This is a genomic window from Fodinibacter luteus (assembly GCF_039541575.1).
Lineage (GTDB): Bacteria > Actinomycetota > Actinomycetes > Actinomycetales > Dermatophilaceae > Fodinibacter > Fodinibacter luteus.
In genome coordinates this window covers 1-56,606 of the sequence record NZ_BAABGM010000033.1, presented here as the reverse complement: position 1 = coordinate 56,606, position 56,606 = coordinate 1, and the positions used below count along the sequence as shown (strand labels likewise).

Annotated in this window: 55 protein-coding genes (1 of these 55 running past the window's edge); 40 read left to right on the top strand and 15 right to left on the bottom strand. The window is 73.2% G+C overall.

Annotation, left to right across the window (positions count from 1 at the left end; genetic code table 11):
- Together ABD899_RS18800 and ABD899_RS18795 are read left to right on the top strand one after the other, a co-directional pair.
- Positions 1–2,284, top strand: partial view of a Pls/PosA family non-ribosomal peptide synthetase gene (locus ABD899_RS18800; RefSeq protein ID WP_425474997.1) — the 3' portion only. It extends 1,598 nt beyond the left edge of the window; the window shows 2,284 of its 3,882 coding nt (coding positions 1,599–3,882); its start codon lies off the left edge, out of view; its stop codon occupies positions 2,282–2,284.
- Complete coding sequence (locus tag ABD899_RS18795; RefSeq protein WP_345208897.1) at positions 2,281–3,666, top strand: M1 family metallopeptidase; 1,386 nt, start codon at positions 2,281–2,283, stop codon at positions 3,664–3,666. Before ABD899_RS18800 ends, ABD899_RS18795 begins: the two co-directional genes overlap by 4 nt.
- Here the strand turns inward: ABD899_RS18795 and ABD899_RS18790 are convergent.
- Positions 3,623–4,333, bottom strand: a complete 711-nt coding sequence (locus ABD899_RS18790; RefSeq protein WP_345208896.1) for a 4'-phosphopantetheinyl transferase family protein — start codon at positions 4,331–4,333, stop codon at positions 3,623–3,625. The two genes, ABD899_RS18795 and ABD899_RS18790, sit on opposite strands and share 44 nt — an antisense overlap.
- A gap of 175 nt (positions 4,334–4,508) precedes the next feature.
- Between ABD899_RS18790 and ABD899_RS18785 the strand changes: the two genes are divergently transcribed.
- Complete coding sequence (locus ABD899_RS18785) at positions 4,509–5,633, top strand: N(5)-(carboxyethyl)ornithine synthase (protein ID WP_345208905.1); 1,125 nt, start codon at positions 4,509–4,511, stop codon at positions 5,631–5,633.
- Between the two features lie 260 nt (positions 5,634–5,893).
- On the top strand, positions 5,894–6,490 hold the full coding sequence (mobA, locus tag ABD899_RS18780) for a molybdenum cofactor guanylyltransferase (protein WP_345208895.1): 597 nt from the start codon (positions 5,894–5,896) through the stop codon (positions 6,488–6,490).
- 52 nt (positions 6,491–6,542) lie between these two features.
- On the opposite strand, the gene ABD899_RS18775 is transcribed toward mobA, so the two are convergent.
- Together ABD899_RS18775 and ABD899_RS18770 are read right to left on the bottom strand one after the other, a co-directional pair.
- Positions 6,543–7,940, bottom strand: a complete 1,398-nt coding sequence (locus ABD899_RS18775) for an MFS transporter (protein WP_345208894.1) — start codon at positions 7,938–7,940, stop codon at positions 6,543–6,545.
- A gap of 43 nt (positions 7,941–7,983) precedes the next feature.
- Positions 7,984–9,345 carry an MFS transporter gene (locus ABD899_RS18770; protein ID WP_345208893.1) on the bottom strand — a complete coding sequence of 454 codons (1,362 nt, stop codon included), beginning with the start codon at positions 9,343–9,345 and terminating at the stop codon, positions 7,984–7,986.
- 252 nt (positions 9,346–9,597) lie between these two features.
- Here ABD899_RS18770 and ABD899_RS18765 point away from each other — a divergent pair, with 252 nt between their 5' ends.
- From ABD899_RS18765 to ABD899_RS18725, 9 genes are all read left to right on the top strand, one after another.
- Positions 9,598–10,362 (top strand): helix-turn-helix transcriptional regulator, encoded by a 765-nt coding sequence (locus ABD899_RS18765; protein ID WP_345208892.1) that lies wholly within the window; start codon positions 9,598–9,600, stop codon positions 10,360–10,362.
- Complete coding sequence (locus tag ABD899_RS18760; protein WP_345208891.1) at positions 10,359–14,057, top strand: nitrate reductase subunit alpha; 3,699 nt, start codon at positions 10,359–10,361, stop codon at positions 14,055–14,057. The genes ABD899_RS18765 and ABD899_RS18760 overlap by 4 nt, the downstream gene beginning before the upstream one ends.
- A gap of 29 nt (positions 14,058–14,086) precedes the next feature.
- On the top strand, positions 14,087–15,748 hold the full coding sequence (gene narH, locus ABD899_RS18755; protein ID WP_345208890.1) for a nitrate reductase subunit beta: 1,662 nt from the start codon (positions 14,087–14,089) through the stop codon (positions 15,746–15,748).
- Positions 15,745–16,464: a nitrate reductase molybdenum cofactor assembly chaperone gene (gene narJ, locus ABD899_RS18750; RefSeq protein WP_345208889.1), complete on the top strand. Its 720-nt coding sequence runs from the start codon at positions 15,745–15,747 to the stop codon at positions 16,462–16,464. Before narH ends, narJ begins: the two co-directional genes overlap by 4 nt.
- On the top strand, positions 16,461–17,210 hold the full coding sequence (narI, locus tag ABD899_RS18745; protein ID WP_345208888.1) for a respiratory nitrate reductase subunit gamma: 750 nt from the start codon (positions 16,461–16,463) through the stop codon (positions 17,208–17,210). The genes narJ and narI overlap by 4 nt, the downstream gene beginning before the upstream one ends.
- A gap of 27 nt (positions 17,211–17,237) precedes the next feature.
- A complete protein-coding gene (locus tag ABD899_RS18740) occupies positions 17,238–17,510 on the top strand; it encodes a DUF6457 domain-containing protein (protein ID WP_345208887.1) in 273 nt (90 codons plus the stop codon).
- A 19-nt stretch (positions 17,511–17,529) separates the two neighbouring features.
- Positions 17,530–17,859: a cupin domain-containing protein gene (locus ABD899_RS18735; RefSeq protein WP_345208886.1), complete on the top strand. Its 330-nt coding sequence runs from the start codon at positions 17,530–17,532 to the stop codon at positions 17,857–17,859.
- 164 nt (positions 17,860–18,023) lie between these two features.
- Positions 18,024–18,371, top strand: a complete 348-nt coding sequence (locus tag ABD899_RS18730; RefSeq protein WP_345208885.1) for an ArsR/SmtB family transcription factor — start codon at positions 18,024–18,026, stop codon at positions 18,369–18,371.
- The gene (locus ABD899_RS18725) at positions 18,368–18,856 is read left to right on the top strand and encodes an SRPBCC family protein (protein WP_345208884.1); all 489 of its coding nucleotides are present in this window, start codon (positions 18,368–18,370) and stop codon (positions 18,854–18,856) included. Before ABD899_RS18730 ends, ABD899_RS18725 begins: the two co-directional genes overlap by 4 nt.
- A 74-nt stretch (positions 18,857–18,930) precedes the next feature.
- Here the strand turns inward: ABD899_RS18725 and ABD899_RS18720 are convergent, their stop codons facing one another.
- Entirely contained in the window at positions 18,931–19,134 is a 204-nt protein-coding gene (locus tag ABD899_RS18720) for a hypothetical protein (RefSeq protein WP_345208883.1), read from the bottom strand.
- Positions 19,135–19,186: 52 nt separating this feature from the next.
- On the opposite strand from ABD899_RS18720, the gene ABD899_RS18715 reads away from it, so the two are divergent.
- Positions 19,187–19,876: a hypothetical protein gene (locus tag ABD899_RS18715; protein ID WP_345208882.1), complete on the top strand. Its 690-nt coding sequence runs from the start codon at positions 19,187–19,189 to the stop codon at positions 19,874–19,876.
- Here ABD899_RS18715 and ABD899_RS18710 read toward each other — a convergent pair.
- The 4 genes from ABD899_RS18710 to ABD899_RS18695 form a co-directional block, all read right to left on the bottom strand.
- Complete coding sequence (locus tag ABD899_RS18710; RefSeq protein WP_345208881.1) at positions 19,801–20,205, bottom strand: hypothetical protein; 405 nt, start codon at positions 20,203–20,205, stop codon at positions 19,801–19,803. The two genes, ABD899_RS18715 and ABD899_RS18710, sit on opposite strands and share 76 nt — an antisense overlap.
- Before the next feature lie 121 nt (positions 20,206–20,326).
- Complete coding sequence (locus ABD899_RS18705; RefSeq protein WP_345208880.1) at positions 20,327–20,689, bottom strand: fluoride efflux transporter FluC; 363 nt, start codon at positions 20,687–20,689, stop codon at positions 20,327–20,329.
- Complete coding sequence (locus ABD899_RS18700) at positions 20,686–21,165, bottom strand: fluoride efflux transporter FluC (protein ID WP_345208878.1); 480 nt, start codon at positions 21,163–21,165, stop codon at positions 20,686–20,688. Before ABD899_RS18700 ends, ABD899_RS18705 begins: the two co-directional genes overlap by 4 nt.
- Positions 21,166–21,173: 8 nt before the next feature.
- Entirely contained in the window at positions 21,174–22,391 is a 1,218-nt protein-coding gene (locus tag ABD899_RS18695; RefSeq protein ID WP_345208876.1) for a pyridoxal phosphate-dependent aminotransferase, read from the bottom strand.
- A 156-nt stretch (positions 22,392–22,547) separates the two neighbouring features.
- Here ABD899_RS18695 and ABD899_RS18690 point away from each other — a divergent pair, with 156 nt between their 5' ends.
- Positions 22,548–23,246 (top strand): response regulator transcription factor, encoded by a 699-nt coding sequence (locus ABD899_RS18690; RefSeq protein WP_345208874.1) that lies wholly within the window; start codon positions 22,548–22,550, stop codon positions 23,244–23,246.
- A 6-nt stretch (positions 23,247–23,252) separates the two neighbouring features.
- Here the strand turns inward: ABD899_RS18690 and ABD899_RS18685 are convergent, their stop codons facing one another.
- Positions 23,253–23,576 (bottom strand): hypothetical protein, encoded by a 324-nt coding sequence (locus ABD899_RS18685; RefSeq protein ID WP_345208872.1) that lies wholly within the window; start codon positions 23,574–23,576, stop codon positions 23,253–23,255.
- A gap of 108 nt (positions 23,577–23,684) precedes the next feature.
- Between ABD899_RS18685 and ABD899_RS18680 the strand changes: the two genes are divergently transcribed.
- The 6 genes from ABD899_RS18680 to ABD899_RS18655 all read left to right on the top strand — a co-directional run bounded on the left by ABD899_RS18680 (position 23,685) and on the right by ABD899_RS18655 (position 29,146).
- Positions 23,685–24,698, top strand: a complete 1,014-nt coding sequence (locus ABD899_RS18680) for a sensor histidine kinase (protein ID WP_345208871.1) — start codon at positions 23,685–23,687, stop codon at positions 24,696–24,698.
- 144 nt (positions 24,699–24,842) lie between these two features.
- Positions 24,843–25,343: a thioredoxin family protein gene (locus tag ABD899_RS18675; protein ID WP_345208869.1), complete on the top strand. Its 501-nt coding sequence runs from the start codon at positions 24,843–24,845 to the stop codon at positions 25,341–25,343.
- 1 nt (position 25,344) lies between these two features.
- Positions 25,345–26,076 (top strand): cytochrome c biogenesis CcdA family protein, encoded by a 732-nt coding sequence (locus ABD899_RS18670; protein ID WP_345208867.1) that lies wholly within the window; start codon positions 25,345–25,347, stop codon positions 26,074–26,076.
- A gap of 136 nt (positions 26,077–26,212) precedes the next feature.
- A complete protein-coding gene (locus tag ABD899_RS18665; protein ID WP_345208865.1) occupies positions 26,213–26,551 on the top strand; it encodes an MGMT family protein in 339 nt (112 codons plus the stop codon).
- 9 nt (positions 26,552–26,560) lie between these two features.
- Positions 26,561–27,805 (top strand): PQQ-dependent sugar dehydrogenase, encoded by a 1,245-nt coding sequence (locus tag ABD899_RS18660; RefSeq protein ID WP_345208863.1) that lies wholly within the window; start codon positions 26,561–26,563, stop codon positions 27,803–27,805.
- Positions 27,806–27,919: 114 nt separating this feature from the next.
- Positions 27,920–29,146 (top strand): hypothetical protein, encoded by a 1,227-nt coding sequence (locus ABD899_RS18655; RefSeq protein WP_345208861.1) that lies wholly within the window; start codon positions 27,920–27,922, stop codon positions 29,144–29,146.
- 60 nt (positions 29,147–29,206) lie between these two features.
- Here ABD899_RS18655 and ABD899_RS18650 read toward each other — a convergent pair whose 3' ends face one another.
- Both ABD899_RS18650 and ABD899_RS18645 read right to left on the bottom strand, forming a co-directional pair.
- Entirely contained in the window at positions 29,207–29,821 is a 615-nt protein-coding gene (locus tag ABD899_RS18650) for a hypothetical protein (RefSeq protein ID WP_345208859.1), read from the bottom strand.
- An 89-nt stretch (positions 29,822–29,910) separates the two neighbouring features.
- Positions 29,911–30,873, bottom strand: coding sequence for a peptidoglycan-binding protein (locus ABD899_RS18645; protein ID WP_345208857.1), 963 nt, complete (start codon positions 30,871–30,873; stop codon positions 29,911–29,913).
- A 238-nt stretch (positions 30,874–31,111) separates the two neighbouring features.
- On the opposite strand from ABD899_RS18645, the gene ABD899_RS18640 reads away from it, so the two are divergent.
- The 6 genes from ABD899_RS18640 (at position 31,112) to ABD899_RS18615 (ending at position 39,352) form a co-directional block, all read left to right on the top strand.
- Positions 31,112–32,752: an AMP-binding protein gene (locus tag ABD899_RS18640; protein WP_345208855.1), complete on the top strand. Its 1,641-nt coding sequence runs from the start codon at positions 31,112–31,114 to the stop codon at positions 32,750–32,752.
- A 69-nt stretch (positions 32,753–32,821) separates the two neighbouring features.
- Positions 32,822–34,234, top strand: coding sequence for a sunset domain-containing protein (locus tag ABD899_RS18635; RefSeq protein ID WP_345208853.1), 1,413 nt, complete (start codon positions 32,822–32,824; stop codon positions 34,232–34,234).
- Between the two features lie 168 nt (positions 34,235–34,402).
- Positions 34,403–35,953: a Re/Si-specific NAD(P)(+) transhydrogenase subunit alpha gene (locus ABD899_RS18630; RefSeq protein WP_345208851.1), complete on the top strand. Its 1,551-nt coding sequence runs from the start codon at positions 34,403–34,405 to the stop codon at positions 35,951–35,953.
- Complete coding sequence (gene pntB / locus ABD899_RS18625; RefSeq protein ID WP_345208848.1) at positions 35,950–37,392, top strand: Re/Si-specific NAD(P)(+) transhydrogenase subunit beta; 1,443 nt, start codon at positions 35,950–35,952, stop codon at positions 37,390–37,392. The genes ABD899_RS18630 and pntB overlap by 4 nt, the downstream gene beginning before the upstream one ends.
- 110 nt (positions 37,393–37,502) lie before the next feature.
- Positions 37,503–38,633, top strand: coding sequence for a phosphoribosylformylglycinamidine cyclo-ligase (gene purM, locus ABD899_RS18620; protein WP_345208846.1), 1,131 nt, complete (start codon positions 37,503–37,505; stop codon positions 38,631–38,633).
- Positions 38,634–38,953: 320 nt separating this feature from the next.
- Positions 38,954–39,352, top strand: coding sequence for a hypothetical protein (locus tag ABD899_RS18615; protein WP_345208844.1), 399 nt, complete (start codon positions 38,954–38,956; stop codon positions 39,350–39,352).
- Positions 39,353–39,435: 83 nt separating this feature from the next.
- On the opposite strand, the gene ABD899_RS18610 is transcribed toward ABD899_RS18615, so the two are convergent.
- The 4 genes from ABD899_RS18610 to ABD899_RS18595 form a co-directional block, all read right to left on the bottom strand.
- Entirely contained in the window at positions 39,436–39,978 is a 543-nt protein-coding gene (locus ABD899_RS18610; protein ID WP_345208842.1) for a cysteine hydrolase family protein, read from the bottom strand.
- On the bottom strand, positions 39,975–41,534 hold the full coding sequence (locus tag ABD899_RS18605) for a purine-cytosine permease family protein (protein ID WP_345208840.1): 1,560 nt from the start codon (positions 41,532–41,534) through the stop codon (positions 39,975–39,977). Before ABD899_RS18605 ends, ABD899_RS18610 begins: the two co-directional genes overlap by 4 nt.
- A 119-nt stretch (positions 41,535–41,653) precedes the next feature.
- A complete protein-coding gene (locus ABD899_RS18600) occupies positions 41,654–41,848 on the bottom strand; it encodes a DUF3073 domain-containing protein (protein WP_345208838.1) in 195 nt (64 codons plus the stop codon).
- A 192-nt stretch (positions 41,849–42,040) separates the two neighbouring features.
- Entirely contained in the window at positions 42,041–43,141 is a 1,101-nt protein-coding gene (locus tag ABD899_RS18595) for a Glu/Leu/Phe/Val family dehydrogenase (protein WP_345208836.1), read from the bottom strand.
- 90 nt (positions 43,142–43,231) lie between these two features.
- On the opposite strand from ABD899_RS18595, the gene fgd reads away from it, so the two are divergent.
- The 13 genes from fgd to ABD899_RS18535 all read left to right on the top strand — a co-directional run bounded on the left by fgd (position 43,232) and on the right by ABD899_RS18535 (position 56,303).
- On the top strand, positions 43,232–44,254 hold the full coding sequence (gene fgd / locus ABD899_RS18590; RefSeq protein WP_345208834.1) for a glucose-6-phosphate dehydrogenase (coenzyme-F420): 1,023 nt from the start codon (positions 43,232–43,234) through the stop codon (positions 44,252–44,254).
- Positions 44,251–45,183 (top strand): dihydropteroate synthase, encoded by a 933-nt coding sequence (gene folP / locus ABD899_RS18585; protein WP_345208832.1) that lies wholly within the window; start codon positions 44,251–44,253, stop codon positions 45,181–45,183. Before fgd ends, folP begins: the two co-directional genes overlap by 4 nt.
- Positions 45,180–46,319 carry a CaiB/BaiF CoA transferase family protein gene (locus ABD899_RS18580; protein ID WP_345208830.1) on the top strand — a complete coding sequence of 380 codons (1,140 nt, stop codon included), beginning with the start codon at positions 45,180–45,182 and terminating at the stop codon, positions 46,317–46,319. Before folP ends, ABD899_RS18580 begins: the two co-directional genes overlap by 4 nt.
- Positions 46,320–46,341: 22 nt before the next feature.
- Positions 46,342–47,133 (top strand): enoyl-CoA hydratase-related protein, encoded by a 792-nt coding sequence (locus tag ABD899_RS18575; RefSeq protein ID WP_345208828.1) that lies wholly within the window; start codon positions 46,342–46,344, stop codon positions 47,131–47,133.
- A gap of 108 nt (positions 47,134–47,241) precedes the next feature.
- Positions 47,242–47,328, top strand: a complete 87-nt coding sequence (gene kdpF, locus ABD899_RS19010; RefSeq protein ID WP_425474996.1) for a K(+)-transporting ATPase subunit F — start codon at positions 47,242–47,244, stop codon at positions 47,326–47,328.
- Between the two features lie 9 nt (positions 47,329–47,337).
- The gene (gene kdpA, locus ABD899_RS18570) at positions 47,338–48,984 is read left to right on the top strand and encodes a potassium-transporting ATPase subunit KdpA (protein ID WP_345208826.1); all 1,647 of its coding nucleotides are present in this window, start codon (positions 47,338–47,340) and stop codon (positions 48,982–48,984) included.
- Positions 48,981–51,020 (top strand): potassium-transporting ATPase subunit KdpB, encoded by a 2,040-nt coding sequence (kdpB, locus tag ABD899_RS18565; protein ID WP_345208824.1) that lies wholly within the window; start codon positions 48,981–48,983, stop codon positions 51,018–51,020. Before kdpA ends, kdpB begins: the two co-directional genes overlap by 4 nt.
- 5 nt (positions 51,021–51,025) lie before the next feature.
- Positions 51,026–51,610 carry a potassium-transporting ATPase subunit KdpC gene (gene kdpC / locus ABD899_RS18560; RefSeq protein WP_345208822.1) on the top strand — a complete coding sequence of 195 codons (585 nt, stop codon included), beginning with the start codon at positions 51,026–51,028 and terminating at the stop codon, positions 51,608–51,610.
- A 10-nt stretch (positions 51,611–51,620) separates the two neighbouring features.
- Positions 51,621–53,273, top strand: a complete 1,653-nt coding sequence (locus ABD899_RS18555) for a DUF4118 domain-containing protein (RefSeq protein ID WP_345208820.1) — start codon at positions 51,621–51,623, stop codon at positions 53,271–53,273.
- Positions 53,270–54,247, top strand: a complete 978-nt coding sequence (locus ABD899_RS18550) for a sensor histidine kinase (protein WP_345208818.1) — start codon at positions 53,270–53,272, stop codon at positions 54,245–54,247. The genes ABD899_RS18555 and ABD899_RS18550 overlap by 4 nt, the downstream gene beginning before the upstream one ends.
- Positions 54,240–54,929 carry a response regulator transcription factor gene (locus tag ABD899_RS18545; RefSeq protein WP_345208817.1) on the top strand — a complete coding sequence of 230 codons (690 nt, stop codon included), beginning with the start codon at positions 54,240–54,242 and terminating at the stop codon, positions 54,927–54,929. The genes ABD899_RS18550 and ABD899_RS18545 overlap by 8 nt, the downstream gene beginning before the upstream one ends.
- A 200-nt stretch (positions 54,930–55,129) precedes the next feature.
- Positions 55,130–55,528, top strand: coding sequence for a hypothetical protein (locus tag ABD899_RS18540; RefSeq protein WP_345208815.1), 399 nt, complete (start codon positions 55,130–55,132; stop codon positions 55,526–55,528).
- Between the two features lie 85 nt (positions 55,529–55,613).
- Positions 55,614–56,303 (top strand): DUF6766 family protein, encoded by a 690-nt coding sequence (locus tag ABD899_RS18535; protein WP_345208813.1) that lies wholly within the window; start codon positions 55,614–55,616, stop codon positions 56,301–56,303.
- Positions 56,304–56,606 lie beyond the last annotated feature (303 nt).

Here is a 56,606-nt window from a genome sequence, read left to right as displayed (position 1 = left end):
CTTCTTCGACCTCGGGGGCGGCAGCCTCACAGCGGCCCAGCTCGTCTCCCGGCTGCGCGAACGGCATCCGGAGGTGACGGTCGCCGACGTCTACGAGCACCCGGTGCTCGCCGACCTCGCGGCCACGCTCGACGCCATGGACGCGCCGTCGAGCCGCACGAACGCGTCCGTCGCCCCGGTGCCGGTCGGCCCGCAGGCCGTCCAGGCGCTCGCGACGGCCGCGGTGCGATCCGTCGGCGCCCTGCGGTGGCTCACCTGGGTCGGCGGGGGGGTCCTCCTCGCCCGGGAGGTCCTCGGGGTCGCGTGGCTGCCCGAGCTCTCGTGGGGGTGGGTGCTCGTCGGGTGGCTGCTGCTGCTCAACCCGGTCGGGCGGGTCGTCCTCGGGGCCGGGGCGGCGCGGGCGGTGCTGCGCGGCATGCGGCCGGGGGAGTACCCGCGCGGCGGCTGGGTGCACCTGCGGCTCTGGCTCGCCGAGCGGCTCGTCGACGAGCTCGGTGCGACGAACCTGTCGGCCGCCCCGCTCGTCAAGGTGTACGCGAGGCTGCTCGGATGCCGGGTCGGCCGGTACGTCGACCTGCACAGCGTCCCGCCCGTGACCGGGCTGCTCCACCTCGGCGCGGGCTGCTCGGTCGAACCCGAGGTCGACCTCGCGGGGCACTGGGTCGACGGCGGCCACCTCCACGTGGGGACGGTGCGCATCGGTGCGGGCGCCCGGGTCGGTGCGCGCAGCACCCTGCTGCCCGGCGCGGACGTCGGCGACCGGGCCGAGGTGGCGCCCGGCTCGGCCGTCTTCGGTCCGGTGCCCGACGCCGAGGCCTGGTCGGGCGCGCCGGCGGTGTTCTCGGGAGCGGCCCGCGGGCCGTGGACCCCCGAGCGTCCCCCGAACAAGCGGATGTGGATGGCCGCGTACGCCGGGTCGGCCGTCGCGCTCGCGCTCCTGCCCGTCGCCGCCACGCTCGCCGGCCTCGCGGTGGCGCTCCCGTGGCTGGCCGACGCCCCCGATGCCCGGGCCGCCCTCGTGACGGCGCTCGCGTGGCTGCCGCTCTCGACCGTCGTCGGCGTGGTCGTGCTCGCCGTGCTCGTCCTCGCCACGGTGCGGGTGCTGTCCGTCGGGCTCGAGCCCGGCCACCACCCCGTCCACGGGCTGCGCGCCTGGCAGGCCTGGTCGGCGCTGCGGGTGCTCGACGAGGCCCGGACGTGGCTCTTCCCGCTCTACTCGTCGAGCCTGACGCCCGCCTGGCTGCGCGCCCTCGGGGCCGAGATCGGCCCCGACGTCGAGGCCTCGACGGTGCTCATGCTGCCGCGCTTCGTCAGCGTCGGTTCGGGGGCCTTCCTCGCCGACGACACCCTCGTCGGGGGCTACGAGCTCGGCGGGGGGTGGCTGCGGGTCGAGCGGGTGCGGGTCGGCAAGGGCGCGTTCGTCGGCAACTCGGGCATGGCCGCCCCGGGGCGCAAGGTCCCCAAGCAGGCCCTCGTCGCCGTGCTGTCGGCCGCCCCGCGGCGCGGCACGGCGAAGGCGGGCAGCTCGTGGCTCGGCAGCCCGCCCCGACCGCTGCGGCGCGAGGCCGAGGCGGCCGACGCGGCGCGCACCCACGCACCCCCGACCCGGCTGCGGGTCGCCCGGGCGGCCGTCGAGGTCGCCCGGGTCGTCGCCCTGTGGGTGCACGTCGCGCTCGTCGTGCTCAGCGCGGCCGCGTTCGCCTGGCTGCTCGAGCGCGGCTGGGCGTGGGCGCTGCTGCTCGGCGGGCCCGTCCTGCTCGTGGCCGGGGCGGTGGCGGTCGGCGTGACGACCGTGGCGAAGTGGCTGCTCGTCGGCCGGCTCCGCCCGTCGGAGCACCCGCTGTGGAGCTCGTTCGTGTGGCGCAACGAGCTCGCCGACACCTTCGTCGAGGTGGTCGCCGCGCCGTGGTTCGCCCGGGCGGCGGTCGGCACCGCCGTGCTCAACCTGTGGCTGCGCACGATGGGGGCCCGGGTCGGCCGCGGGGTGTGGTGCGAGACCTACTGGCTCCCCGAGGCCGACCTCATCGACCTGCGCGACGGTGCGACGGTCGGCCGTGGATGCGTCGTCCAGACCCACCTGTTCCATGACAGGATCCTCGCGATGGACCGGGTCACGATCGCTGACGGGGGCACGCTGGGCCCCAACTCGGTCATCCTCCCGGCCGCCCGGATCGGCCGGCACGCGACCGTCGGCCCGGTCTCCCTCGTCATGCGGGGGGAGTCGGTGCCCGACAAGACCCGGTGGATCGGCAACCCCGTCGGCCCGTGGCTGGAGGACGAGTGACCGGTTCGGACCCCTACCTGCCGGGGCACGGTGACGACCGCTACGAGGTCGAGCACTACGCCCTCGACCTGCGCTACAAGCCGCTCGGCAACCACCTCGAGGGCCGGGCCGAGCTCTCGGTGCGGGCCGTCGTCGACCTCCCCGACCTCGTCGTCGACCTCCACCGCCTCGAGGTGCGCAGCCTCAAGGTCGAGGGGGCGCGCGTCGCGCGGTGGTCACACCGGGGGTCGCGGCTGCGGATCCGGCTCGCCACTCCGGTTCGAGCCGGCGAGCCGCTCCTGCTCACGATCGCCTACCGCGGCAACCCGCGCCCGATGCCCGGCCCCGACGGGCCCGCCGGCTGGGAGGAGCTCACCGACGGCGTCCTCGTCGCGGCGCAACCGCACGGCGCCCCGACGTGGTTCCCGTGCAACGACCGGATGGCCGACAAGGCGCGCTACCGCATCCGCGTCGAGACCGACCCGGCGTACCGGCTCGTCGCCAACGGCGACCCGGTGACCGAGCGCACCGTCGGGCGCCGCACCGAGTGGGTCTTCGAGCAGCGCCAGCCGATGTCCCCGTACCTCGCGACCCTCCAGCTCGGCCGCTACGCCGCCGAGCGTCAGCCGGCATCCCCCGTCGCGACGTGGCTCGTCGCCCCACCCGCCCGGATGCCGGCCGCCCGCCAGGCGTTCGCGGACCAGCCGCGGATGGTCGAGCTGTTCTCGGGCCTGTTCGGTCCCTACCCCTTCGACCGCTACACCGCGGTCGTCACCGACGACCCCCTCGAGATCCCGCTCGAGTCGCAGTCGCTGTCGACCTTCGGCACGAACCACCTCAGCCGCGACTGGGAGGTGCAGCGCCTCGTCGCCCACGAGCTGTCGCACCAGTGGTTCGGCAACGCCGTGACCGCGGCCTCGCTGAGCGACATCTGGCTGCACGAGGGCTTCGCCTGCTACAGCGAGTGGCTGTGGTCGCAGGCCTCGGGCCGCACGACGGCCGACGAGGAGGCGGCCCACCACCACGCGCTCCTCGCCCGCAGCGCCCAGGACCTCGTGCTGACCGACCCCGGCCCCCACCGGGTCTTCGACGACCGGGTCTACAAGCGGGGTGCGCTCACGCTGCACGCCCTGCGTCGCCGGGTCGGGGACGAGGCGTTCTTCGCGGTGCTGCGCACCTGGGTCGACACCCACCGGTACGAGGTCGTGACGACCGCCGACTTCGAGGCCACCGTCGCCGCCGTCACCGGCTCGGAGCACACCGACCTGTTCGACGCGTGGCTGCGTGCGGCGCGGCTGCCTACCCTGCCCCCCCTCCCCACGCGGTCCGCGCGTGCGGTCACCGGGGTCGGCCAGGTGCTCAGCCGGGCCCGGACCACGGCGCCGAGACGACCCCGAGCGTGACCACCGCCGTCGGGCCGAGCCGCCACCGACCACGCACGAGGCGGCGCGCCGCACCGGACCCGACGCCCGTCGACGAGACCTGCGCCCGGAACCGCCCGCCCGTCGACAGCTCGACCTCCACCTGCCCGTGGTGCAGCACGACGCCGGTCAAGGGGTACCACGCCTTGTAGGCGGCCTCCTTCGCGGCGAAGAGCACGGCGCCCCAGGGCACCGAGCCGTCGACGCCGCCGAGGCGGTCGAGGGCCGCGCGCTCGCGGTCGGTCGCCACGACCTCGAGGACACCGGGCGGCAGCGCAGCGGCGGGCTCGGCGTCCAGCCCGAGCGACGCGATGCCGCCGCGCCCCCCGCGACGGGCCGCCACGGCACCCGTCCACCCGCTCGTGTGGGTGATGCTCCCGACGACACCGGGCGGCCAGCTCGGGGCCCCGCGGGGGTCGGCCAGCACGGGGTGCGCGGCGTCGTCGACGCCGAGCTGCCGCAGGGCGGTGCGGGCACAGTGCCGCCCGGTCGCGAACTCGACGACCCGGTCCGGGCGCGCCCCCGCGACGAGCAGGGCCTCCTCGGGGTGCAGGGAGGACGGGTCGGCCGGATCCGACGTGGCGCACGACGCGAGCCGCCACGAGGCGGGACCGCGAGGGCGCGCACCCGGCCCGGCGACGGCATCCACCCGCTCAGGATCGGGCAGGGACCGGGCGGGCGCAACGTCCCGGCCCGGCACCCGCCCCCGGCGTAGGGTGGCAGCACCGGACCGTAACCGCGCACGGGGCCCCGTCCCCCGTCCGCCTCCCCGATCGGACGCGACCGTGACGAGCCAGCCAGCACCCACCCTGTCCCTCGGTGTCATGGGGCGATCGCTCAAGGAGAACGAGCGGCGCCTCGCCCTCCACCCGCGCCACCTCGACCGCGTGCCCGCGGACCTGCGCGCCGGCATCCACCTCGAGACCGGCTACGGCGAGCGCTTCGGCGTGTCGGACGACGAGCTGCGCACCCTCGTCGCCGGGGTGCTGACCCGCGAGCAGCTCGTCGCCGAGTGCGACGTCATCCTGCAGCCCAAGCCGGTGCTCAGCGACATCGCCGCGCTGCGCGACGGGCAGGTGCTGTGGGGGTGGCCGCACTGCGTCCAGGACTCGGTGCTGACCCAGCACGCCGTCGACCAGCGCCTCACCCTCATCGCGTTCGAGGCGATGAACCACTGGGCCCGCGACGGCGCGTTCAACCTCCACGTCTTCCACATGAACAACGAGCTCGCCGGCTACTGCTCGGTGCTCCACGCGCTCCAGCTGTCCGGGGCGAGCGGGCACTTCGGGCCCCGGCTCCGCGCCGTCGTCATCGGGTTCGGTGCCACCGCCCGGGGCGCGGTCACCGCCCTCACCGGGCTCGGGGTCACCGAGGTCGACGTGCTGACCCACCGCCAGGTCGCGGCCGTGGCGGCCCCGATCCACTCGGCCCGGATCCTGCACTTCGAGGACGACGACGGGGTGGCCCCGGCGAGCCACGTCGCCCTGCCAGGGGGGCGGGTGCCGCTCGCCGGGTTCCTCGCCGAGCACGACGTCATCGTCAACTGCGTCCTGCAGGACACCGACGCCCCGCTCATGTTCCTCACCGACGACGACCTGCCGCTGCTCTCCCACGGCACGCTCGTCGTCGACGTCTCGTGCGACGAGGGGATGGGCTTCGCGTGGGCCCGGCCGACGACGTTCGAGGACCCGACCTTCGTCGTCGGCGACGGGGTGCTCCACTACGCCGTCGACCACAGCCCCTCGCACCTGTGGGCGTCGGCGACGTGGGAGATCAGCGAGGCGCTGCTGCCGTTCATCCGCTCGGTCATGGCCGGCCCGGCTGGCTGGGACGCCGACCCGACGATCCGGCGCGCCATCGAGATCCGCGAGGGGGTCATCCAGAACCCCGCGATCCTGTCGTTCCAGGGCCGCTCGCCGCACCACCCGCACCCGCCCGTCGCGACCTGACCTCCGCCTCGGGTGCCGACGTGGTCGTTCCCACAACCACGTCCGCACCCACGGCGAGGTCGGGGGCGGTGCGTATCGGGAGCGTGGCGCTCAGGGTCACACCCGGTGGCCGAGCTGCTCGGGGGATCGTGGCCCTCGCCGCTCGGCCGGGCGCTCGCCCTCGTCGCCGTGCCGGCGGTCTGGGCGGCCGACACCGCCCACAAGCTCGTCCGGGCCCGCCGCCGCGGGGGTGCCGTGGGACGGGGTCCACACTGGTGCCCATGGCCGGTGACGACGCACCCGAGACCGGTGACGACGCACCCGAGACCGGTGACGTCACCGTCGTCGTCCTCGCCGGCGGGCGGTCGGTGCGCTTCGGCTCCGACAAGCTCGCGGCGCCGCTCGCCGGGACGACGGTGCTCGACCACCTCCTCGCCGCGCTGCCCGGGTCGTGGCGCGTCGTCGCCGTGGGCGAGCCACGGGCCACGGGGCGCGAGGTCGCCTGGACGAGGGAGGACCCCCCGGGCGGGGGCCCGCTCGCCGGGGTCGCGGCCGGGGTCGCGGTCGTGCGCACGGGACTCGTCGCCGTCGTCGCGGGGGACATGCCGTATGCCGCCCCGGCCCTCGTCGCCCTGGCCGCCACCCTCGACGCGGCGCCACCCGGCATCCACGCCGCGGTCGGGACGGACGACGAGGGCGTCGCGAACCCGCTGCTCGCCGTGTACCGGGCCGCTGCCGTGCGCGACGCGCTGCCCCACCCGGCCCACGGACGTCCGGCGAAGACGCTGCTCGCGCTCGCCCACGTCGCGGTGCCGGTCCCGGGGGCGGCGTCGCGCGACGTCGACACCCCGCGCGACCTCGAGGACCTCACACCGTGAGTGCGGAGACGGCCGCCAGGGCAGCCGCGTCCGCACTCACGGCCGGGGAGGATCAGCCGGGCTTCGGGGCGCCCGGACGGGCGTAGCGCCACCACGTGATGCCCACGCACATGACCGCCCACGCGACGCCGATGGAGTAGAACGCGACCGGACCGAGGGTCGTGACCCCCATGCCGAAGAAGAACGGGCCGAAGGCCGCGATGGCGGCGGTCCAGCCGATGACGCCGCCGGCCTGGCGGCGCTCGAAGATCATCGGCATCTGCTTGAAGGTGGACGCGTTCCCGATGCCGGCGAAGAGGAAGATCGCGAGCATCCCGTAGAGGAACTGGTCGAAACCCGCCTCGAGCGCGGCCGCCGAGCTCGTGTCGGGCGTGAGCGCGGGGATCGTGTACGTGATCGAGGCGACGAGGCCGATGCCGGAGATGAGGGTCCAGATCGCACCGCCCATCCGGTCGGTGAGCGGGGAGAACCCGACGCGGGCCGCGGCACCGATGAGTGGGCCGAGGAAGACGTACTTCACGACGTCGGGGACGGCGTAGCCGGCGACGAGCACCGTCGCGGTCGCGCCCGTGCCCTCGACGATCTCGCTGTTGCCGTTGCCGTAGAGGTTGGCCATGAGGAGGCCGAACTGGGCGGCCAGGCCCGAGAACGTGCCGAAGGTCATGATGTAGAGGATCGTCATCCACCAGGTGTCCTGGTTGCCGAAGATGTCGAACTGCTGGCGGATGTTCGCCTTGATCGGCACCGACTTCAGCATGGTCCAGGCGAGGATCGCGCCGACCACCATGAGCGGGATCCACACGAAGGCCGCGTTCTGGTACCAGACCTCGACCGGGGGCTTGCCGGGGACGGTCATCTGCTGGCTGCCGCCGAAGATCGCGAGCGCCGAGATGGCGATGAGGTACGGGGTGAGCAGCTGCACGAGGGAGACGCCGAAGTTGCCGAGCCCCGCCTGGAGGCCGAGCGCGGTGCCCTGCATGCGCCGGGGGAAGAAGTACGAGGTGCTCGGCATGAAGCCGGAGAACGCGCCGCCGCCGATGCCGGCGAGGAACGCGAGCACCATGAGCTCCCAGTACGGGGCCGTCGGCGACTGGACGCGCACGCCCCACCCGAGGGTGGAGGCGATGAGCAGCAGGCTGGTCAGGGACACCATCTTGCGGGTGCCGAGGATCGGGGGCAGCACCATCCACACGAGCCGCAGGAGGCCGGCGGCCAGGCCGGGCATGGCCGCCATCCAGTAGAGCTGGCTCTTGGAGAAGTCGTACCCGAGGGCGTTGAGCTTGGGGATGATCGCGCTCGGGAGGAACCACGCGACGAAGGCGAGGGTGAGGCAGAACGTCGTGACCCACAGGGTGCGCCAGGCGAGGGACTTGTCCCACGTCTGTTCGTTCTCGGGGTCCCAGGACTCCAGCCACTCGCCCTTGCGGGCCGGTGCGGGGGCGGTGCTCATGGCGGTCTCTCTCCTTCAGGGCCGGGTGGCCGGTGGCATGGGGTCAGCGGGACACCGGGGCGGTGTCCGGGGACTCGAGGTGTCGGGCGAGGTCGGGCGACTCGTGGTGGAGCATGTGGACGACGGTCCAGTGCATCCACAGGAAGCAGGCCGCGGTGAGCAGGAACAGGACGAAGAACGTCGAGCTCGGGAAGCCCGACCACTCCTTGGTGTAGGCGAACAGCGGCGGGAGGAAGAAGCCGCCGAGGCCGCCGAACATCCCGACCAGGCCCCCCACCGAGCCGACGTTGTCGGGGAAGTACTCGGGGATGTGCTTGTAGACGGCGGCCTTGCCGACGCCCATCGCGCAGCCGAGGACGAAGACGAGGAACGCGAACGGCGCGATGCCGATGGCGTAGGCGAGGTGCTCGCTCTCGGTGCCGTCGGCCTGGGCGATGACGAGGTGGCCGTTGGGCATCATGAGGATGCCGGTGGTCAGGGTCATGACGCCGAACGTCCAGTACATGACCCGGCGGGCGCCGTAGCGGTCGGAGAACCAGCCGCCGACGGGTCGCAGCAGGGACGCGGGGAAGATGAAGGTGGCGGTGAGCAGGGCGGCGGTCTGCAGCTGGACGTCGTAGTTGTCGACGTAGTACTTGGGCAGCCACGCGGCGAGCGCGACGTAGGCCCCGAAGACGGCGGCGTAGTAGAGGCTGAACCGCCAGACCCGCACGTGCTTGAGCGGGGCGAGCATCTCGCGCATCGGCTTGCCCTCGCCGCCCTTCCTGTCGTGTCGCGGGACGATGACGAAGGTGAGGATCGCGACGACGACGAGGGCCACGGTGTAGAACGCGGGGAAGATTCGCCAGCCACCGGGGAAGATGCCCAGGTACATGGCGCCGGTCGTACTGACGATGATGGTCGGCAGGAGGACGACGAGCAGCTTGGTGACCGAGGCGCCGACGTTTCCGGCGCCGAAGACACCGAGCGCGAACCCTTGCCGCTCCTTGGGGAACCACGCGGCGTTCCACGCGATCCCGACGCTGAACAGGTTGCCGGCGAAGCCGACGAGGAACGCCAGCACGAGCAGGGGGAGGTACTCGGTGACCTGGGTGATGAAGAAGCAGGGGATCGCGGTGAGCAGGAGCATCGAGATCGTGACGATGCGCCCGCCGATGCGGTCGGTGAGCATGCCGGCGGGCAGGCGCCACAGCGAGCCGTTGAGCACGGCGACCGCGGAGATCCAGGCCAGCTCGGGGTCACTGAGGCCGAGCTCCTTCTGGATCGGCACGCCGAGGATGCCGAACATGAGCCACACGGCGAACATGAGCGTGAACGCGAGGGTCGACATCGTGAGGACGCGCTTGGCGCCGCTCGACACGGTCACGTGGGCGGGCGCCTCGACGGGCTCGGTCAGCTGGGTCATGCCCATGCCTCCATTTGGATGAATCTGCTCATCTAAATATGTCGAACAGGACGGTAGTGATCCCGCAAAGGGCCCGCCAGTGAGGTCAGCCTAACGACTACGACGCTCCGTCGTACACCCGAATCGAGCGCGATGTCAACGACATATGCCGCAACTCACCGAGCAGGACGGATCGTGCCCCCCGGCTCCCGCTCGCGGTCTGGATGTGGTTCGATGGGGAGGAACCCTTTCCTTCATATCCGGGGAGGCACGTTGACCGCCGTCGCGGACCACGGCACGGCCGCGCTGCTCGCGTCCCCCGTGCGCCGGCGGCTCCTCGACGTCCTGGCGAACGAGGCGCTGCGGGGTGCCGAGCCGGCCGGCCTCAGCGCCGCCGAGCTGGCCCTGAGCGTCGGGCTGCACGTCACGACGGTCCGCTTCCACCTCGACCAGCTCGTCGCCGCGGGGCTCGTCGAGGCGGCCTTCCAGCGGCTGGGCGGTGCGGGCCGGCCGCGCAAGGTCTACACGGTGGCCCCCGGCTCGCTCGCCGACGTCGACGCCGCCGGCGAGCTCGACTCCCTCCGCCTGCTCAGCGGGCTGCTGGCCGACGCCCTGTCCCCCGGGGGCACGGGGCGCACCCCGACCCCCGTCGAGGTGGGGCGACGCTGGGCCCGGCAGCACGTTCCGGGCGATGCCGACGAGGCGCCCGCCGACACCCCGGGCCGGTGGCTGAGCAAGGTCGGCCGGATGATCGACGTCCTCCAGCAGTGGGGGTACACCCCCGAGCTCACGACGACCGACGGCGGGCGCACGGCGAACGTGCGGCTGGCGCACTGCCCCTTCCTCGACCTCGCCCGGTCGAACACCGCCGTCGTCTGCGGCATCCACCGCGGCCTCATCGCGGGCTCGCTCGAGCAGTTCGGCGAGACCGACGCCGAGGTCGGGCTCGAGCCGTTCGTCGACCCCACGACCTGCGTCGCCCACGTGACGACGAGGACCCCGTTCCGCAGCACCACGACCCCGAAGGAGCCCGCATGAGCGCCACCCCCGGACTCGACGGCCCCCTGACCGACGCGCTCGTCGGCACCCGGCGCTTCTTCACCCGCTCGGAGGTGTCGCAGGACAAGCGGTCCATCCACGCCCAGGGCGGCCGGGCCGGGGACGCCTTCTACCGCGACCGGTGGTCGCACGACAAGGTCGTGCGCAGCACCCACGGCGTGAACTGCACGGGCTCGTGCTCGTGGAAGGTCTACGTCAAGGACGGCATCATCACCTGGGAGGCGCAGCAGACCGACTACCCCTCCACGGGTGCCGACCGGCCCGAGTACGAGCCCCGCGGCTGCCCGCGTGGTGCGGCCTTCAGCTGGTACACCTACTCCCCGACGCGGGTCCGCTACCCCTACGTGCGTGGGGTGCTGCTCGAGATGTTCCGCGAGGCGAAGCGGGCGGTCGGGGGCGACCCCGTCGTCGCGTGGGCGTCGGTCGTCCAGGACCCCGAGAAGGCGCGTCGCTACAAGTCGGCCCGCGGCAAGGGTGGGCTCGTGCGCTCGACGTGGGACGAGGTCGTCGAGATCATCGCCGCCGCCCACGTCTACACCGTCAAGCGCTGGGGCCCGGACCGGATCGCCGGCTTCTCGCCCATCCCGGCGATGTCCCCGGTGTCGTACGCGTCGGGCGCCCGCTTCCTCGAGCTCGTCGGCGCGCCGATGCTCTCGTTCTACGACTGGTACGCCGACCTCCCGAACGCCTCGCCGCAGATGTTCGGCGACCAGACCGACGTTCCCGAGTCGGGTGACTGGTGGGATGCCGGCTACCTCATCATGTGGGGCTCGAACGTGCCGATGACCCGCACCCCCGACGCGCACTGGATGACCGAGGCGCGCTACCGCGGCCAGAAGGTCGTCGCCGTCTCCCCGGACTACGCCGAGAACGTCAAGTTCGCCGACGAGTGGGTCGCGGCCGCCCCCGGCACCGACGGGGCGCTCGCGATGGCGATGGGCCACGTCATCCTCAAGGAGTTCTTCGTCGACCAGCAGGTCGAGTTCTTCACCCGGTACAACCAGCAGTTCACCGACCTGCCGTTCCTCGTCGCGCTCGAGGGCGAGGGCGAGGGCGAGGGCGACGACCTGCGCCCGGGCAAGTACCTCGTCGCCGGCGACCTCGACGTCCCGGAGAGCAGCTCCGAGAACGCGATGTGGAAGCCGGCCGTGCTCGACGCCCGCACCGGCGAGGTCGCCATCCCCAACGGGTCGATCGGCTTCCGCTACGGCGAGGAGGGCTGGGGCAGGTGGAACCTCGACCTCGGCGACATCGACCCGCTGCTCACCCTGCACGGCACGGCCACCGAGACCGCACAGGTCGCCCTGCCGCGCTTCGACGCCCTCGACGGCAAGGTCGCCCACGTCACCCGCGGGGTGCCGGTGCGGCGGGTCGGGGGCCGCCTCGTGACGACCGTGCTCGACCTCATGCTCGCCCACTACGGCGTGCACCGCGCCGGGATGCCGGGCACGTGGCCGGCCGGCTACGACGACCCGAGCACCCCGGCGACGCCCGCCTGGCAGGAGGAGATCACCTCCGTGCCGGCCGAGCAGGTCGTGCGGCTGGCCCGCGAGTGGGCGCAGAACGCCATCGACACCGGTGGCCGCGGGATGATCCTCATGGGCGCGGGGACGAACCACTGGTTCCACTCCGACCAGATCTACCGCGCGATGCTCGTGCTCACCTCCATCACGGGCTGCCAGGGCCGCAACGGCGGCGGGTGGGCGCACTACGTCGGCCAGGAGAAGATCCGGCCGATCATGGGCTTCCAGCACATGGCGTTCGCGCTCGACTGGCAGCGCCCGCCGCGGCACATGAACCAGACCGCGTACTGGTACGTCAACACGAGCCAGTACCGCTACGACACCTTCACGGCCGACGACGTCGACGCCGGCACCGGCGTCTTCGCGGGCAAGGGCGTCATGGACCTGCTCGCCCAGTCGGTGCGCCTGGGCTGGACGCCGAGCTACCCGACGTTCAACCGCAGCAGCCTCGCGCTCGCGGACGAGGCGGATGCCGCGGGGCTGGACCCCGTGGCCCACGTCGTCGACCAGCTCAGGTCCGGCGCCCTCAAGTTCGCCGTCGAGGACCCCGAGGCCGAGGAGAACCACCCCCGCATCCTCAGCCTCTGGCGGGCCAACCTGCTCGGGTCGAGCGCCAAGGGCAACGAGTACTTCCTCAAGCACCTGCTCGGCACCGACAACGCGGTCACCGCGGAGCAGGCCCCGCCCGAGAAGCGGCCGGCCGGCATCGAGTGGCCCGAGGAGGTGCCCGAGGGCAAGCTCGACCTGCTCATGACGATCGACTTCCGGATGACGAGCTCGACGCTCTTCTCGGACGTCGTGCTGCCGGCGGCCACGTGGTACGAGAAGCACGACATCAACACGACCGACATGCACCCGTTCGTGCACTCGTTCAACCCGGCCATCGCGCCGCCGTGGCAGTCCAAGACGGACTGGGAGGCGTGGAAGGCGGTCGCGAAGAGGTTCTCCGAGCTCGCCGTCGACCACCTCGGCACCCGGCGCGACGTCATCGCGAAGCCGCTCTGGCACGACACCCCCGAGGCGATGGCCACCGTGCACGGCGTCGTCAAGGACTGGCGCACCGGCGAGGTGGAGCCGGTGCCGGGCAAGACCCTGCCGGTGCTCGTCGTCGCCGAGCGGGACTACACCGCCGTCTACGACAAGATGACCTCGATCGGCCCGCTCATGGAGAAGGTCGGCATGCTCACCAAGGGCGTGCCCTACGACGTCACCCGTGAGGTCGACATCCTGCGGCACCGCAACGGGGTCGCCCACGGTGGAGCCGGCGACGGCCAGCCCCGGCTCGACACCGACATCCACGTCGCCGACGCGATCCTGCACCTGTCCGGCACGACGAACGGCCACCTCGCGACCCACGGGTTCAAGAACGTCGAGAAGCGCACCGGCACACCGCTGCACGACCTCGCGGCCGAGCACGAGGGCAAGCAGATCACCTTCGCCGACACCCAGGTGGCACCCGTGCCGGTCATCACCTCGCCCGAGTGGTCGGGCTCGGAGAGCGGCGGCCGACGCTACGCACCGTTCACGATCAACATCGAGCGGCTCAAGCCCTTCCACACGCTCACCGGGCGCCAGCAGTTCTACCTCGACCACGACTGGATCCTCGGGATGGGAGAGGCCCTGCCGGTGTACCGACCCCCGCTCAACATGACCGAGCTGTTCGGCGAGACCGCGATCGGCGAGCAGAACGCCCTCGGGGTGTCGGTCCGCTACCTCACGCCGCACAACAAGTGGTCGATCCACAGCGAGTACCAGGACAACCTCTTCATGCTCAGCCTCTCCCGCGGGGGCCAGACGATCTGGCTGTCCGACGTCGACGCCGAGAAGATCGGGGTCCGCGACAACGACTGGATCGAGGCGGTCAACCGCAACGGTGTCGTCGCGGCCCGGGCCATCGTCTCGCACCGGATGCCCGAGGGCACCGTCTACATGCACCACGCCCAGGACCGGCTCATCGACGTGCCGCTCACCGAGACGCACGGGCGGCGCGGCGGCATCCACAACTCCCTCACCCGGATCATGCTCAAGCCGAGCCACATCATCGGCGGCTACGCGCAGCTCGCCTACTTCTTCAACTACATCGGGCCGACGGGCAACAACCGCGACGAGGTCACGATGATCCGCAAGCGGACCGCCCCGGTCGAGTACTGACCCCCGACGACGAGAGAAGGCGACACGACATGCGCGTCATGGCTCAGATGGCGATGGTCATGAACCTCGACAAGTGCATCGGGTGCCACACCTGCTCGGTCACGTGCAAGCAGGCGTGGACCAACCGCGCGGGCACCGAGTACGTCTGGTTCAACAACGTCGAGACCCGTCCCGGGCTGGGGTACCCACGCGGCTACGAGGACCAGGACGAGTGGAAGGGCGGCTGGGTCATGCGCAACGGCCGGCTGCGCCTGCGCGCCGGCGGCCGGCTGCGCAAGCTGCTCACGATCTTCAGCAACCCGAAGATGCCGTCGATCCAGGACTACTACGAGCCCTGGACCTACGACTACGAGACGCTGCTCAACGCCCCGGCGCAGAAGAACTTCCCCGTCGCCCGGCCGCACTCGCTCATCTCGGGCAAGCCGATCAACGTCTCGTGGAGCGCCAACTGGGACGACGACCTCGGCGGCTCGCGCGAGCACGCGGCGAAGGACGTCATGCTCAAGGGCATCGAGGACAAGGTGCGCTTCGAGTTCGAGCGCACCTTCATGTTCTACCTGCCGAGGATCTGCGAGCACTGCCTCAACCCGTCGTGCGCGGCGTCGTGCCCGAGCGGGGCGATCTACAAGCGCGAGGAGGACGGCATCGTCCTCGTCGACCAGGACCGCTGCCGCGGCTGGCGGATGTGCATCACCGGCTGCCCGTACAAGAAGGTCTACTTCAACCACAAGACCGGCAAGGCCGAGAAGTGCACGTTCTGCTACCCGAGGGTCGAGGTCGGCATCCCGACGGTGTGCTCCGAGACGTGCGTCGGCCGGCTGCGCTACATCGGCCTCGTCCTCTACGACGCCGACAAGGTGCTCGAGGCGGCGACCGCGACGAACGACACCGACCTCTACGAGTCCCAGCTCGGCGTCTTCCTCGACCCCGAGGACCCGCAGGTGCGGCGCGAGGCGGAGGCCGCCGGCATCCCGGGTGACTGGGTCGAGGCCGCCCGGCGCAGCCCCGTCAAGCGGCTCATCATGGACTACAAGGTCGCTCTGCCGCTGCACCCGGAGTACCGCACGATGCCGATGGTCTGGTACATCCCGCCGCTGTCGCCGGTCGTCGACGTCATCAAGGACACCGGGTACGACGCCGAGGACGTCGACAACCTCTTCGGGGCCATCGACACGCTGCGGATCCCCGTCGAGTACCTCGCCAACCTGTTCACGGCCGGTGACGTCGAGCCGGTCAACGGGGTGCTCAAGAAGCTCGCGGCGATGCGCTCGTACATGCGCGACATCAACCTCGGGCGCGACCCCCGCGACGAGATCCCGGCGGCGGTCGGGATGGAGGGCGAGGACATGTACGAGATGTTCCGCCTCCTCGCCCTGGCCAAGTACGACGAGCGCTACGTCATCCCCACGGCGCACGCCGAGCAGGCCCACGCCCTCGAGGAGCTCGCCACCGAGTGCGCCGTCTCGGAGTACGGCGGCGGGCAGGAGATCTTCGGCGAGGGCTCGGGCGGCGCGCCCACCCCGGTCGCGATCGAGAGCTTCCGGGTGCTCCAGCAGGCCCAGTCGGCCGACACGATGGACGGCCTCCCGGCCGACAACCCGATGCGCGGGCGGGTCAACCTCCTCAACTGGGACGGGCGGGGGATGCCGCCGGGCATGTTCCCGGGGTCGGACGAGAAGGCGGACCGATGAGGTGGCGGCGGCACCGCGACGAGGAGCCCGCCACCGACCCGCAGGCGCTCGCCGCGACGTGGCAGGTCGTCTCGCTCCTGCTCGACTACCCCGACGACGTCCTCCTCGAGCGGGTGCCCATGCTCCGCGAGGTCGTCGACGGCCTGCCCGACCCCCAGCGCCTGCCGCTCACCGAGTTCCTCGACACGCTCGAGCACGGTGACCTCGGCGCGCTCCAGCGCGACTACGTCGACACCTTCGACGTGACCCGCAAGTGCTCGCTGCACCTCACGTACTTCGCGCAGGGCGACACCCGCCGCCGCGGGGTGGCCCTCGTCGAGTTCAAGCAGGCCTACCGCCGGGCCGGTGTCGAGTTCGACACCGACGTCGAGCTGCCCGACCACCTCAGCGTCGTCCTCGAGTTCGGGGCGCTCCACGACCAGCACACCGCCTGGCACCTGCTCACCCGCCACCGCGTGGGCATCGAGGTGCTGCGGGCCGGGCTCGCGCAGCGTGGCTCGCCGTGGCTGCCGGTCGTCGAGGCGCTGCGCTCGACGCTCCCGGTGCTCGACGGCGACGACGAGGAGGCCCTGCTGCGGCTCGTCGCCGAGGGCCCGCCCCAGGAGGAGGTCGGCCTCGAGCCCTACGCCGTCGACCCCCGGCTCAACCCCCGACCCGAACCCGCCGACACGACCGCGCTGCTCGGCCCGACCATCCCCGTAGGAGCCCCCCGATGACCACGTTCCTGTGGGTGATCGTCCCGTACGTCTGCCTCGCCGTGTTCGTCGTGGGGCACGTCTGGCGCTACCGCTACGACAAGTTCGGCTGGACGACCCGGTCCAGCCAGCTCTACGAGGACCGCCTGCTGCGCATCGGCAGCCCGCTCTTCCACTTCGGCATGCTCGGGGTCGTCATGGGGCACGTCATCGGCCTCATCGTCCCCCAGGTGTGGACGAACGCCCTCGGCGTGAGCGCGCACACGTACCACATCATCGCGCTGGCGGGCGGCATCCCGGCGGGCATCGCCGCGGTCGCCGGGCTCGTCATCCTCGTCTACCGTCGGCGCACGACCGGCCCGGTGTTCAAGGCGACGACCGTCAACGACAAGGCCATGTACGCCGTGCTCGGTACCGTCATCCTCCTCGGCATGTGGAACACCGTCGCAGGGAGCCTTTTGCAGTTCGGCGGCGAGTACAACTACCGCGAGGGCGTCAGCGTCTGGTTCCGCAGCATCTTCGCGCTCCAGCCGCAGCCCGAGCTCATGGCCGAGGCACCGATCGGCTTCCAGCTGCACGCACTCCTCGCGTTCATCCTCTTCGCGATGTGGCCGTTCACCCGGCTCGTCCACGTGTTCTCCGCGCCCCTCGGCTACGTCACCCGCCCCTACCTCGTCTACCGCTCGAAGGACGAGCGTCCCGGGCGGGGGTCGGGCAACCGTGCGCCGCAGCGCGGCTGGGAGAAGCCCGAGCTGACGAAGAAGTGACCCGGTGACTGACCCACGGAGGACCGGATGACCGACCTCGCCGCCGCCGAGCAGCAGTGGCACGCCTGGATCGTCGACGCCTGCACCGCGCTCGACGTCGACCCGGACGCCGTCGACGTGACCGGCATCCATGCGCTGACCAAGGACATCGCGCACGGGTTCGCGCGCCCGATGGCCCCGGTCGGCTCCTACATCCTCGGGGTCGCGGTCGGGGCCCGTGCCGCGCGGGGCGAGGCCGTGGACGTCGCCGCCCTCGCGGCGGCGATGCGGGCGACCTTCCCGGCATCCACCCCCGCCTGACCCCACCGAAAGGCACGCCATGGACGGCATCTCGCTCACCACCCTCGCCGACGAGCAGCTCGAGGCCGCCCGACAGGGCCAGAGTGCCAGGGCTGCGCGCACGATCCACGGCGGCCACGACCGGGTGCTGCGCGAGACCGTCATCGCACTCCTGGCCGGGCACGAGCTGTCCGAGCACGAGAGCCCTGGGGAGGCGACGCTCCAGGTGCTGCGCGGGCGGGTTCGGCTGGACGCCGAGCCGAACACGTGGGAGGGGTCGGCCGGTGACCACGTCGTCGTCCCGGCCCAGCGGCACACCGTGAGCGCCCTGGAGGACGCCGTCGTGCTCCTCACGGTCGTCAAGCCCTAGCGGTACCGCGGTACCCAAACCCCAGACCCGAACCGGGTCCTGCCCTGCGGTGCATCCGGCCTCGAGTGCGGAACCGGCTGCTCGGACGACCACGTCCGCAGTCATCGCGGACACTCGAGAGTAATCAACTTGACAGTTGATCAAGCGGGATGTTGAATAAGGGGATGTCGGACGAGACGGTGAACCTGGGCTTCGCGGCCCTCGCCGACCCGGTCCGGCGGGCGATCATCGCGCGCCTCAGCCGAGGCCCGGCCACGGTGAACGAGATCGCCGAGCCCTTCGAGATCTCCCTCCAGGCGGTGTCGAAGCACATCCAGGTCCTCGAGCACGCGGGCCTGGTCACCCGGACGCGGGAGGCTCAGCGCCGCCCGGTCCACCTCAACCCCGACGCGCTCGAGGCACTCACCGCGTGGATCGACGGCTACCGGCTGCTGCACGAGCAGCGCTTCCGCCGACTCGACGCGTTGCTCGCGCCCGACGCGACGCCCGCACCACGCAAGGAGCCATCATGAGCAACAGCCTCCACCTCGACATCCCGCGCGGCGTGCCGTGGATCGACTTCACCCGTGAGTTCGACGCACCCGTCGCCGCCGTCTTCGAGGCCCACCGCGACCCCGACAAGGTGCGCCAGTGGCTGGGCCCGCACGGCTACGAGATGGCCATCGACCGGTGGGACTTCACCACCGGCGGGGGGTACGCCTACACGCACACGGGCGAGCACGGCACGTTCGGTTTCCGCGGGGTGTTCCACACCGTCCGGGAGAACGAGTTCGCCCTCCAGACCTTCGAGTTCGACGGCGCGCCCGACGAGGTAGCCCTGGAGTTCATGTGGTTCGAGGACCTCGGCGACGGCCGCACCCGCCTGCGCGGCCGCAGCATCGGGCGCACCGTCGAGGGTCGCGACGCGATGGTCGAGTCCGGGATGGAGACCGGGATGGCCGAAGGCTACGACCGCCTCGAGGCCCTCGCTGCCGGGGCCGGGGCCGGGGCCGGCTGACCGCCGGCCGCCCATACCCGGGCGGCAGCAGGCCCGCGGTCGACCACCGAGCGCGGCCTACGGCGTACCGGAGATCAGCGGTCGCCGGAGGTGCCGGCGGGCTCCGAGCCCTGCGGTCCTCCGGCCGCCCCGAGGCGCTGCTGGAGCCGGTCGCGCACCTCGTCGGGGGTGTAGGCGCGACGCTCCCGTTCGTTTCGGGCGACGAGCGCACCCGTCGCGACGACGCCGACGAGGCTGGCCAGGCCGACGATCTTCCAGGCGCGGTTCGAGGCGGGCATGGCAGCCACGATAGCCACCCGCACACAGGCCGGGTGTGGGCAGACTGGGGCCATGGCGCGCATGACGAGCACCGTCCCGTTCGAGGAGGCCGTGGAGGCCACCCGCACGGGCGACCTGTGGATCTTCCGCGGGGGCACGGTGGCCGACCGGGTCATCCAGACCGCGAGCAACGCCCCCGTGAACCACGTCGGGATGGCCGTCGTCCTCGACGACCTGCCGCCGCTCATGTGGCACGCCGAGCTCGGCCGCTCGCTGCGCGACCACTGGACCGGCGACCACCACCGGGGCGTCCAGCTGCACGACCTGCGCGAGTCCGTCTCGACGTGGCAGGTGCGCTACCGCCAGCGGGCGTGGGTACGCCAGCTCACCCCCGAGGTCGACCGTGAGCAGGAGGACGCGCTGCTGCGCACCATCGCCCGGCTCGACGGCGTCTCCTTCCCCACGACGATGGGGATGGCGTGGCGCTGGCTGCGGGGGCGCGACGGCCACCTCTCGCGTCGGGCCGCCCGGGAGAAGGGGGTGCGGCCCGAGGCGGCCTACTGCGCGGAGGTCGTCGGGGTGACGCTCGAGGAGATGGGCATCCTGCACGACGACGTGCCGATGAACTGGTACGACCCGGGGCGGTTCTGGAGCGGTGACCAGTTGCCGCTGCGCCCGGGCTGGTCCTACGGCGTCGAGGTCGAGGTCGAGGTCGGGGTGGAGGGCGAGGTGGAGGCCGAGGTCGAGCGGGCGTCGCGCTGACGCCGCACCCACGGCACCCCCACCGCGATGATCCCGAGCGCCAGCACTCCGGCTGCTGCAAGCCCACCCCAGGCGACCGACCAGGCGACGATCGCGACGCCCTCCCACAACAGGTTGGAGAAGACGAGCTCGGGCCGAACCGCGGCCGACACCCAGGCGCCGGCGACGAACGCGAGGGACGTGAGCACCATGAGGCCGACGGTGATGCCGGCCGAGCGCGCCACGCTCGCGGCGCCCGGCGCCTCGAGCGGCCCCTCGTCGCCGGAGTCGACCCGGTGGGCGAAGGTCTCGAACACGTCCGGGACCGGGCGCGGGGGGCGGCGACGCATGACCGAGAGCATAGGGTTCCCCGTGCGCCGTGACGAGGAGGGAGCGGCGCCCTCGCGCGTCGTGGGGGCCCAGGTGGCTGCCCCGGCAACCGTTTCCGCACCCAACGCGAGCTGCCGGGGGTCAGCTGGAGGTGACGACCCAGCCGAGCCACGCGGCGCCCAGGCCGAGGGTGAGGGAGAGCGCGACGTTCGCGGCCGCGTGCGGGTAGCGGTCGTCGGACATCGCGTCCCAGAGCTCGAGGGCCAGCGTGGAGAAGGTCGTGAGCGCTCCGCAGAACCCGATGCCGACGAGCGCCACGGGCGCCCCGACCGCCCCGGCGCCGACGAGCAGGCCGAGGACGAACGACCCGACGACGTTGACGACGAGCGTGCCCGCGGCGGGGGTGCCGCCGAGGCGCTGGCGCACCCAGTGGTTCGTCAGGAAGCGCAGGGGAGCCCCCACCGCGGCGCCGAGCGCCACGAGGAGCGCGTCGACGAGGCTCACGGCCCGGGCCAGACGCGCTGCCCGACGGCCGCGCCCGCGGGGACGGCGAGGGTGCCGACGAGGAAGGTGGCCGCGACGTAGCCGAGGGCGAGCTGCACCTCGGCGGCGGCGGAGAGCTGCACGACGTCCACGGCGAGCGCCGAGAAGGTCGTCCACCCACCGAGCACGCCGACCCCGACGAACGGGCGGGCCAGCCGGTGCACCCCCGGACGGTCGACGAGGTACGCGACGAGCAGCCCCATCGCGAAGGCGCCGCTCACGTTGACGACGAGGGTCGCCCACGGGAAGGCCCCGGACGCGTGCGGCAGGGCCTCGCCCACGGCGTACCGGCCGAGCGAGCCGATGACGCCGCCGAGCGCGACGGTCGCCACGACGACGAGGTCGACGCGGTCGCGGTCGACGTCGCCGACGCCGACATGGTCCACGTCGCCGACGTGGTCGTCGACCTCGCCGGCGTCGTCGTCGCGGCCCGCCACGCCGGTCGTCAGTCCCGCACGGTCTCGAGGTAGTCGGCGATCCGGCCGATCGCCTCGGTGAGGGTGTCGACGTCCGGGAGGGTGACGAGGCGGAAGTGGTCGGGCTCGAACCAGTTGAAGCCGGTGCCATGGGTGACGAGGATCTTCTTGGCCCGCAGCAGGTCGATGACGAGCGCCTCGTCGCTCTCGACGGGGTAGACCTCGGGGTCGAGGCGCGGGAAGCAGTACAGCGCCCCCCGTGGCTCGACGCACGACACGCCGGGGATCTCGTTGAGCAGCCGGGCCGCGAGCTTGCTCTGCTCGTAGAACCGGCCCCCCGGCACGATGAGCTCGGTGATCGACTGGTACCCGCCGAGGGCGGTCTGGATGGCGTGCTGCGCGGGGACGTTGGCGCACATCCGCATGTTCGCGAGCAGGGTCAGGCCCTCGAGGAAGTCCTCGGCGAGGTGCCTGGGCCCGGACACCATGACCCAGCCCGCGCGGTAGCCGCACACCCGGTACGCCTTCGAGAGCCCGCTGAAGGTCAGGCACAGCACGTCGTCTCCGGCGAAGGTCGCCGCGTGGTGGTGCACGGCGTCGTCGAAGAGGATCTTCTCGTAGATCTCGTCGGCCATGACGACGAGCCGGTGCCGGCGGGCGATGTCGACGAGCGCCCGCACGGTGTCCTCGGAGTACACGGCCCCGGTCGGGTTGTTCGGGTTGATGATGACGATCGCGTGGGTGTTCTCGGTGATCTTGGACTCGATGTCGTCGAGGTCGGGGTTCCAGCCGTTCCCCTCGTCGCAGCGGTAGTGCACCGGGGTGCCCCCCGACAGCGACACCGCCCCGGTCCACAGCGGGTAGTCCGGCGCCGGCACGAGGATCTCGTTGCCGTCGTCGACGAACGCCTGGAGCACCATCGTGATGAGCTCGGAGACCCCGTTGCCGATGTAGACGTCGTCGACGCCCGTGTCGGTCAGGCCGTGCGACTGGTAGTACTGCGCGACGGCGGTGCGCGCCGAGTAGATGCCGCGCGAGTCGGCGTAGCCCTGGCTCTCGGGCAGGTTGTGGATCATGTCGGCGACGATGGCCTCGGGTGCCTCGAACCCGAACGGGGCCGTGTTGCCGATGTTGAGCTTGAGGATCTTGTGCCCCTCGGCCTCGAGGCGCTGGGCCTCGACGAGGATCGGGCCGCGTACGTCGTAGCGCACGTGCTGGAGCTTCCTGCTCTGGACGATCCGACGCATGGGCCCAGTGTTCCAGCCCCGGGGCGCCCGTGGACGTGACGTCCGGCATGTCGGGGGTTCCGGGGCCCGACCTGCCGGACGTTCGGTGTTGCCGGGGTCTGACCGCCCGAGCGCCGGATGCCGTGCCCTCCCCGGGTGCGGACCTAGCCTTGGGCCGTGGTGCGGATCCTGCTCGTCGAGGACGACGCGACCGTGCGCGAGGCGGTCGCGGCCTACCTGACCCGCGCCGGGTACGCGGTGGATGCCGTCGGCTCGGGCGAGGTGGCCGTCGAGCGGTACGTCGCGCACCCCGCCGACCTCGTGCTCCTCGACCTCATGCTGCCGGGCCTGGGCGGACTCGAGGTGAGCCGGCGGCTGCGCTCGATGCGTCGGGACCTTCCGGTCGTCATGCTCACCGCACGCGGGCAGGAGCACGAGCGCGTCCAGGGGCTGCAGCACGGTGCCGACGACTACGTCACCAAGCCGTTCAGCCTGCGCGAGCTCGAGCTCCGCGTGCGCTCGGTGCTGCGCCGCGCGGCGCGGCCGGTCGAGCCCGTCGTCGACGTGCTGCGTGACGGCGACCTCGTCGTCGACCTCGGCGCCCGGTCGGTGACCCGTGGGGGCACACCGGTGGCGCTCACCGCCCGCGAGCTCGACCTGCTCGCATGGCTCGTGCAGCATCCCGGCGTCGTCTTCGGCCGCGACGACCTGCTGCGCCACGTGTGGGCGTGGCAGGTGGGCGACGCGTCGACCGTCACCGTCCACGTGCGCCGGTTGCGCGAGAAGGTCGAGGCCGACCCGGGCCGCCCGGTGCGCCTGCTCACCGTGTTCGGCAGGGGCTACCGCTGGGAGCGCACCGAACCGGTCGGCGGCTGAGCCGTGTCACGCGCCGCTCGTCCCCGTGAGGAGGACGAAGAACAGCAGGAGGCCGACCAGTGCAGCGGCCAGGCCCGCGAGCGCACCGACGCCCGCCGCCCGGGCGGGGCTGGCTCCCGGCCCGGCCAGGGCCGGGACGAGGCGGCCCACGAGCGCCCCGACGAGCGCCATGAGCCCGAGCTGCACCGGTATGACCCAGTTCTGCGTCGCCTCGCCGTCGAGGAAGAGCGCGACGAACGGGAGGCTGAGCACCCCGAGCACGAGGAGCACGACGACCGCCGCCACCCGCTGCACCGACACCCCCGCCACCACCTTCGCCTCGTGGCCCACCCTCGGGGCCCTGCGTGCGAGGGTAGGGCCGTGGGCGTGCTCCCGAACAGGCCCCCGGTCGGCCCGGCGTGTCGGACCCACCGGCCGGCCGGCGTGACGGGCTGACCCGTGGGACCGGAGACCAGCGCGGTCGTCCTCTCGGCGACGGTGACGACCGTGGTCGCCGCCGGCGGCGCCCTCGGGCTCTCGCGGCTGGCCCGCGACCGACCGTCGGTCGCGGCCTTCGGGGCGCCGATCGTCCTCGTCGCGGCGCTCGCCGCCGGGGTGGCGGTGGCGAGCCGGTCGATGCTCATCGGCGAGGACGACTACCGCACCCTCGTCTTCGTCCTGCTCGCCGGTGCCCCGATGGCCGTCCTCGTGGGGCTGGTGCTCGCCCGGCGCGTGCTGCGGCTGGAGCGGGACGCGGCGCGGGAGCGCGCCGACCGCGACCGCGCCCTCGAGGTCGAGCAGTCACGGCGTGAGACCGTGCGCTGGCTGTCCCACGACCTGCGGACGCCGCTGGCCGGCATCCGGGCGCTCGCCGAGTCGCTCGAGGACGGTGCCGTCGCGGACCCGCGTGCGGCGCACGCCCGGATCGTCCACGAGGTCGACCGGATGGACGCGATGGTCGACGACATCGCCGAGCTGTCCCGCCTCCACGGGCCGAGCCCGACGACCCGCTCGGAGCCGTCGTCCCTCGACGACCTCGTGTCCGACGCCGTCGCGACCGTGGCTCCGCTGGCCGTGGCCGCCGGCGTCGAGGTCGTCGCCGTCGCGCTCGACGGGGCCACCGTCGTCGTCGACCCGCGCGCCGTGACCCGCGCGGTGACGAACGTCCTGCGCAACGCCGTACAGCACACCCCGACAGGGGGACGGGTCGAGGTGTCGACGTCGACGGGGGGCGGACGAGCGCGGGTCCACGTGACGGACGAGTGCGGCGGCATCCCGGCTGCCGACCTGGAGCGGGTCTTCGAGCCCGGCTGGCGGCGCGACGACGCCCGGCACGAGCGGGGGATGGGGCTCGGCCTCACCATCGCGCGCGAGGTGGCCCGCGCCCACGGCGGCGACGCGGTCGCGGCGAACCGGCCGGACGGCACGGGGTGCACGGTCTCTCTGTCCCTGCCCCTCGGCGCCGCCGGGTAGCGCCGGCGTCGCGGCGGCACCCGACGACCCGGCGGAAGGGTTCACGGTCTTACCCGGTGGTGACGTCACTCCGTTCGTGCTGGCCCGCGGCCCGTGCCATGACGTCGACTGGGGTCCGAGACCCCACCGATCGAGGAGCCGACCATGCGCACCCGTCCCACCCTGACCCTCGCGGCGGCCGCCGTGGCCCTGCTCCTCGCCGCCTGCGGGTCGGCGAGCGAGGACACCGCCCAGCCGGGAGGTCCCGCCGCGACGGCATCCGTGAGCCCTCCGCCGAGCACGCCGGTCACCGCCTCGCCGACCGGCACGGCACCGGCTGCCGGGGACACCATGGCGGCGGGGGCCTACCTCACCAGGGCCGAGTACGAGAGCCGGATGGCCGAGCGGCAGGGGACGAAGGTCGTCTACTTCTTCCACGCGTCGTGGTGCCCCACCTGCCGGGCGACGGAGGAGGCCATCGCGCGCGACGGCATCCCCGCCGGTCTCACCGTCGTCAAGGTCGACTACGACAGCGAGACCGACCTGCGCAAGGAGTACGGCGTGACGACGCAGCACACGTTCGTCCAGGTCGACCCGGACGGTGGGGAGCTCGCGAAGTGGACCGGCTCGCAGGACGGCGCCGCGATCCTCGCGAAGACGGTCTGACGTGCTCCTCGCGCTCACCGGCGCACTCCTCGCCGGGGCGCTGACCACCTTGGCACCCTGCGCGCTCTCGCTGCTGCCCGTCGTCGTCGGCGGCTCCGTCACGGGAGCCGCCGACGGCGCCGCGGTGCGCCGGGCCCTGCTGGTCACCGGGTCCCTCGGGGTGTCGGTGTTCGTCTTCACGCTCGGGCTCCGGGCGACGACGGCGCTCATCGACGTGCCCCCCTCGGTGTGGCAGTGGGTGAGCGGCGGGCTGCTCATCGGGCTCGGCGTCGCCGCCATCGTCCCCGAGCTGTGGGACCGGGTGTCGGTCGCGTCGGGGCTCAGCAGCCGCAGCGCCCGGGGGCTGTCGGCGGCGAACCGGCGAGGGGGCACGGTCGGCGCCGTCCTGACCGGCGCAGCCCTGGGTCCGGTGTTCACGTCGTGCAGCCCGCTCTTCGGCTACGTCGTCGTCACCGTGCTGCCCGCCGAGCCCGCCCGGGGCCTGGCGCTGCTCACCTCCTACGTCGTCGGACTCGTCTCCGTCCTGCTCGCCGTCGCCCTCGCCGGGCAGCGGCTCGTGGGCCGCCTGCGGTGGGCGGCCGACCCGCACTCCGCGTTCCGGCGGGGGCTCGGGGTGCTCTTCGTCGCCATGGGGGTGCTCATCGCGACCGGGCTCATGCAGGACGTCGAGACCTGGGTGCTCGAGAACTCCCCCGTCGCCCCGTGGGAGGTCGGCTCCGACCTCGGGCGCTGACCCCCCGGCAACGTCCGGCAGGTTGGGGGCTCTAGGGCCCAAGGTGCCGGACGTTGGGGAACCCACCTCGGTGGTGTCCGGCAGGTTGGGGGTCCTGGGGCCCAAGCTGCCGGACGGTGCGGGCAGACTCTGGCCCGTGGACGACGTCGTCGTGGAGCGCGTGCTGCGGGCCGTGGAGCAGGTGCCGCGCGGGCGGGTCGTGTCCTACGGTGACCTCGCCGCCCTCGTGGGGGTCGGGCCCCGCCTCGTGGGCCGGATCATGAGCACCTACGGCTCGAACGTCACGTGGTGGCGCGTCACCAACTCCTCCGGCGACCTGCCGGCGGTGCTGCTCGACGAGGCGCGCGAGCGGTGGGCCGCCGAGGGGATCCTGCTCAAGCCGAACGGCCGGGGATGCCGCATCACGCAGTACCGCGCGGACCTCGCGAGGTTGGACAGCGACTACGAACGGGCCACCGCCGACCTGCGTGGGTGAGACTGGGGCATGAGGACCCGGTATGCCGCCCCGCTCGCCTGCGTCGCGATCGCCGCCGTGACCCTCGCCGGCTGCTCGGGCGACGACTCGGTCGGTGAGGTGCCCTCGACCGCCACGAGCACGGCATCCGGCAGCCCCGAGCCCAGCCCGTCGCCCGCCCCGCGGAGCACGGCCGTGCCCGACCTGGCCGTCGAGGTCGTCGCCGACGGGTTCGAGCACGGCTGGGACATCGGGTTCCTGCCCGACGGGCGCGCCCTCGTCACCGAGCGTCCCGGGCGCATCTCGATCGTGTCGGGGCTGCGCGAGGGCGCCGAGCGCACCCGGGTGCGGGCCGACCTCGACGACGTGTACGCCCGGGGGGAGGGCGGGCTCATGGGGATGGTCGTGCACCCGGACTTCGCCTCGTCGCGCCTGTTCACGACCTGCCAGACCCACGCGGTCGACGGCGCACCCGAGGACATCCGGCTCGTCACGTGGCGGCTCGCGGCGGACGGCGGCTCGGCGGAGCGGGTGGGCGACCTGCTCACCGGGCTGCCGATCTCGACCGGGCGGCACTCGGGGTGCCGGCCGGAGCTCGCTGCGGACGGCGCCCTCCTCGTCGGGACCGGCGACGTGGCCCGCGGCGACGTGCCCCAGGACCGCACGAGCCTGGGTGGCAAGGTGCTCCGGCTCGACCTCGAGACCGGTGAGCCGTTGCCCGACAACCCGTTCGCGTCCGCGAAGGACGAGCGGGAGCGGTACGTCCTCAGCTACGGCCACCGCAACGTCCAAGGCGTCGCAGTGCAGCCGGGCACCGGCGCGGTCTACACGGCCGAGCACGGGCCGAGCAACAACGACGAGGTCAACCGCATCGAGCCCGGCGCGAACTACGGCTGGGACCCCTCGCAGGGCGGCGCGGTCGGAGGCTACGACGAGAGCGTCCCGATGACCGACCGCGAGCGCTTCCCGGATGCCGTGCCGGCCGTCTGGCAGTCGGGCCGCACGACCCAGGCGGTGTGCTCGGCGGAGTTCCTCGAGGGGGAGCAGTGGGGCGGGCTCGAGGGGGCGCTCGTCGTCACCGCGCTCAAGGGCGCCAAGCTGCTGCTGCTGACCCTCGAGGACGACGGGTCGCTCGCCGAGGTGGCCGTGCCGAAGGAGACCGACGGCCCGTTCGGGCGGCTGCGGGCGGCGCGGATGGGCCCGGACGGCGCGCTCTACGTCACGACGACGAACGGGGACGACGACCAGCTGCTGCGCGTGGCCCCGCGCCCTTGAGGCCCCGCCGAGGTCGCCGAGGTCGCCGCCACGATCGAGTGAGCAGAACACGCCCGGATGCCGTGCCACTGCTCGCGTGTCCTGCTCACTCGACCCGTGGCGAGGCACTGCCCTGTGGATGACGCGACCGACACCCCCGGCGCGACCGGCATCGTGGAGACCTGGGCGGGCGTAGGGGGGTCGGTGGTGGATCGGGGCCACGGCGAGCACCGGGAGGACCGGGCTGACCGGGGTGATCGGGAGGGCCGGGAGGACCGCGGTGACCGGGGTGACTGGGAGGGCCAGGAGGACCGGGGTGACCGGGGGGCCGGGGTGATACGGGAGCGGCCCGCGGCTGCGCGACGCGGCCCGCTCGTCCCGCGGGCCGAGCTGCCCGAGCTGCCCGAGCGGCCCGAGGCCCTGCGCCGCGGGCCGTTCACCGTGGCGCAGTGGCGCACGGCGGGGCTGCCGGCCGCAGACCTCAGGCGCGCGGGCCTCCACGCGCCGACGCGAGCGGTGCGCACGGCATCCGTGCCGACGTCGACCCGGGAGCGAGCCCTGGCGTTCGCGGTGGGCCTCCCGCCGGACGCCGCCTTCTCGCACGTGACGGCCGCCGTCCTCCTGCGCCTCCCGCTACCGGCCGCCCTGGAGGCGCAGGCCGACCTCGACGTCATGCGCCCGACGTCGGTGGCCCAGGCGAGGCGGCGGGGGTGTCACGGGCACCGGGGCCTCGAGAGCAGGGAGGTGCTCGACGTCGCTGGGCTGCGGGTCGTCGGGCCGGCCGACACCTGGGTCGATCTCGCCGGGGTGGCGCACCGGGGGCTGGGCGTCGATGACCTCGTCATCGTCGGCGATGTCGTCGCCAACCGGCTCGACGGGGGGCTCGGGGGGCACGGGGAGGGCTGTGACCAGGGGGAGTGCGCCGGCCTGGCCGCCCTGACGAGGGTCCTCGAGCAGCGCACTCGTCCTCGGGGCAAGGCGCTCCTGGAGCAGGCGCTCCCGCTCGTGCGGGTCGGCTCGCGCTCGCCGATGGAGACCAGAGCCCGGCTGATGTTCCACCGGGCCGGCTTTCCCGAGCCCGAGCTGAACGCCGCGGTCCGCGACGACCACGGCGAGTGGCTCCTCGAGGGCGACCTCGTGTGGCGGGCGCACCGGGTCGTCGGGGAGTACCAGGGGTCCGACCACGCCTCGCGCAGGCGCCGCAGCTCAGACGCCGCACGGTCGGCGACGGCCGAGGACCACGACCACCGCGTGCTCGAGATCCACGCCGAGGACGTCTTCGGTGGGGCCCGACGACGCGCCCTGCTCCGCCGGTTCGCCCGGGCGATGATGCTCGACCTCGGGGACCTCACGATCGAGTGAGCAGGACACGCCCGGATGCCGTGCCACGGCTCGGCGTGTCCTGCTCACTCGAGTTGCCACTCAGGTGTCGAGGATCGTGGTGACGACGTCGGTCACGGAGGGGGCCCGCGGGGTCGACGAGAAGCCGAACCGGCACGGCGGGTCGACGGGCCGCAGGTCACCGAGCGGAAGGCCGTCGAGCCGCCCGCCCAGGGCCGTCACCGCGTGCACGTCGGTCGCCCCGTAGAACTCGCGTCGTCCCGCCCGGGCGACGCCGCGGGTGCGCACGCCGCGCAGCGCGACCCGCGCCACCGGGTCGGCCACCGTCGCGAACGCCGGGCTCTGGGCGAGCGGGCGCGGGAGGAGGCGCAGGAGGCGACCGAGCGGCATCCGGTCGCCGACGTCGAGCCACATCGACAGCGACGGTGACGTGACGACCCACCGGGAGCCCGCGGAGCCACCGGCCGCGACCCCGAACGGCTCGATCCGGGTCTCGTCGAAGACGTAGGTCGCGGCGACGAGGTCGCGTACCTGCTCGCTGGGCGCCAGCAGGATCCGGTGCCCGTCGGCGCGCTCGACCATGGCGTCGGCGAACGCCCCGAACGGGCTCTCGTGCCACCAGCCGACGACGACCCGCACCCCGCTCGTCGAGCCGACGCCGGCGATGCGGCCCCGGAACCGCTGGCGCAAACCCACGCGCCCATCATCCCCGAGCGGCCACCGCCCTGGCGGGTGCCGCCGGCCGGCAGCGGGGCACCGGCCGGCGGCGAGTCACCCCGCGGCGTTCAGCAGCCGATCGTCTTCGGGTAGGTCGGGGTCGTCGTGCCGGGGTTGCGGCAGACGGCGAGGCCCTTGGCGGCCAGCCCGGACTTCATCGCCGCGAACGCGGACTTGTTGAACGCGTTCCACCCCATGTGCATGAGCACGGTGTCACCGGACCCGGAGTAGTTGACGACGTGGCTGACGACCTGACTCTGGGTCTTGCCGCGCCAGTCACCCGTGTCGACGTCCCACAGCCACATCCGCATCGCCTTGCTCGCGTAGGCGTCCCGGACCGTGAAGTCGTACGCGCCGTACGGCGGGCGGCCGAACGACGTGACGACCCCGGGGGAGCCGAGCTGGTAGCGCACGCTCGAGTAGGACAGCGTCGTGAGGTCGGGGTGGCTGATCGAGTGGTTGATGACGTAGTGCCCGTGCGCGCGGGCGTAGCTCGCACTGAACTTCCCGCTGTTGCGGCAGTTGCCGGTCGGGGCCAGGACGAGGGCGATGCCGAGCGACTGGGCTCCGAGCACGGCCGACTGGAAGGCGGAGTAGCTCTTGGGGCAGTCATCGTAGCTGAGGATGACGCGCGAGCTCGTGTTCGGGCCGGACGAGATGCTGTAGTTCCTGCCGCCACCGTTGACGAGCCGGTTCCACGTGGCCGGGCCGACGACGCCGTCGATGGTGAGGTCGAGCTTGCTCGACTGGTAGCGGCGGACCGCGCCCAGGGTCTTGGACCCGAAGGTCCCCGTCGCGTAGGACGTGCCGATGCTGTAGCCCTTCTTGAGGAGGATGTTCTGCAGCACCTTCACGCAGCTTCCCGTGTCGCCGTACCGCAGCGTCGGGCGGCTCGCCACCGGGGTCGTCGTGGAGCAGGACCGGGTCGCCCCGACGGCCTCGGGGGCGGGGGCGGCCATGAGCAGGAGAGGTCCTGCCAGCGCGATGGCGGCCAGCAGCCGCCAGATGCCGTGTCGTCGGATGGTTGTCATGGTGTCCTCCCTGCGTGCAGGAGTCGATGAGGGACTCCCTGCACTTCGAGGCTACGCCGACGGCCCGACCTCACACCGGTGATTCGCAGCACCCGGCGTGACCCAGGTCCCACTACCCCCGTGCGCTTGCCCCGGACGAGCCCGGCGTGACCCGGGTCCCACTACCCCCGTGCGCTTGCCCCGGACGAGCCCGGCGTGTTGGCTGGGGAGGGCCAGCACCGCCGCCGGAAGGACCCCCATGGCACCCGAGACGCTCGACCCCGCCCTGTCGCACACCGCCGGAGCCACCGAGCCCGCGCTGCTCGAGCAGACGATCGGCGACAACCTCGACGCCACGGTGGCCCGCGTGCCCGACCGCGACGCGCTCGTCGACCGCGCGGCCGGCATCCGGCTCACGTACGCCGAGCTCGGCGCCGAGGTCGACCGTCTCGCGAGGGCCTTCGTCGCGGCCGGGCTGGAGAAGGGGGACCGGGTCGGCATCTGGGCGCCGAACTGCGCCGAGTGGGTGCTCACCCAGTACGCGACCGCCAAGGTCGGCGCGATCCTCGTCACCATCAACCCGGCCTACCGCTTGCACGAGGTGACCTTCGTGCTGCGCCAGGCCGGCATCCGGATGCTCGTCACCGCGCCCTCGTTCAAGACGTCCGACTACGTCGCGATGGTGGATGCCGCCCGGGCCGAGTGCCCGGACCTCGAGCAGGTGTTCGTCATCGGGCGCGAGTCGTGGTCCGACCTGCTCGGGCGGGCCGGCGAGGTCAGCCCCGAGCGCCTCACGATGGTGCAGGCCGAGCTCGGCCCGCACGACCCGATCAACATCCAGTACACCTCCGGCACGACCGGCTTCCCCAAGGGCGCGACGCTCTCGCACCACAACATCCTCAACAACGGCTACCTCGTCGGGGAGACCTGCCGCTACACCGAGGAGGACCGGATCTGTATCCCGGTGCCCTTCTACCACTGCTTCGGGATGGTCATGGGCAACCTCGCGGCCACGACCCATGGGTCCTGCATGGTCATCCCGGCCCCCGGGTTCGACCCGGCCCTCACCCTCGAGGCGGTCGCCGAGGAGCAGTGCACCTCGCTCTACGGCGTGCCGACGATGTTCATCGCCGAGTGGTCGCTGCCGGGCTTCGACCCCGCCGCCCTCTCGAGCGTGCGCACCGGCATCATGGCCGGATCCCCGTGCCCCGCCTCGTTGATGACCCGGCTCATCGAGACCGGCATCGAGGAGATGACGATCTGCTACGGCATGACCGAGACCTCGCCGGTCTCGACGCAGACCCGCACCGACGACTCCTTCGAGCGCAAGGTCGGCACGGTGGGTGCCGTGCACCCGCACCTCGAGATCAAGGTCGTCGACCCCCTGACCCGCGAGACCCTGCCCCGGGGCGAGTCCGGCGAGTTCTGCACGAAGGGCTACTCGGTGATGCTCGGGTACTGGGACGAGCCCGACAAGACGGCCGAGGCGCTCGTCGACGGCTGGATGTACACCGGCGACATCGCCGTCATGGACGACGACGGCTACGTGCAGATCACCGGCCGGATCAAGGACATGGTCATCCGGGGCGGCGAGAACATCTACCCGCGCGAGATCGAGGAGTTCCTCTACACCCACCCCGACGTGCTCGACGCCCAGGTCATCGGCGTCCCCGACGACCGGTACGGCGAGGAGCTGTGCGCGTGGGTGCGGATGCGCGAGGGCGCCACGCCGCTCACCGCCGAGAGCCTGCGCGAGTTCGCGACCGGCCAGCTCGCGCACTACAAGATCCCCCGCTACGTGCGGATCGTCGAGGAGTTCCCGATGACGGTCACCGGGAAGGTGCGCAAGGTCGAGATGCGCCAGGTGACCGTGTCCGAGCTCGGCCTGCAGCGGGGCTGACGGCCACCCCGCGGGGTAGGTTGTGCCGCGATATCGCCCCAGCGCCCGGCGCCGACGACAGGATCACTCATGAGCTCCGCCCCCGCCCTCCTGCTCCTCCTCGTGCTCGTCGGCCTCGTCGTGCTCGCGGTCGTCGCGGTCGTCGCGCTGCGCCGGGGCTCGGCACGGCGCGAGCAGCAGCGCGTCGAGGCGGCCGGGTTGCGCAGCGAGGCCGACGCCATCGCCGCGACCCTGCCCGGGCAGGCGGCGTTCGCGCAGCAGGCCGGAGAGCGGGCCGAGCTCGCCCGGGTGGAGGCCGAGGCCAAGGCCCGCGAGGCCGCCCGGCTCGAGGCCGAGGCCCACGCGCAGCACGAGGCCGCCGAGGCGACCCGACGCGAGTACGAGGCCACGATGCGGCGGGCCGACGACATCGACCCGGACGTCAAGGAGTCCGCGTTCGCGCCGGTCACCGACGAGCCCTCCACGGATGCCGTCGCCGAGCCGCCGTCGGATGCCGTCGCCGAGCCCTCCGCGGATGCCGTCGCCGAGCCGTCGGCGGACGACGACCTGCCGCCCACCCGCGCCGAGCGCCGCGCGGCGCAGGACGCCGCGCAGGCCGGCGGTGGCGAGGGCGACCCGCGCAGCGAGCGGATCGCGTCGGCCGCGGACTACCGCGACGAGGTGCCGGCCACGTCCGGCCCCGCCGACGAGGTTTACCCCGGCGCAGCGGTGGGTAGCGGGGTGCTCATGAGCGAGGACTCGAGCCCCCGCACGGCGCCCGACGCCGCCGACGAGGAGGCCGGCACCACGAGGACCCGCGACGAGCACGCGCTCTCGCAGGACGCCGAGACGCCGGCCGGCGAGTGGGGCGGCCCGCGCGAGGGAGCCACCGACGCCGGCGAGGTCGAGATGGTGACCGACCTGGAGCACTACGCGTCGGCGGAGCCGCTCCTCGCCGACGGCACGACGGCCCCGGCCGCGACCGAGAACGTGACGGGCGACGCGACCGCGGGCGACGACGAGGCCGTTCGGCGCGACTGGGCGGCCGACGAGGGAGAGCGGCTCGCCGAGACCCACGACCGCGGTGACCGGCTGGAGCAGGACCGCGCCGACCTGGAGCAGGACGACGCCGGCCTGGAGCGGGACAGCACGGACCGGGGGCAGGACCACGCCGACCGGGAGCAGGACAGCACTGACCTCGGGCAGGACCGCACCGGCCTCGAGGAGGCGACGGAGGCACCGGCCGGTGCCACGGCATCCGGCGGTGACTCCGGTCGCCGGATCTCGGACTTCACCGAGCTGCGGGACGGCGGGTTCGGCGTCGGGTCCGCGGCTCCGATCGAGGGGGGCGCGCAGCCGCTCGACCACCCCGTGCAGGCCTACCGCGACACGATGACCTTCCGCGTCCCCGGGGACCCGGGCTACGACTCCTCCGAGCCCGACGTCTGGTTCTACGACGAGGGGGCCGCCGAGCGCAGCGGGTTCCGGCGCTCGCAGGGCTGAGCACCCCGGCCCTGCGGGCGTCCGGCTTCCGGCGCCCTGTTCCCGTGGGCGCGCCGGGTCCGAGCGGCCGGGGCAGTGAGGGGCTCGTCTCATCGGCGCCCTCCGGCTGCCGAGCGGGTGGGTCGACCCGATAGGTTCGAGGCATCCCTGTCGTCCGAGAGGAATGCCGTGCGCATCGGAGTGCCCAGAGAGTCCCGACCCGGTGAGACACGGGTCGCCGCGACCCCGAAGACCGTCGAGCAGATCCGCGCCCTCGGGTATGCCGTCTTCGTCGAGAGCGGGGCCGGCGCGGCCTCGAGCTTCGAGGACGCCGCCTACGTCAGCGCGGGGGCCGACGTCATCGACGACGCGGTCTGGAACGCGGACGTCGTGCTCAAGATCAACGCGCCGTCGGACGCGGAGATCGCACGGCTGCGCCCCGGGCAGGTCGTGGTCTCACTGCTCGCCCCGGCGCTGAACCCCGAGCTCGTCGAGAAGCTGGCCGCCCGTGGGGTGACGGCGTTGGCGATGGATGCCGTGCCGCGGATCTCGCGGGCACAGTCCCTCGACGTGCTGTCGTCGATGGCGAACATCGGCGGGTACCGCGCCGTCGTCGAGGCCGCGCACGAGTTCGGCTCGTTCTTCACCGGCCAGGTCACCGCCGCCGGGAAGGTGCCGCCGGCGAAGGTGCTCGTCGTGGGCGCCGGGGTGGCGGGGCTCGCGGCCATCGGCACGGCGAACTCGCTGGGAGCCATCGTCCGTGCCTTCGACGCCCGCCCGGAGGTCGGTGAGCAGGTGGAGTCGATGGGGGCGCAGTTCCTGCGGGTCGACGTGGCGGACCAGGGCGTCTCGTCCGACGGGTACGCCCGGGAGACCTCCGCCGACTTCGACGCGCAGGCGGCCAAGCTCTACGCGGAGCAGGCGGCCGACGTCGACATCATCATCACCACGGCGCTCATCCCGGGCCGTCCGGCACCGCGGCTCATCACCGCCGAGATGGTCGCGTCGATGAAGCCCGGGTCGGTCATCGTCGACATGGCCGCCTCGAACGGGGGCAACGTCGCGGGCACGGTCGCCCACGAGAAGGTCGTCACGGCCAACGGCGTGACGATCCTGGGCTACACCGACCTGCCGGGGCGCCTGCCGACCCAGGCGTCGCAGCTGTTCGGCACGAACCTGGTCAACCTGCTCAAGCTGCTCACCCCGGGCAAGGACGGCGAGCTCGTGCTCGACCTCGACGACGTCGTCCAGCGGGGCATGACGGTCGTGCGCGACGGGGCGGTGCTGTGGCCCCCGCCGCCGGTGCAGGTCTCCGCGGCACCGGCCCCGGTGGCGGCGGCCCCGACGGCCTCGGCGGAGCCCGTGCCGGCCAAGGAGCCGATGAGCCCGGCCCGCCGGCTCGTCGTCATGGGTGCGGTGGGGTTGCTCTTCCTGCTCGTCTCGGCGGTCGCGCCGGAGCCGTTCCTCGGCCACTTCATGGTCTTCATGCTGTCCGTGGTCATCGGCTTCTACGTCATCGGCAACGTCCACCACGCGCTGCACACCCCGCTCATGTCGGTGACCAACGCGATCTCCGGCATCATCCTCGTCGGGGCGCTGCTCCAGGTCGGGCACGGCAGCGTGGCGACCTCGGTGCTGGCCTTCGTCGGCATCCTCGTCGCGAGCATCAACGTCTTCGGTGGGTTCCGGGTGACCGCCCGAATGCTCGAGATGTTCAAGCGTGAGGAGGTCACCCGGTGAACGTCTCCCTGTCGCTGGTCCAGGGGGCCTACATCGTCGCCGGGCTGCTGTTCATCCTCGCCCTCGCCGGCCTGTCCCGGCACGAGTCGGCCCGCAACGGCAACCGGTTCGGCATCGTCGGGATGGCCGTGGCCCTGCTCATCACGGTCGTCGCCGCGACCGCCGGCGTCGACGCCTCCCCGGCCGGCCCCTCGGCCCTGGACCGGGCCGGCAGCGGCTGGCTCGGGCTGGGCCTGATCGTCGTCGCGATGGGCATCGGCGCGCTCATCGGGCTCGACCGGGCCAAGAAGGTCGAGATGACCGGGATGCCCGAGCTCATCGCGATGCTGCACTCCTTCGTCGGCCTGGCCGCGGTGCTCGTCGGCTGGAACTCCTCGTACGAGGACAGCCCCTACCCCGGCATCCACGACGTCGAGGTCGCGGTCGGCGTGTTCATCGGTGCGGTCACCTTCACCGGCTCGATCGTGGCGTTCCTCAAGCTCTCCGCGCGGATCAAGTCGGCCCCGCTCATGCTTCCAGGGCGCAACTGGCTCAACCTCGGCGCGATCGCCGCCTTCCTCGTCCTCACCGTCGTGTACGTCCTGCTGCCGCACGACGCCACCGCGACTCGGGCCGCGCTGCTCGGGGTCATCACGGTCATCGCGCTCGCCCTGGGGTGGCACCTCGTCGCCTCGATCGGCGGCGGCGACATGCCGGTCGTGGTCTCGATGCTCAACAGCTACTCCGGGTGGGCCGCGGCCGCCGCGGGGTTCCTCCTCGGCAACGACCTGCTCATCATCACCGGGGCGCTCGTCGGCTCCTCGGGTGCCTACCTGTCCTACATCATGTGCCGCGCGATGAACCGGTCGTTCATCTCCGTCATCGCCGGCGGGTTCGGCGTGGAGGGCGGTACCGTCGCCGCGGACGTCGACTACGGGGAGCACCGCGAGATCACCGCGGCCGGCGCCGCCGAGCTGCTCACCTCCGCGCGGTCCGTCGTCATCACTCCCGGGTACGGCATGGCCGTCGCGCAGGCCCAGTACCCCGTGGCCGACCTGACCAAGAAGCTGCGCGAGCGTGGCATCGACGTCCGGTTCGGCATCCACCCCGTCGCCGGGCGCCTGCCCGGGCACATGAACGTGCTCCTCGCCGAGGCCAAGGTCCCCTACGACATCGTCCTCGAGATGGACGAGATCAACGACGACCTGGCCGACACCGACGTCGTGCTCGTCATCGGGGCGAACGACACGGTCAACCCGGCGGCGTACGACGACCCCTCGTCACCGATCGCCGGGATGCCGGTCATCCGGGTGTGGGAGGCCGCGAACGTCATCGTGTTCAAGCGCTCGATGGCCACCGGCTACGCGGGCGTGCAGAACCCGCTGTTCTTCCGCGAGAACACCCAGATGCTCTTCGGCGACGCCAAGGAGCGCGTCGACGACATCCTCAAGGCGCTCTGACACCCCCGGGTCCTTCCGCCGTCGAGTGCGCGCGTGGCTGCCCCGGCGACCGCGTCCGCCCTCGGGGCGAGCGGCCGTGGCCACGAGTGCGCGCCGGTAGGCTGCGCGGCGTGAGCGAGACCGAGCAGCCGACGTCCATCACGTACGCCGAGGCGGGTGTCGACGTCGAGGCCGGGGACCAGGCCGTCGAGCTCATGAAGGCCAGCGTCCGGCGGGCCAGCCGGCCCGAGGTGCTCGGGGGGCTCGGTGGCTTCGCGGGGATGTTCGACGCGAGCGCCGTCGCGCGGATGGCGCGCCCGGTGCTCGCGACGAGCACCGACGGCGTCGGCACCAAGGTGGCCATCGCCCGGGCCCTCGACCGGCACGACACGATCGGCTTCGACCTCGTCGGCATGGTCGTCGACGACATCGTCGTGTGCGGGGCCGAGCCGCTGTTCATGACCGACTACATCGCCTGCGGCAAGGTCGTCCCCGAGCGCATCGCGGCCATCGTCTCGGGCATCGCCCGCGCCTGCGAGCAGGCCCGGGTCGCCCTCATCGGGGGTGAGACGGCCGAGCACCCCGGGCTGCTCGGGCCGGACGACTACGACCTCGCCGGAGCCGCGACCGGCGTCGTCGAGTTCGCCGACGTGCTCGGCCCCGAGCGGGTGGCCCCGGGTGACGTCGTGCTCGGCCTCGCGAGCAGCGGGCTGCACTCCAACGGCTACTCGCTCGTGCGCCGCGTCGTCGAGCACGCCGGCTGGGCGCTCGACCGGCACGTCGACGAGTTCGGCCGCACCCTCGGCGACGAGCTCCTCGAGCCGACCCGCGTCTACTCCGCCGACCTCCTCGACCTCGTCCGTGCCGCCGGCGTCGAGCTCCACGCGCTCTCGCACGTCACCGGCGGGGGCCTCGCCGCGAACCTCGCGCGCGTGCTGCCCGACCACGTCCACGCCCGGGTCGACCGGTCCACGTGGACCCCGCCCGCGGTGTTCTCGACCGTCGGCCGGCTCGGGGCCGTCCCCCGGCCGGACCTCGAGCGCACCCTCAACATGGGCGTCGGCTTCGTCGCCGTCGTCCCCGCTGACTCGGTCGACGCGGCCACCACGCTGCTCGAGGCGCGCGGCATCCGCACGTGGGCCCTGGGCGAGGTCCTCGATGCGGCGACGGCCCCCGTGGACGCGGGGGTCGAGGTCGTGCGCGGCGCGAAGGGCGTCGAGGGCGGTTCGGTCCAGGTCGTCGGGAACCACCCCGCCCCCTGACCCCCGGGCTCTCCCGACCTCGTGCGACTTCTGCGCGGTTCCGCCGGGCCGGTCGGCCGGAAACCGCGCACAACTCGCACGGAGTCGGGGTGGTTGGGCGTCCGGGAGCGCGGCGCTGCCGCCGGCGGTCGATGCGGTGGATGCCGTGCCGCGGCCGCGAAGGTGGATGTCGTGGGTCGATGCGGTGGATGCCGTGCCGCGGCTGGGAGGTGGGTGGCCTCCGCGGCCGGCGGGTGCATCCCCTCCGGCGGCGGTCGGTGCGGGTGGGTTGAGTACGCGGGCCCATGACGGGTCCGAGGCGCCCCGGCCATCCTCGGGCCATGCCCTCCGCAGACTCCACCGTCGCAGGCCCCGACCACCCGCTCACCCCGCACGACCGCGTCGCCACCACCGAGTGGGTGCGCACCGCCCAGCGGTGGACCGCAGGAACCCTCGTGCTCGCGACCGTGGTGCTGCTGGGGTACCTCGCGGCCGTCGTCGGTGCGGCGTGGCTCGTGGGGTCGGCCGTCGAGGTCGTCGCAGGGCGAGAGCTCGGCGACCTCGACGTCATCGCCGTCGCCGCCGATGTCGCCCCCGTGCTCCTCGTCGGCTGGTGCACGGGACTCGCGACGTGCGCGGCGCTCTGCCGCGGAGAGGCCCTCGGTCCCCGGGCATCGGGGCTCGTCGCCGGCGCGGTCGGTGCCCTCGCGGGGGCCGCCGTCCTGTCCCTGGCGTTGTGACGACCTCGTGCGAGTTGCACACGGGTTGCGGGCCATGTGGGGGTCAGAACCGCGTGTTTGTCGCACGAGGTCGGGAGGGGGGGTCAGGTCAGGGTGATCTGGGGGGCGTAGAGCGCCATCGCCGCGAGGGCTCGGGCGTGGTTCTCCAGGCTCGACCCCGCGCACGCGGCGGCCGACACCCGCACGGTGGCCCCGGCATCCGCTGCCGGCAGCGCCGTCGACAGCACGCAGCAGTCCGTCGCGACCCCCGCGAGGGTGAGCCGGGCGTCGTCGCCGACGAGCCCGCGCAGGACCGGCCACTTCCCGAAGGTCCCGGCGGTCACGACGTGGTCGGCGGCGCCGGCGAGCTCGGGGACGACGGCGTAGAGCGGGTCGTCGTCCGGGACGAGCGCGAACGGCCACTCCTCGTAGTAGGGGCCCCACGAGCCACCGAGGGAGGGGTCGGCGACGAACCGGGTCACGACCGTGCGCGCCGGGCCGAAGGCCTGCGCGAGCGCGACGATCCGCGGCACGGTGTCGGCCCACATGACCGAACCCCACGGGGACGCCTGCGGGTCGGCGAAGACCGCCTGCGGGTCGACGACGACGAGCCAGCCGTCCTCGGCCCCCGCCGGCTCCGGGCTCACCGGGCCGCCTCGCGGGCGCCCGGTCCGGCGACACCGCCGGCCTCCTGCGCCACCGCGCCCCCGCCCGACATGCCGTCCTCCTGGCGCCGCACGGTGCCACGACGGGCGACGAGGGTGACGAGGAAGCCGATCGCGAGCGCGAGGAGCACACCGATGTTGGAGTACGGCCACGCGCCCTCCCAGTACGGGCCGGCCGGGTCGTCGACGTAGGTGCCGAGCCCGAGCGGTTCGAGGAGGTACCCCTGCCAGTTGTTCCAGGCGGCGTCCTGGGCGAAGTTGTTGACGACGAGGCCCCACCCGACGACCGACGCCACCACCATCGTGCCGATCGAGACCCAGTCCCACGCGCCGTAGCGACCGCGCGCGTCGAAGAGCGCGTCGTCGTCGTAGTCGCGCCGGCGCAGCGCGATGTCGGCGATCATGATGCCGGCCCACGCGGCGAGCGGGACGCCGAGGGTGATGAGGAAGCTCTGGAACGGGCCGAGGAAGTCGGCAGCGACGAAGACGACGAAGAACGTGCCGAGCGTGAGGATGATGCCGTCGACGAGTGCCGCGGCCGGCCGCGGGATGCGCACGCCGAGGGAGAGCAGCGTGAGGCCCGAGGAGTAGATGCCGAGCACGGCGCCGGAGATGAGCGACATGATGACCGCCAGGAGGAACGGCACGAGGAACCACGTCGGCAGGATCGTCGCGAGCGTGCCGATCGGGTCGCTCGGGATGCCGGCGAGCACCTCCTCGTTCGAGGCCGAGAGCATGAGGCCGAACGTCACGAGGAGCACCGGGGCGATCGCTCCCCCAAAGGTGTTCCAGAAGACGATCGCGCCGCCCGGCGCGGAGCGGTGCTGGTAGCGCGACCAGTCGGCGGCGATGTTGATCCAGCCCAGCCCGAAGCCGGTCATGAGCATGACGAACGCCCCGACGACCGACTGGGCCTCGCCCGCGGGCAGCGCCGTGACGGCCGCCCAGTCGATCTCGCTCGCGGCCACGAGGACGAAGAGGATCGTCACGGCGCCGGTGATCCACGTGAGGACCGACTGCAGCCGCATGATGATGTGGTACCCGGCGACCGAGGCGAGCACGATGACCGCGGCGACGACGACGGCGGCGACGACCTTGGTCGTCGTGCCGCCGCCCCAGCCGAGCTGCTCGAAGATCGTCGCCGTCGCGAGCACGGCGAGGATGGCGAGGAAGGTCTCCCAGCCGATCGAGACGAGCCACGAGATGACGCCGGGCACCTTCTGGCCGGTGACCCCGAACGCCGCGCGCGACAGGATCATCGTCGGTGCCGACCCGCGCTTGCCGGCGATGGCGACGATGCCGCAGAGCACGAAGGAGACGACGATCCCGAGGACCGTCACGACGACCGCCTGCGCGAAGGAGATGCCGAACCCGAGGACGAACGCGGCGTAGGAGATGCCGAAGACCGAGACGTTCGCCGCGAACCACGGCCAGAACAGGTCGCGCGGCCGGGCGGTGCGCTGCGACTCGTCGATGATCTCGATGCCGGTGGTCTCGATGCCCAGGCGCTGGGTGGCGGCGGCGGTCGTCTCGCTCATGGGGCCGAGCATAGGCCCGTGGGCAGCGCCGACGGGCGCACCGGACCGGCCCGGTCAGGGGTGCACGACGGACCCGCGCCCGGCGGCGCGGTCATCCGAGGGGAGGGGTCAGGTCGGCGTCAACGCCGGCCCGGAGACCACGACCCGTAGTCGTCCTCGTCCTCCTCGCGGTCGTCGGCCGCGCTGCGGCCGGCGCCCGTCTGGGAGGCACCGTGAAGTTCTCGCTCAAGCGCGGAGAGGTCGGTGTCGGGGCTGTAGTACTTCAGCTCCCGAGCGACCTTCGTCTGCTTGGCCTTGGCTCGGCCGCGCCCCATGGCGTGACCCCCTCGTGCGTCTGCCGGGGCGGCATCACGAATGGGACGGCCCCGTCTTCAGGGTCATCCCACGTCGCGGAGCGGTCCCGGGAATCGTGTGTGTGTCGTGACGCCAACGGTACATCAGTGGAGCGGGTCCGGCGACGCCGTCCCGGACAACGGTCGGGCGGGTCGCCGGATTCCCGACCCGCCTCACCGGGGCCGGGCGCCCACCGGGTCGCCGGGCAGCCAGGGGCGCGGGCCGCCCGCCGCGACGCGGCGCTCGGCGAGCCGGTCGGCGGCGACGGCGGGGCTGACGTCGTCCGCGTCGGCGCTCCTCAGCACCTCCAGGGTGTGGTCGAAGATCGTCGCCGTCCGTTCGCGGGCCCGCTCCATGTCGAAGCCCTGCAGCTCGTCACTGACCTGGATGACGCCACCCGCGTTGACGAGGAAGTCGGGGGCGTAGACGATGCCCCGCTCGCGCATCCGGTCGGCGGTCCCGCCGGGACCCTCGGTGACGAGCTGGTTGTTGGCGCCGCCGCAGACGACCCGGGCTCGCAGCGCGACGACGGTCTCGTCGTCGAGCGCGCCGCCGAGGGCGTTCGGGCTGAAGACGTCGACGTCCGCGTGGACGAGGTCGTCGAGCCACTCGACGGCCCGCACCCCCGGCAGTCGCGCGAGGAGCGCGCTCACGGCATCCGGGTCGACGTCGCTCACGACGACCTCGGCGCCGTCGTCGACGAGGTGCTCGGCGAGCCGGCGCCCCACCTTGCCGACGCCGGCGATGCCGACCCGCCGACCGGCGAGGGTGGGTTCCCCCCACACGTGCTGGGCGGCGGCCCGCATGCCCTGGAACACGCCGTAGGCCGTGAGCACGGAGGAGTCGCCGGCGCCCCCGCGCTCCGGTGAACGGCCGGTGGCCCAGCGGGTCGACTCCCCGACGACGTCCATGTCCTCGACGTAGGTGCCGACGTCGCACGCCGTGACGTAGCGGCCGCCGAGCGACTCGACGAAGCGGCCGTACGCCCGGAGCAGCTCGGGTGTCTTGTCGCGGTGGGGGTCGCCGATGATGACCGCCTTGCCGCCGCCGTGGTCGAGCCCCGCGACGGCGTTCTTGCTCGTCATCGCCCGCGAGAGGCGCAGCACGTCGGCGAGGGCCTGGTCCATCGAGGAGTAGGGATGGAAGCGCGTGCCGCCGAGGCCCGGCCCGAGCGCGGTGTCGTGGAGGGCGATGACCGCCCGCAGCCCGGTGTCGGGGTCGGAGCAGAACGCGACCTGTTCGTGGCCGGTCAGGTCGATGAGGTCGGTGGCCATGGTGCGCTCCTCGACGGGGGTGGCCCCCTCACGCTAGCCCCTCCGGTGTGACACTTGGCCCGGAGTCGTCTCACCGGTGAGGAGAGGGTCGTGCTGAAGGTCGGGTACAAGGCGTCGGCGGAGCAGTTCGCCCCGGGCGAGCTCGCGGGGTTCGCGGTGCGGGCCGAGGAGCTCGGGTTGGACTCGGTGACCGTCTCGGACCACTTCCAGCCGTGGCGGGTGCGGGGCGGGCACGCTCCGAGCGCCCTGGCGTGGATGCCGTGGGTGCTGGCGCGCACCGAGCGGGTCGTCGTGGGGACCTCCGTGCTCACGCCGACGTTCCGGTACAACCCGGCGGTGGTCGCGCAGGCGTTCGCGACGATGGCGTGCCTGGCACCGGGGCGGGTCGTCCTCGGCGTCGGCACGGGCGAGGCCCTCAACGAGATGGCCGTGGGGTCGGTCGGCGACGGGCCGTGGCCCGAGTTCAAGGAGCGGTTCGCCCGGTTGCGCGAGGCGGTGCGCCTCATGCGTCAGCTGTGGACGCAGGACCGCGTCACCTTCGAGGGGGAGTACTACCGCACCGAGGACGCCGCGATCTACGACCGGCCGGAGGTGCCGGTGCCGGTGTACGTGGCCGCCGGGGGGCCGATGGTCGCCCGGTACGCCGGTCGGGTCGCCGACGGGTTCATCTGCACCTCGGGCAAGGGGCGCGAGCTGTACGCCGACCAGCTCGTGCCGGCCGTGGACGAGGGGTTGGCGAAGGCCGGGCGCCCCCGCGACGGCATCGAGCGGATGATCGAGGTCAAGCTGTCCTGGGACCCCGACCCGGACCGCGCCCTGGCGAACACCCGGTTCTGGGCGCCGCTGTCGCTCACGGCCGAGCAGAAGCACTCGATCCACTCCCCGGCGCAGATGGAGGCGGCGGCCGACGAGCTGCCGATCGAGCAGGTCGCCGGGCGCTGGGTCGTGGCGTCGGAGCCGGAGGAGGTCGTGGCCGCCCTGAGGGTCTACACCGACCTGGGGTTCGACCACCTCGTCGTCCACGGGCCCGGCCACGACCAGGAGCGCTTCCTGTCCAGCTTCGCCGAGCAGGTCCTGCCCGGACTGCGCGAGCTCACGCCCGCGCCCCGGTGAGCGACGCGGTGCAGCTCGTGCCCGCGCGCGTGCCGGCGGCCCCTGCGCCCCTGCGGCTGCGCGGCCGCGCCTTCGACGCCGGGCGCCCGGCGGTCATGGCCATCGTCAACCGCACTCCCGACTCGTTCTGGTCGGGCAACCGGCACGCCGACCTCGGCTCGGCCCTCGAGGCCCTGGACGAGGCCGTGGCGCTCGGAGCGGACGTCGTCGACGTCGGCGGGGTGCGCGCCGGGCAGGAGGGTGAGGCGGTCTCGGGCCGCGAGGAGGTGGAACGGGTGGTGCCCTTCCTCGCGGCGGCGCGCGAACGGCATCCGGACGTCGTGCTGAGCCTCGACACGTGGCGCTCCGAGGTCGCGAGGGCCGCCGCCGCGGAGGCCGGCCTCGACCTCGTCAACGACACCTGGGCCGGGCACGACCCCGAGCTCGTGCACGTCGCGGCGGAGGTCGGCGCCGGGTACGTCGTGTCGCACACCGGGGGGCTGCCGCCGCGCACCGACCCCGTCGCCGTGACCTACCCACCCGAGCCGCTCGGTGTCGTCGACGACGCGCTGCGCACGCTGCGGGAGGGGGCGACGCGGGCCGTGGATGCCGGGCTGCCGGCGGATCGCGTGCTCGTGGACCCGACGCTCGACTTCGGCAAGACGACCGCGCACTCGCTCACCCTGCTGCGACACACGGAGGCCATCGTGGGGTTGGGTTTCCCTGTGCTGCAGGCGTTGTCACGCAAGGACTTCGTCGGTGAGACGCTCGGCCTCCCGGCCGACGACCGCCTCGAGGGCACCCTCGCGGCGACGGCGGTCGCGGCCTGGCTCGGGGCGACGGTGTTCCGCGCCCACGACGTGCGGGCGACGCGGCGGGTCGTCGACATGGTGGCGTCGATCCGGGGGGAGCGCCGCCCGCTCGTCACCGTCCGCGGGGTGCCCGGGTGAGCGCGGGCGGCCCGCTCGCCGGCACCCGGGTCGTCGAGCTCGGCGGCATCGGGCCGACCCCGTTCGCGGGGCTCTACCTCGCCGAGCTGGGCGCGGACGTCGTGCGCGTCGACCGTCCGGGGGAGACCAACCCCTTGGCCCTCGCGGGCGGGCTGCGACGGTCGCGCCCGAGCATCTGCGTCGACCTCAAGACGGCGGCGGGGCGCGGCGTCGTGCAGCGGCTCGTCGACGACGCCGACGTGCTGCTCGAGGGCTACCGGCCCGGGGTCGCCGAGCGGCTCGGGCTCGGGCCCGACGACTGCCTGGCCCGCAACCCGCGCCTCGTGCACGCCCGGATGACCGGCTGGGGGCAGACCGGTCCCTGGGCGCAGCGGGCCGGGCACGACATCACGTACGCCGCGGTGTCCGGGACGCTCCACGCCCTCGGCCCTGCGGCGCGTCCGGTCGCGCCGGTGCCGGTCGTCGGGGACTTCGCCGGCGGGTCGATGTACCTCGTCGCGGGGGTGCTGGCCGCCCTCGTGGCCCGGGGGACGACCGGCCGGGGACAGGTCGTCGACGCGGCGATGGTCGACGGGGCGGCGCACCTGTTCACGATGGTCCACGGCCTGCTCGGGGCGGGGGCGTGGCGCGACGAGCGGGAGGCCAACCTGCTCGACGGAGGGGCACCCTTCTACGCCGTGTACGAGTGCGCCGACGGCCGGTTCGTCGCGGTCGGGGCCCTCGAACCGCCGTTCTGGGCCGAGCTCGTCGCCGGTCTCGGCGTCGAGGTGCCGGGGGAGCAGTACGACCCGGCGACGTGGGAGGCCCAGCGGACCGCCTTCGCCGCGGCCTTCCGCACCCGCACCCGGGACGAGTGGGCCGCGCACTTCGAGCACACCGACGCCTGCGTGGCGCCGGTGCTGTCGCTGCGCGAGGCGCCGCACCACCCGCACCTCGTGGGGCGCGGGACCTTCGCCCCGGACGCCCACGGTCACCCAGTGCCCCGCACCGGTCCTCGGCTCTCCGACACCCCACCGCTCGACCCCGGGCCCGAGCCGACACCGGGGGCCGACACGACCGCCTACCTGCTCGCGCACGGCTTCACGGCGGCCGAGGTGGAGGCGCTCGTCACGTCCGGGGCCGTGGTGCAAGCCTGAGCATGTGGGGTTGGATGGCGGCATGAGCGCCACGAGCACACCGAGCACGGCCGGAACGCCCGGAACGGTCCTCGTCGAGGTCACCGGCGCCGTCGGGCGGATCACCCTCAACGCCCCGGAGCGGCTCAACGCCGTCGACCCGTCGATGTGCGAGGAGGTCGCCGAGGCCGTCCGGGCCTTCGATGCCGACCCGGCCGTCAGGGTGGTGGCGCTCACCGGTGCCGGCCGCGGGTTCTGCTCCGGCGCACCGCTGTCCGCCGACGGCGCGACCGCCGGGACGCTGTATGCCGGGGCCGACCTCGTGCGCGCGCTCCTCGCCTCCCGGACGCCGGTCGTCGCGCTCGTCAACGGCGTCGCCGCCGGGATCGGGGTGCCGATGGCGCTCGCGTGCGATTACGTCGTGGCGAGCGACGCGGCATCCTTCGTGCTGGCCTTCGCCCGGATCGGGCTCATGCCCGACGGCGGCGCGACCGCGCTCGTCGCGGCGTCGGTCGGCCGGGCGCGGGCGATGCGGCTCGCGCTCACCGGCGAGCGGCTCCCGGCGACGACGGCCGAGGAGTGGGGGATGGTCGCCGAGTGCGTGCCGGCCGACGCGTTCGGGGCGCGCGGCGAGGAGGTGCTCGGCGCGCTCGCCAGCGGGGCCACGGTGGCGCTCGGGCAGACGAAGGCGGCGGTCAACGCGGCGTCCGTCGACGTCGAGGCGGCCCTGGCCCGCGAGGAGGCCGGCCAGGTCTCGCTCATGCACACCGAGGACTACCGAGAGGGCGTCGCCGCCTTCCTCGCCAAGCGGCCCGCGGAGTTCACCGGCCGCTGACTCGCGGCGCGCCGGAGCCCGGGGGCCGGGCGTCAGGATCGCGTCAAGAGGTGTGGGGACGGCGTCTACTCCATCCTCGGGCGCTGCCGTCGGGTGTGTCATCGACACATGTGGGAAGACATCGTGGCCGCCGTCGTGGGTTCCGCCCTCGTGACCTACCTCCTCTACGCCCTGGTCCGCCCGGACCGGTTCTGAGGAGGCCTCGTGAACCCCGTCGTCGTCACCGGCGCCGCCGTGCTCACCCTGGCTGCGTTGCTCGCCCTCGTCCACGTGCCGTTGGGCACCTGGATCCATCGGGTCTTCACCGACGAGGACGACTGGCGCGTCGAGCGCGTGCTCTACCGCGTCGTCGGTGTCGACCCTCGGACCGAGCAGCGGTGGACCGGCTACGCAGTCTCCGTGGTCGCGTTCGCGGTGGTCTCGGTCCTCGCCCTCTTCCTGCTCGTCCTGCTGCAGGGGTGGCTGCCCTGGTCGCAGGGTCGCTCGATGAACTGGCACACCGCGCTCAACACCGCCGTCTCGTTCGTCACCAACACCAACTGGCAGTCGTACGCCGGTGAGGCCGGCGCGGGCTACACCGTCCAGACCGTCGGGCTGGGCGTCCAGAACTTCGTGTCCACCGCCACCGGCCTGGCCGTCGCGATCGCGCTGGTCCGCGGCATCGCGCGCCACAGCACTGACCGGATCGGGAACTTCTGGGTGGACCTCGTGAGGGGCACCACCCGAGTCCTGCTGCCGATGGCGGCCGTCGCCGCGGTCGTCCTGCTCGCGGGTGGCGTCGTCCAGAACCTCACCGACCCCATGGCCATCACCACCGTCACCGGCGGTCAGCAGGTCGTGCAGGGCGGCATGGTGGCCTCCCAGGAGGCCATCAAGGAGCTCGGCACGAACGGCGGCGGCTTCTTCAACGCCAACTCGGCCCACCCGTTCGAGAACCCGAACGCCTGGACGAACCTGTTCGAGGTCTTCCTCCTGCTCGTCATCCCGTTCTCGCTGCCCTACACCTTCGGGCTCATGGTGCGCAGCCGCCGCCAGGGCGTCGTCGCGACGGCGACGATGGCCGGCCTGCTCGTCACGAGCATCGGCCTCACGGCGTGGGCGGAGTACTCCGCCGCGGGCGGTCCCCTGGGGTCGATGGAGGGCAAGGAGCAACGCTTCGGCGTCGCCTGGTCCGCGGTGTTCGCCGCCTCGACCACCGGCACCTCGACGGGCGCCGTCAACTCGATGCACGACAGCTTCAGCGCCCTCGGCGGAGCGGTGCCGCTGTCGAACATGATGCTCGGAGAGGTCTCCCCGGGGGGTGTCGGCACCGGCCTCTACAACCTGCTCGTCTATGTCGTGCTGGCCGTCTTCATCGCCGGCCTCATGGTCGGCCGGACGCCCGAGCTGCTGGGAAAGACGGTGGGCCGCAGGGAGATCACCTACGTGGCGCTCAGTGTGGTGGTCACACCCGCCCTCGTGCTCGTCGGCACGGGTCTGGCGGTCGTGCTTCCCGTGGCGACGGCCGGCCTGCTCAACAGCGGGCCACACGGTCTCACCGAGATGATGTACGCCTACACGTCGGCCTCGAACAACAACGGCTCGGCCTTCGCGGGGCTCACCGCCGACCAGCCGTTCCTCGACCTCACCCTGGCGCTGTGCATGTTCGCCGGTCGGTTCGTCACGATCGTGCTCGTGCTCGCCCTCGCCGGCGCCTTCGCCGCCCAGCGCAGGCGCCCCGTCACCGCCGGCACGATGCCGACCGACACCCCCCTGTTCACCGTCCTGCTCGCCGGCACCGTCGTGGTCGTCGCTGGGCTCACCTTCTTCCCGGCCCTCGCCCTCGGGCCGATCGCGGAGGCCCTGTCATGACTGCTGCTCCCCTCGTCCGCACCGGGTGGGAGGCCCTGCCCCAGGCGTTCGCCAAGCTCGACCCCCGGCACACGTTCCGCTCGCCCGTCATCTTCGTCGTGTGGGTGGGCTCGGTGCTCACCACCCTGCTCGCGATCCTCGACCCGTCGGTGTTCTCGGTCTCGGTCGCCGGGTGGCTGTGGGCCACGGTGCTCTTCGCCAACCTCGCCGAGGCCGTCGCCGAGGGCCGCGGCAAGGCCCAGGCCGAGACCCTGCGCAGGACCCGCACCGAGACCACGGCCCGCCGGCTTCGCGAGGACGGCACCGAGGAGCAGGTGCGCGGCACCGAGCTTCGCGTCGGCGACCTCGTCGTCGTGGAGGCGGGGGAGGTCATCCCGGGGGACGGCGACGTCGTCGAGGGGGTGGCCACCGTCGACGAGTCGGCGATCACCGGAGAGTCCGCGCCGGTCATCCGCGAGTCCGGTGGTGACCGGTGTGCCGTGACCGGGGGTACGACCGTGCTGTCGGACCGGATCGTCGTCCGGGTGACGAGCAGGCCCGGTGAGACCTTCATCGACCGGATGATCGCGCTCGTCGAGGGCGCGGCCCGCCAGAAGACGCCCAACGAGATCGCCCTGACGATCCTGCTCACCACGCTGACCCTCATCTTCATGTTCGCGGTGGGCGCCATCCAGCCGATGGCGATCTACTCGGGGTCGCGCCTGTCCCTCGTCGTGCTCGTCGCCCTGCTGGTGTGCCTCATCCCGACGACGATCGGCGCGCTGCTGTCGGCCATCGGCATCGCCGGCATGGACCGCCTCGTGCAGCACAACGTGCTCGCGATGTCCGGCCGCGCGGTCGAGGCCGCGGGTGACGTCAGCACCCTGCTGCTCGACAAGACCGGAACGATCACCTTCGGCAACCGCCAGGCGAGCGATGTCGTCCCCGTGGAGGGAGCCCACCGCGAGGACCTGCTGCGCGCGGCCTACCTGTCCTCCCTCGCCGACGAGACGCCCGAGGGCCGCTCGATCGTGGACCACGCCCTCGCGTCCGGGGTGGACCCGGCCACCGGCTCGTTCGCCGAGCTGCGTCGGTCAGGTGCCGAGTTCGTGCCGTTCTCGGCGTCGACGCGGATGTCGGGAGTCGACCTGCCCGACGGCACGGCGGTGCGCAAGGGAGCCGGTTCCGCCGTGGCCGCGTGGGTGGAGTCCGCCGGCGGGCACGTCGCCGGCGACCTCCACTACGCCGTCGACGGCATCAGTGCGACCGGCGGCACCCCGCTCGTCGTGGCGATCTCGGAGCCGGGTGCGCCGGCACGCACGCTGGGTGTCGTCCACCTCAAGGACATCGTCAAGCCCGGCATGCGCGAGCGGTTCGACCAGCTGCGGGCGATGGGTATCCGCACCGTGATGATCACCGGCGACAACCCTCGCACGGCCGCCGCGATCGCGGGCGAGGCCGGCGTCGACGACTTCCTCGCCGAGGCGACCCCCGAGGACAAGATGGCGCTCATCAAGGCCGAGCAGGAGGGCGGCCGGCTCGTCGCGATGACCGGTGACGGCACCAACGACGCGCCCGCCCTCGCCCAGGCCGACGTCGGCGTCGCCATGAACACCGGCACCTCGGCCGCGAAGGAGGCCGGCAACATGGTCGACCTCGACAGCGACCCGACCAAGCTCATCGACGTCGTCGCGATCGGCAAGCAGCTGCTCATCACCCGTGGGGCGCTGACGACCTTCTCGATCGCCAACGACGTCGCGAAGTACTTCGCGATCATCCCGGCGATGTTCGTCGGGGTCTTCCCGGGCCTCGAGGCACTCAACGTCATGGGCCTGTCCAGCCCCGAGTCGGCGATGCTCTCGGCGGTCGTCTTCAACGCCCTCATCATCATCGCCCTCATCCCGCTCTCCCTTCGTGGCGTGAGGTACCGCCCGGTCTCCGCGCACCGGATGCTGCGTCGCAACCTGCTCGTCTACGGCCTCGGCGGCCTCGTGGCCCCGTTCGTCGGCATCAAGCTCATCGACCTCGTCGTCTCCCTCCTCCCCGGACTCAGGTGATCACCGTGGCCATCGCCCGCCAGCTCGCCGCCTCGGTCAAGGCGCTCCTCGTCCTCACCCTGGTGGCCGGGCTGCTGTACCCCGCCGCCATCCTGGCCATCGGGCTCGTCGTGCCCGGCCAGGCCAACGGGTCCCTCATCGAGGTCGACGGCACGGTCGTCGGCTCGAGCCTGCTCGGCCAGGCCGCGGGGGGACCGCAGTGGTTCCAGGCCCGACCCTCGGCGTCCGACCACGCCGGCGACACCAGCGGGGGTTCGAACCTCGGGCCCAGCTCCGAGGAGCTCGCCAGCCAGGTCTCGGAGCGCGGGGCCGCCCTGCGCGAGGCCAACCCGGACGCCCCGGCGTCCATCCCCGCCGACGCGCTCACGGCATCCGCGAGCGGTCTGGACCCGCACATCTCGCCGGAGTACGCCGCCTACCAGGTGCCGCGGGTGGCGGCGGCGCGCGGGATGAGCGCGGCGCAGGTGCAGCGACTCGTGGCGGCGCACACCGAGCATGCGGTGCTGGGCTTCCTCGGGCAGGACCGGGTGAACGTCACCGAGCTCAACGTCAGCCTCGCGACCGCCGACGCCTCCACCGGCAGTCAGTGAGAATGGGGGAATGGCGCACGGCCGGCTTCGCATCTACCTCGGGGCGGCCCCCGGGGTGGGCAAGACCGTCGCCATGCTCGACGAGGGACGCCGGCGACTGGCCCGGGGCACCGACGTCGTGGTCGGCCTCGTGGAGACGCACGGACGCGAGCACACGGCGGAGATGATCCAGGGCCTGGAGGTCCTGCCACGGGCGCGCCTGGACCACCGCGGGACGACGTTCGAGGACATGGACCTCGACGGCCTCCTCGCCCGCCACCCCGCTGTCGCACTCGTCGACGAGCTCGCCCACACGAACGCGCCGGGGTCGCGCCACGAGAAGCGCTGGCAGGACATCGACGAGCTGCTCGACGCCGGCATCGACGTCATCTCGACGGTCAACATCCAGCACCTCGAGTCGCTCAACGACGTCGTGGAGTCGATCACCGGTGTCGTGCAGCGGGAGACGGTGCCCGACGAGGTCGTGCGACGCGCCGACCAGATCGAGCTCGTCGACATGTCACCCGAGGCACTGCGCCGACGGATGGCCCACGGCAACATCTACAAGGCCGAGAAGGTCGACGCCGCGCTGGCCAACTACTTCCGGGTGGGCAACCTGTCGGCGCTGCGCGAGCTGGCCCTCCTCTGGCTCGCCGACCGCGTCGACGAGGGGCTCGAGCGGTACCGGGCCGACCACGGCATCGAGTCGTCGTGGCCCACCCGGGAACGCGTCGTCGTCGCCCTGAGCGGTGGGCCCGAGGGGGACACGCTGCTGCGGCGGGGGGCCCGGATCTCCTCGCGGGGCGCCGGCGGCGAGCTGCTCGCCGTGCACGTCGCGAGGTCGGACGGGCTGACCGGCCCACCGCTGCCCACCTTGGCGCACCTGCGCCGCCTCACCGAGGAGCTCGGCGGCTCGTGGCACACGGTCACGGGCGACGACCCGGCCGACGCGGTGCTCGACGTCGCCCGGGGCGTCAACGCCACCCAGGTGGTCATCGGCAGCACCCGACGGCCCCGGTGGCGAACGCTGCTCGTCCCGAGCACCACCGAAGAGGTCATCACCCACTCCGGCGACATCGACGTGCACGTCGTCACCCACTCGTTCGCCGCGGGGCGCGGCTGGCGGGTCCCGAGGGCCGCGCTGCCGCGTCGCCGGGTCCGCCTGGGGTACGCGGCCGCCGTCCTCGGGCCGCTCGCCCTCACCGCCGCGCTGATGCTCGCCCCCCGGGACCCGGGGCTGTCGCTCACCGTGCCGCTCTACCTCCTCCTCACCGTCCTCGTCGCGCTCGTCGGCGGCATCGGCCCGGCGCTCGTGGGGGCGGTCGCGTCGTCGGCGCTGCTCAACTGGTACTTCCTCGACCCGGTGCGCACCCTGACGATCTCCGAGCCGGAAAACGCCCTGGCCCTGCTCGTCTTCGTCCTCGTCGCCGTCGCGGTCGCGTTCGTCGTGCACACGAGCGCCCGCCGTGCCGAACGGGCGGTCGCGGCCCAGCGGGAGTCCGCGGCCCTCGCCGAGCTGACGCACACGCTCCTCGGCTCCACCGACCAGATGACGGTGCTGCTCGACCACGCCGTCGACATGTTCGGCGCCCGCCGCGCGCTCGTCGTGCGCCGGGCCACGGCGGACGAGCCGGCACGGGTCGTCGCCGAGGGAGGGGGGCGGCCCCCGAACCGGGGGCGGTGACGCGCCCGGCATCCGTCGGCGCTCGTGACGTCGAGGAGACGCACTCGCCGGCCGACGACGAGCACGATCTCGTCCTCGTCGGGGTGCGGGTGCCCGCGGACCGGCAGCGGCTGCTCGCGGCCTTCGCGGCCCACGCCGGCGCCATCCTGCAGCGACGTGCCCTCCAGCGCGCCGCCGGTGAGGCGGCCGCGCTGGCCCGGGACAGCTCGGCCCGCACCGCCCTGCTCTCCGCCGTGTCGCACGACCTGCGGACGCCGCTCGCCGGCATCAAGGCCGCGATCGGCAGCCTCCGCTCGGGCGAGGTGACCTTCTCGGAGGAGGACGAGGCCGAGCTCAAGGCGGCCATCGAGGACTCGGCGGACCGGCTCGACGCGCTCATCGGCAACCTCCTCGACATGTCACGCCTCGAGGCCGGCGCCCTCGTCGCCAGCCCGCAGCCCGTCGACCTCGGCGAGGTCGTCCCGGCGACGGTCGCCTCGGTGTCCGAGCCCGAGCGTGTCACGTGGCGGCTCGACCCCGAGAGCCGGCAGGTCGTGGCCGACCCCGGCCTCCTCGACCGGGTGCTCGGCAACATCATCGAGAACGCGCTGCGCCACCAGCCGCCGCCGGCCCCGGTGCTCGTCTCGACGAGCTGCCTCGGCAGGCGGGCGCAGGTGCGGGTCGTCGACACCGGGGCGGGCGTCCCCGAGGACGCGCGGGAGCGGATCTTCCTGCCGTTCCAGCGGCAGGGGGACGCCCCGGCCGGCGACGGCGTCGGGCTGGGACTGGCGGTCGCCCGCGGCCTGGCCCTGGCCATGGACGGCGACGTGACGGCCGAGGAGACCCCCGGTGGCGGGCTCACCATGGTCGTCGAGCTGCCGCGGGCGCTGCCGGCCGTCGCTCCGGGCGGTCCCGAGGGTCGGGCGGGCTCGGCGCGGGCCGCCGAGCGCGACGCCGCGCGGGCCGACGCGCGCGAGGAGGTGGACCGTGGCTGAGCGCGTGCTCGTCGTCGACGACGACGAGACGATCCGTCGCACGCTGCGGATCAACCTGCGGGCCCGTGGCTACGAGGTCGAGGTGGTCGGCTCCGGGCGGGACGCCCTGTCGACCCTCGAGGACGCCCCGCCGGACCTCGTCGTCCTCGACCTCGGCCTGCCCGACGTCGACGGGGTCGAGGTGCTGCGGCAGCTGCGCCGGACCTCTCGGGTGCCCGTCGTCGTGCTCTCGGCGCGGCACGGCTCGGACGACAAGGTCGAGGCACTCGACGAGGGGGCCGACGACTACGTCACCAAGCCGTTCGGGATGGATGAGCTCATGGCCCGGGTGCGCTCGGCCCTGCGACGGGGTGGGGGAGACGGCGAGGCGCTGGGCGGGATCGCGCCCGTGCTCACCGAGGCGTTCGCCGTCGACTTCGGCACGCTCACGGCGACCCGGTCCGGCGACCCGGTGCACCTGACCCCGACCGAGTGGCGCCTGCTCGGCGAGCTCGCCCGGCACCGCGGACGCGTCGTCACCCAGGCCGACCTGCTCCGAGCCGTGTGGGGCCCGGCGTACGGCCGCGAGTCGAACTACCTGCGGGTCTACGGCAACCAGCTGCGGCGCAAGCTCGAGGCCGACCCGTCCCGCCCGCGCCACATCATCACCGAGCCCGGCATCGGCTACCGCCTCGTGGAGTGACCTCCGGAGGCCACCCGACCGCCCGGGCCGCAGACCCCCGAAGGGCCGCGCCCGGTCCTAGGCTCGGCCGCATGGACCGATCCCGGACCAGATCCCGGACGACGCGGCGCCGGGGGGCCGCCGGGTGTTCCGGCAGGATGCCGGCCGGTCGCGCCACGCGGGCCACGCGCGCCACGGGCGCCACGCGCGCCACGCGCGCCATGCCGGCCACGACCGCCGCCCTCGTGGCCCTGGCGTCCCTGTCGCTCGCCGGCTGTGGTGCCGACGTCGAGCGCGCGGGCGCGGCGCGAGCGGCAGACGCGTTCACGGCATCCGCGACGGCCGATCCCGGCGCCGCCTGTGCCGTCCTCGCGCCGCGCACCCTCGAGCGGCTCGAGGAGGACGGTCACTGCGCCCGGGCCCTGGCCACGGCCGGCCTACCGGAGGCGGGGGCCCGAGGTCAGGTGTCCGTCGCCGGGCACTCGGCGCAGGTGCGCTACGCGTCTGACACCGTCTTCCTCTCGCTCTTCGCCGACGGGTGGCGGGTCACGGCGGCCGGCTGCCGCGACCGGTCCGCGGACGACGCCGTGCCGTACGACTGCATCGTGGACGGGGGGTGAGCAGGGTGCGCACGATGTTCTGGGTGTACGCCACCTTCCTCGCGGCAGGCCTCGCCTTCTGCATCGCGGTCGGGCTGGCTCAGCGATGAGCGCGCCGGCCCCCCGATCCTTCCTGCGCGACAACTCGCTGTCGCTCGTCATCGGTGCCCTCCTGCTCCTCGTCCTCGCCGGCCAGGCGTGGTGGGGGGTGGCCCACTACAACGAGGAGGCGCGCACGGCGGGTCTGCAGGAGATCGACCTGTGGCGTTACGTCACGTCGTCCGGGTTCGCGGTCGACGTGGCCGAGAACTGGCAGTCCGAGTTCCTCCAGTTCACGCTGTACATCGCCCTCACGGTGTGGCTCGTGCAACGCGGGTCGTCGGAGTCCAAGGCGCCCGGTGACGAGGGGCGGGAGAGCGACGAGCAGCAGCTCGTCGGCGAGCACGCCCAGCCGGACTCACCCGCGTGGGCCAGGGCCGGTGGCTGGCGGACCTCGCTCTACTCACACTCGCTCGTCACGGTCATGGCCGTCGTCTTCGTCGCGTCGTGGGTGGCTCAGGCCGTCGCGGGCCGGGTCGCCGACAACGAGGAGCGGATGCGCGACCAGCTCGACCCGCTCGGCCTCGGGGCCTACCTCGTGTCACCGGACTTCTGGGGGCGCACCCTGCAGAACTGGCAGTCCGAGCTGCTCGCGATCGGCACCATGGCGGTCTTCGCGATCTACCTGCGCGAGCGGGGCTCGCCCGAGAGCAAGGAGGTCGGCGCACCCCACGACGTGACGAGCTCGAGCGACTGAGGATGCCGTGCCGCGGGTGGGCGCGCGTGCTTGCGTCGGGTGGTGGCTGGCGGGCATCGTGCGGGGCTGGCGGGGTTGTGTCGTGGCCTACCGCCTGGTAGTCGCTGCGTGGGCAGCGACTGCGACGATGTAGCCCGCGCCGCTGGCCCGCGATGGGCCGCGCGGTCAAGGATGTCCGAGGGTGTGTGGCCGGCCGGCAGGGTCGGCTCCCGACACCGCTGGATGCCGTGGAATCGTGACTTGGTTGTGACCTTTCCGGGTGTGGGACAGGCCTGTTCGTAGGGGTGGGTGTCGGTGGTCGCC

What these genes read in the sequence shown, in the direction of transcription:
- ABD899_RS18785 (WP_345208905.1), top strand. Translation starts at nt 4,509, where the DNA reads ATGGGGCGATCGCTCAAGGAGAACGAGCGGCGCCTCGCCCTCCACCCG.
- mobA (WP_345208895.1), top strand. Translation starts at nt 5,894, where the DNA reads ATGGCCGGTGACGACGCACCCGAGACCGGTGACGACGCACCCGAGACC.
- ABD899_RS18775 (WP_345208894.1), bottom strand. Translation starts at nt 7,940, where the DNA reads ATGAGCACCGCCCCCGCACCGGCCCGCAAGGGCGAGTGGCTGGAGTCC.
- ABD899_RS18770 (WP_345208893.1), bottom strand. Translation starts at nt 9,345, where the DNA reads ATGACCCAGCTGACCGAGCCCGTCGAGGCGCCCGCCCACGTGACCGTG.
- ABD899_RS18760 (WP_345208891.1), top strand. Translation starts at nt 10,359, where the DNA reads ATGAGCGCCACCCCCGGACTCGACGGCCCCCTGACCGACGCGCTCGTC.
- narH (WP_345208890.1), top strand. Translation starts at nt 14,087, where the DNA reads ATGCGCGTCATGGCTCAGATGGCGATGGTCATGAACCTCGACAAGTGC.
- narJ (WP_345208889.1), top strand. Translation starts at nt 15,745, where the DNA reads ATGAGGTGGCGGCGGCACCGCGACGAGGAGCCCGCCACCGACCCGCAG.
- narI (WP_345208888.1), top strand. Translation starts at nt 16,461, where the DNA reads ATGACCACGTTCCTGTGGGTGATCGTCCCGTACGTCTGCCTCGCCGTG.
- ABD899_RS18740 (WP_345208887.1), top strand. Translation starts at nt 17,238, where the DNA reads ATGACCGACCTCGCCGCCGCCGAGCAGCAGTGGCACGCCTGGATCGTC.
- ABD899_RS18735 (WP_345208886.1), top strand. Translation starts at nt 17,530, where the DNA reads ATGGACGGCATCTCGCTCACCACCCTCGCCGACGAGCAGCTCGAGGCC.
- ABD899_RS18730 (WP_345208885.1), top strand. Translation starts at nt 18,024, where the DNA reads ATGTCGGACGAGACGGTGAACCTGGGCTTCGCGGCCCTCGCCGACCCG.
- ABD899_RS18725 (WP_345208884.1), top strand. Translation starts at nt 18,368, where the DNA reads ATGAGCAACAGCCTCCACCTCGACATCCCGCGCGGCGTGCCGTGGATC.
- ABD899_RS18720 (WP_345208883.1), bottom strand. Translation starts at nt 19,134, where the DNA reads ATGCCCGCCTCGAACCGCGCCTGGAAGATCGTCGGCCTGGCCAGCCTC.
- ABD899_RS18715 (WP_345208882.1), top strand. Translation starts at nt 19,187, where the DNA reads ATGGCGCGCATGACGAGCACCGTCCCGTTCGAGGAGGCCGTGGAGGCC.
- ABD899_RS18710 (WP_345208881.1), bottom strand. Translation starts at nt 20,205, where the DNA reads ATGCGTCGCCGCCCCCCGCGCCCGGTCCCGGACGTGTTCGAGACCTTC.
- ABD899_RS18695 (WP_345208876.1), bottom strand. Translation starts at nt 22,391, where the DNA reads ATGCGTCGGATCGTCCAGAGCAGGAAGCTCCAGCACGTGCGCTACGAC.
- ABD899_RS18675 (WP_345208869.1), top strand. Translation starts at nt 24,843, where the DNA reads ATGCGCACCCGTCCCACCCTGACCCTCGCGGCGGCCGCCGTGGCCCTG.
- ABD899_RS18660 (WP_345208863.1), top strand. Translation starts at nt 26,561, where the DNA reads ATGAGGACCCGGTATGCCGCCCCGCTCGCCTGCGTCGCGATCGCCGCC.
- ABD899_RS18645 (WP_345208857.1), bottom strand. Translation starts at nt 30,873, where the DNA reads ATGACAACCATCCGACGACACGGCATCTGGCGGCTGCTGGCCGCCATC.
- ABD899_RS18640 (WP_345208855.1), top strand. Translation starts at nt 31,112, where the DNA reads ATGGCACCCGAGACGCTCGACCCCGCCCTGTCGCACACCGCCGGAGCC.
- ABD899_RS18635 (WP_345208853.1), top strand. Translation starts at nt 32,822, where the DNA reads ATGAGCTCCGCCCCCGCCCTCCTGCTCCTCCTCGTGCTCGTCGGCCTC.
- ABD899_RS18615 (WP_345208844.1), top strand. Translation starts at nt 38,954, where the DNA reads ATGCCCTCCGCAGACTCCACCGTCGCAGGCCCCGACCACCCGCTCACC.
- ABD899_RS18605 (WP_345208840.1), bottom strand. Translation starts at nt 41,534, where the DNA reads ATGAGCGAGACGACCGCCGCCGCCACCCAGCGCCTGGGCATCGAGACC.
- ABD899_RS18600 (WP_345208838.1), bottom strand. Translation starts at nt 41,848, where the DNA reads ATGGGGCGCGGCCGAGCCAAGGCCAAGCAGACGAAGGTCGCTCGGGAG.
- ABD899_RS18595 (WP_345208836.1), bottom strand. Translation starts at nt 43,141, where the DNA reads ATGGCCACCGACCTCATCGACCTGACCGGCCACGAACAGGTCGCGTTC.
- ABD899_RS18575 (WP_345208828.1), top strand. Translation starts at nt 46,342, where the DNA reads ATGAGCGCCACGAGCACACCGAGCACGGCCGGAACGCCCGGAACGGTC.
- kdpF (WP_425474996.1), top strand. Translation starts at nt 47,242, where the DNA reads ATGTGGGAAGACATCGTGGCCGCCGTCGTGGGTTCCGCCCTCGTGACC.
- kdpB (WP_345208824.1), top strand. Translation starts at nt 48,981, where the DNA reads ATGACTGCTGCTCCCCTCGTCCGCACCGGGTGGGAGGCCCTGCCCCAG.
- ABD899_RS18555 (WP_345208820.1), top strand. Translation starts at nt 51,621, where the DNA reads ATGGCGCACGGCCGGCTTCGCATCTACCTCGGGGCGGCCCCCGGGGTG.
- ABD899_RS18540 (WP_345208815.1), top strand. Translation starts at nt 55,130, where the DNA reads ATGCCGGCCACGACCGCCGCCCTCGTGGCCCTGGCGTCCCTGTCGCTC.
- ABD899_RS18535 (WP_345208813.1), top strand. Translation starts at nt 55,614, where the DNA reads ATGAGCGCGCCGGCCCCCCGATCCTTCCTGCGCGACAACTCGCTGTCG.